The 54,371-nt window shown below is 70.9% G+C and carries 60 protein-coding genes (1 of these 60 running past the window's edge); 27 read left to right on the top strand and 33 right to left on the bottom strand.

What is annotated here, in order from left to right; genetic code table 11:
- Together KIK09_RS50495 and KIK09_RS50490 are read left to right on the top strand one after the other, a co-directional pair.
- On the top strand, positions 1-1,224 hold the 3' portion of the coding sequence (locus tag KIK09_RS50495; RefSeq protein WP_214326752.1) for a hydantoinase/oxoprolinase family protein. It extends 798 nt beyond the left edge of the window; the window shows 1,224 of its 2,022 coding nt (coding positions 799-2,022); the start codon falls outside the window, past its left edge; it ends in the stop codon at positions 1,222-1,224.
- Entirely contained in the window at positions 1,221-2,864 is a 1,644-nt protein-coding gene (locus KIK09_RS50490; protein WP_214326751.1) for a hydantoinase B/oxoprolinase family protein, read from the top strand. Before KIK09_RS50495 ends, KIK09_RS50490 begins: the two co-directional genes overlap by 4 nt.
- Here KIK09_RS50490 and KIK09_RS50485 read toward each other — a convergent pair.
- From KIK09_RS50485 to KIK09_RS50445, 9 genes are all read right to left on the bottom strand, one after another.
- Complete coding sequence (locus tag KIK09_RS50485; protein ID WP_214326750.1) at positions 2,861-3,493, bottom strand: adenosylcobinamide amidohydrolase; 633 nt, start codon at positions 3,491-3,493, stop codon at positions 2,861-2,863. The two genes, KIK09_RS50490 and KIK09_RS50485, sit on opposite strands and share 4 nt — an antisense overlap.
- A complete protein-coding gene (locus KIK09_RS50480; protein ID WP_214326749.1) occupies positions 3,490-4,263 on the bottom strand; it encodes an ABC transporter ATP-binding protein in 774 nt (257 codons plus the stop codon). Before KIK09_RS50480 ends, KIK09_RS50485 begins: the two co-directional genes overlap by 4 nt.
- Positions 4,260-5,285 carry a FecCD family ABC transporter permease gene (locus tag KIK09_RS50475; protein ID WP_308164788.1) on the bottom strand — a complete coding sequence of 342 codons (1,026 nt, stop codon included), beginning with the start codon at positions 5,283-5,285 and terminating at the stop codon, positions 4,260-4,262. Before KIK09_RS50475 ends, KIK09_RS50480 begins: the two co-directional genes overlap by 4 nt.
- Positions 5,285-6,223, bottom strand: coding sequence for an ABC transporter substrate-binding protein (locus KIK09_RS50470; RefSeq protein WP_214326748.1), 939 nt, complete (start codon positions 6,221-6,223; stop codon positions 5,285-5,287). The genes KIK09_RS50475 and KIK09_RS50470 overlap by 1 nt, the downstream gene beginning before the upstream one ends.
- Positions 6,224-6,422: 199 nt before the next feature.
- Positions 6,423-7,283: a Gfo/Idh/MocA family protein gene (locus tag KIK09_RS50465; protein ID WP_214326747.1), complete on the bottom strand. Its 861-nt coding sequence runs from the start codon at positions 7,281-7,283 to the stop codon at positions 6,423-6,425.
- A gap of 10 nt (positions 7,284-7,293) precedes the next feature.
- Positions 7,294-8,079: an SDR family NAD(P)-dependent oxidoreductase gene (locus KIK09_RS50460; RefSeq protein WP_214326746.1), complete on the bottom strand. Its 786-nt coding sequence runs from the start codon at positions 8,077-8,079 to the stop codon at positions 7,294-7,296.
- Positions 8,079-9,260, bottom strand: a complete 1,182-nt coding sequence (locus KIK09_RS50455; protein ID WP_214326745.1) for a cytochrome P450 — start codon at positions 9,258-9,260, stop codon at positions 8,079-8,081. The genes KIK09_RS50460 and KIK09_RS50455 overlap by 1 nt, the downstream gene beginning before the upstream one ends.
- On the bottom strand, positions 9,206-10,207 hold the full coding sequence (locus KIK09_RS50450) for a phosphotriesterase family protein (protein ID WP_214326744.1): 1,002 nt from the start codon (positions 10,205-10,207) through the stop codon (positions 9,206-9,208). Before KIK09_RS50450 ends, KIK09_RS50455 begins: the two co-directional genes overlap by 55 nt.
- A complete protein-coding gene (locus KIK09_RS50445) occupies positions 10,192-10,953 on the bottom strand; it encodes a phytanoyl-CoA dioxygenase family protein (RefSeq protein WP_214326743.1) in 762 nt (253 codons plus the stop codon). Before KIK09_RS50445 ends, KIK09_RS50450 begins: the two co-directional genes overlap by 16 nt.
- 99 nt (positions 10,954-11,052) lie before the next feature.
- Here KIK09_RS50445 and KIK09_RS50440 point away from each other — a divergent pair, with 99 nt between their 5' ends.
- Positions 11,053-11,712, top strand: a complete 660-nt coding sequence (locus tag KIK09_RS50440) for a hypothetical protein (RefSeq protein WP_214326742.1) — start codon at positions 11,053-11,055, stop codon at positions 11,710-11,712.
- Between the two features lie 256 nt (positions 11,713-11,968).
- On the top strand, positions 11,969-12,886 hold the full coding sequence (locus KIK09_RS50435) for a TIGR03621 family F420-dependent LLM class oxidoreductase (RefSeq protein ID WP_214326741.1): 918 nt from the start codon (positions 11,969-11,971) through the stop codon (positions 12,884-12,886).
- Between the two features lie 50 nt (positions 12,887-12,936).
- Here KIK09_RS50435 and KIK09_RS50430 read toward each other — a convergent pair whose 3' ends face one another.
- A complete protein-coding gene (locus tag KIK09_RS50430; RefSeq protein WP_250575123.1) occupies positions 12,937-13,377 on the bottom strand; it encodes an alcohol dehydrogenase catalytic domain-containing protein in 441 nt (146 codons plus the stop codon).
- Here KIK09_RS50430 and KIK09_RS50425 point away from each other — a divergent pair.
- Entirely contained in the window at positions 13,376-13,960 is a 585-nt protein-coding gene (locus KIK09_RS50425) for a histidine phosphatase family protein (protein ID WP_214326740.1), read from the top strand. The genes KIK09_RS50430 and KIK09_RS50425 overlap by 2 nt on opposite strands.
- On the opposite strand, the gene KIK09_RS50420 is transcribed toward KIK09_RS50425, so the two are convergent.
- From KIK09_RS50420 to KIK09_RS50395, 6 genes are all read right to left on the bottom strand, one after another.
- Positions 13,953-14,219, bottom strand: a complete 267-nt coding sequence (locus KIK09_RS50420; protein ID WP_214326739.1) for a sigma factor — start codon at positions 14,217-14,219, stop codon at positions 13,953-13,955. The genes KIK09_RS50425 and KIK09_RS50420 overlap by 8 nt on opposite strands.
- A complete protein-coding gene (locus tag KIK09_RS59750; RefSeq protein ID WP_214326738.1) occupies positions 14,219-15,472 on the bottom strand; it encodes a maleylpyruvate isomerase N-terminal domain-containing protein in 1,254 nt (417 codons plus the stop codon). Before KIK09_RS59750 ends, KIK09_RS50420 begins: the two co-directional genes overlap by 1 nt.
- Before the next feature lie 48 nt (positions 15,473-15,520).
- Positions 15,521-16,279: a hypothetical protein gene (locus KIK09_RS50410; protein ID WP_308164786.1), complete on the bottom strand. Its 759-nt coding sequence runs from the start codon at positions 16,277-16,279 to the stop codon at positions 15,521-15,523.
- A 62-nt stretch (positions 16,280-16,341) separates the two neighbouring features.
- Positions 16,342-16,581, bottom strand: coding sequence for a hypothetical protein (locus KIK09_RS50405; protein WP_214326736.1), 240 nt, complete (start codon positions 16,579-16,581; stop codon positions 16,342-16,344).
- 87 nt (positions 16,582-16,668) lie between these two features.
- A complete protein-coding gene (locus KIK09_RS50400; RefSeq protein ID WP_214326735.1) occupies positions 16,669-16,905 on the bottom strand; it encodes a DUF397 domain-containing protein in 237 nt (78 codons plus the stop codon).
- On the bottom strand, positions 16,906-17,772 hold the full coding sequence (locus KIK09_RS50395) for a Sco1979 family transcriptional regulator (protein WP_504740307.1): 867 nt from the start codon (positions 17,770-17,772) through the stop codon (positions 16,906-16,908). It lies immediately after the preceding gene.
- Positions 17,773-17,958: 186 nt separating this feature from the next.
- Here KIK09_RS50395 and KIK09_RS50390 point away from each other — a divergent pair, with 186 nt between their 5' ends.
- Both KIK09_RS50390 and KIK09_RS50385 read left to right on the top strand, forming a co-directional pair.
- Positions 17,959-18,453 (top strand): ATP-binding protein, encoded by a 495-nt coding sequence (locus KIK09_RS50390; protein WP_308164785.1) that lies wholly within the window; start codon positions 17,959-17,961, stop codon positions 18,451-18,453.
- Between the two features lie 79 nt (positions 18,454-18,532).
- Positions 18,533-20,935 (top strand): helicase-associated domain-containing protein, encoded by a 2,403-nt coding sequence (locus tag KIK09_RS50385; protein ID WP_214326733.1) that lies wholly within the window; start codon positions 18,533-18,535, stop codon positions 20,933-20,935.
- Here KIK09_RS50385 and KIK09_RS50380 read toward each other — a convergent pair.
- Positions 20,919-21,890: an ABC transporter substrate-binding protein gene (locus tag KIK09_RS50380; RefSeq protein WP_214326732.1), complete on the bottom strand. Its 972-nt coding sequence runs from the start codon at positions 21,888-21,890 to the stop codon at positions 20,919-20,921. The genes KIK09_RS50385 and KIK09_RS50380 overlap by 17 nt on opposite strands.
- Before the next feature lie 63 nt (positions 21,891-21,953).
- Here KIK09_RS50380 and KIK09_RS50375 point away from each other — a divergent pair, with 63 nt between their 5' ends.
- The 4 genes from KIK09_RS50375 to KIK09_RS50360 all read left to right on the top strand — a co-directional run bounded on the left by KIK09_RS50375 (position 21,954) and on the right by KIK09_RS50360 (position 25,510).
- A complete protein-coding gene (locus KIK09_RS50375) occupies positions 21,954-22,973 on the top strand; it encodes a FecCD family ABC transporter permease (protein ID WP_214326731.1) in 1,020 nt (339 codons plus the stop codon).
- Positions 22,970-23,977 (top strand): FecCD family ABC transporter permease, encoded by a 1,008-nt coding sequence (locus tag KIK09_RS50370; RefSeq protein ID WP_214326730.1) that lies wholly within the window; start codon positions 22,970-22,972, stop codon positions 23,975-23,977. Before KIK09_RS50375 ends, KIK09_RS50370 begins: the two co-directional genes overlap by 4 nt.
- Positions 23,977-24,771 (top strand): ABC transporter ATP-binding protein, encoded by a 795-nt coding sequence (locus KIK09_RS50365; protein WP_214326729.1) that lies wholly within the window; start codon positions 23,977-23,979, stop codon positions 24,769-24,771. Before KIK09_RS50370 ends, KIK09_RS50365 begins: the two co-directional genes overlap by 1 nt.
- Before the next feature lie 124 nt (positions 24,772-24,895).
- A complete protein-coding gene (locus KIK09_RS50360; RefSeq protein WP_214326728.1) occupies positions 24,896-25,510 on the top strand; it encodes a pyridoxamine 5'-phosphate oxidase family protein in 615 nt (204 codons plus the stop codon).
- On the opposite strand, the gene KIK09_RS50355 is transcribed toward KIK09_RS50360, so the two are convergent.
- On the bottom strand, positions 25,473-26,099 hold the full coding sequence (locus KIK09_RS50355) for a TetR/AcrR family transcriptional regulator (protein WP_308164784.1): 627 nt from the start codon (positions 26,097-26,099) through the stop codon (positions 25,473-25,475). The two genes, KIK09_RS50360 and KIK09_RS50355, sit on opposite strands and share 38 nt — an antisense overlap.
- 36 nt (positions 26,100-26,135) lie before the next feature.
- Here KIK09_RS50355 and KIK09_RS50350 point away from each other — a divergent pair, with 36 nt between their 5' ends.
- The 4 genes from KIK09_RS50350 (at position 26,136) to KIK09_RS50335 (ending at position 29,511) form a co-directional block, all read left to right on the top strand.
- On the top strand, positions 26,136-26,465 hold the full coding sequence (locus tag KIK09_RS50350) for a rhodanese-like domain-containing protein (protein WP_214326727.1): 330 nt from the start codon (positions 26,136-26,138) through the stop codon (positions 26,463-26,465).
- 60 nt (positions 26,466-26,525) lie between these two features.
- Positions 26,526-26,942 (top strand): DUF4267 domain-containing protein, encoded by a 417-nt coding sequence (locus tag KIK09_RS50345; RefSeq protein ID WP_214326726.1) that lies wholly within the window; start codon positions 26,526-26,528, stop codon positions 26,940-26,942.
- A 47-nt stretch (positions 26,943-26,989) separates the two neighbouring features.
- Positions 26,990-28,285: an FAD-dependent oxidoreductase gene (locus KIK09_RS50340; protein WP_214326725.1), complete on the top strand. Its 1,296-nt coding sequence runs from the start codon at positions 26,990-26,992 to the stop codon at positions 28,283-28,285.
- A gap of 308 nt (positions 28,286-28,593) precedes the next feature.
- Positions 28,594-29,511 carry an endonuclease/exonuclease/phosphatase family protein gene (locus KIK09_RS50335; protein WP_214326724.1) on the top strand — a complete coding sequence of 306 codons (918 nt, stop codon included), beginning with the start codon at positions 28,594-28,596 and terminating at the stop codon, positions 29,509-29,511.
- Between the two features lie 68 nt (positions 29,512-29,579).
- Here KIK09_RS50335 and KIK09_RS50330 read toward each other — a convergent pair whose 3' ends face one another.
- From KIK09_RS50330 to KIK09_RS50320, 3 genes are read right to left on the bottom strand one after another with little or no spacing between them, the layout of a single operon-like run.
- A complete protein-coding gene (locus tag KIK09_RS50330) occupies positions 29,580-30,143 on the bottom strand; it encodes a DUF1349 domain-containing protein (protein WP_214326723.1) in 564 nt (187 codons plus the stop codon).
- 4 nt (positions 30,144-30,147) lie between these two features.
- Positions 30,148-30,837, bottom strand: coding sequence for a spherulation-specific family 4 protein (locus KIK09_RS50325; protein WP_214326722.1), 690 nt, complete (start codon positions 30,835-30,837; stop codon positions 30,148-30,150).
- Complete coding sequence (locus KIK09_RS50320) at positions 30,834-32,579, bottom strand: NAD-dependent epimerase/dehydratase family protein (RefSeq protein ID WP_214326721.1); 1,746 nt, start codon at positions 32,577-32,579, stop codon at positions 30,834-30,836. Before KIK09_RS50320 ends, KIK09_RS50325 begins: the two co-directional genes overlap by 4 nt.
- A 657-nt stretch (positions 32,580-33,236) precedes the next feature.
- Here KIK09_RS50320 and KIK09_RS50315 point away from each other — a divergent pair.
- A complete protein-coding gene (locus KIK09_RS50315) occupies positions 33,237-33,530 on the top strand; it encodes a GroES family chaperonin (protein WP_214326865.1) in 294 nt (97 codons plus the stop codon).
- A gap of 44 nt (positions 33,531-33,574) precedes the next feature.
- On the opposite strand, the gene KIK09_RS50310 is transcribed toward KIK09_RS50315, so the two are convergent.
- Positions 33,575-34,513, bottom strand: a complete 939-nt coding sequence (locus KIK09_RS50310; protein WP_214326720.1) for an eIF2A family protein — start codon at positions 34,511-34,513, stop codon at positions 33,575-33,577.
- A 61-nt stretch (positions 34,514-34,574) separates the two neighbouring features.
- Positions 34,575-34,976 (bottom strand): TIGR02611 family protein, encoded by a 402-nt coding sequence (locus KIK09_RS50305; protein ID WP_308164782.1) that lies wholly within the window; start codon positions 34,974-34,976, stop codon positions 34,575-34,577.
- 237 nt (positions 34,977-35,213) lie between these two features.
- On the opposite strand from KIK09_RS50305, the gene KIK09_RS50300 reads away from it, so the two are divergent.
- From KIK09_RS50300 to KIK09_RS50285, 4 genes are read left to right on the top strand one after another with little or no spacing between them, the layout of a single operon-like run.
- Complete coding sequence (locus KIK09_RS50300) at positions 35,214-36,101, top strand: phosphotriesterase family protein (protein ID WP_250575121.1); 888 nt, start codon at positions 35,214-35,216, stop codon at positions 36,099-36,101.
- 33 nt (positions 36,102-36,134) lie between these two features.
- A complete protein-coding gene (locus tag KIK09_RS50295) occupies positions 36,135-36,524 on the top strand; it encodes a PPOX class F420-dependent oxidoreductase (protein WP_214326717.1) in 390 nt (129 codons plus the stop codon).
- A gap of 23 nt (positions 36,525-36,547) precedes the next feature.
- Positions 36,548-37,393 (top strand): sensor histidine kinase, encoded by an 846-nt coding sequence (locus KIK09_RS50290; RefSeq protein WP_214326716.1) that lies wholly within the window; start codon positions 36,548-36,550, stop codon positions 37,391-37,393.
- Complete coding sequence (locus KIK09_RS50285) at positions 37,390-38,043, top strand: response regulator (protein ID WP_214326715.1); 654 nt, start codon at positions 37,390-37,392, stop codon at positions 38,041-38,043. Before KIK09_RS50290 ends, KIK09_RS50285 begins: the two co-directional genes overlap by 4 nt.
- An 11-nt stretch (positions 38,044-38,054) precedes the next feature.
- Here KIK09_RS50285 and secY read toward each other — a convergent pair whose 3' ends face one another.
- Positions 38,055-39,347: a preprotein translocase subunit SecY gene (gene secY, locus KIK09_RS50280; protein WP_214326714.1), complete on the bottom strand. Its 1,293-nt coding sequence runs from the start codon at positions 39,345-39,347 to the stop codon at positions 38,055-38,057.
- 88 nt (positions 39,348-39,435) lie between these two features.
- Here secY and KIK09_RS50275 point away from each other — a divergent pair, with 88 nt between their 5' ends.
- On the top strand, positions 39,436-40,032 hold the full coding sequence (locus KIK09_RS50275; protein ID WP_214326713.1) for a P-loop nucleotide/nucleoside kinase family protein: 597 nt from the start codon (positions 39,436-39,438) through the stop codon (positions 40,030-40,032).
- Here KIK09_RS50275 and KIK09_RS50270 read toward each other — a convergent pair.
- The gene (locus KIK09_RS50270; protein ID WP_214326712.1) at positions 39,974-40,582 is read right to left on the bottom strand and encodes a TetR/AcrR family transcriptional regulator; all 609 of its coding nucleotides are present in this window, start codon (positions 40,580-40,582) and stop codon (positions 39,974-39,976) included. The two genes, KIK09_RS50275 and KIK09_RS50270, sit on opposite strands and share 59 nt — an antisense overlap.
- Before the next feature lie 52 nt (positions 40,583-40,634).
- Between KIK09_RS50270 and KIK09_RS50265 the strand changes: the two genes are divergently transcribed.
- Positions 40,635-42,842, top strand: a complete 2,208-nt coding sequence (locus tag KIK09_RS50265) for an excinuclease ABC subunit UvrA (RefSeq protein WP_214326711.1) — start codon at positions 40,635-40,637, stop codon at positions 42,840-42,842.
- Here the strand turns inward: KIK09_RS50265 and KIK09_RS50260 are convergent.
- From KIK09_RS50260 to KIK09_RS50235, 6 genes are all read right to left on the bottom strand, one after another.
- Positions 42,824-43,282 carry a hypothetical protein gene (locus KIK09_RS50260; protein ID WP_214326710.1) on the bottom strand — a complete coding sequence of 153 codons (459 nt, stop codon included), beginning with the start codon at positions 43,280-43,282 and terminating at the stop codon, positions 42,824-42,826. The genes KIK09_RS50265 and KIK09_RS50260 overlap by 19 nt on opposite strands.
- A gap of 7 nt (positions 43,283-43,289) precedes the next feature.
- Positions 43,290-43,703, bottom strand: a complete 414-nt coding sequence (locus KIK09_RS50255) for a hypothetical protein (protein WP_214326709.1) — start codon at positions 43,701-43,703, stop codon at positions 43,290-43,292.
- Positions 43,704-43,854: 151 nt separating this feature from the next.
- Positions 43,855-44,637 (bottom strand): putative hydro-lyase, encoded by a 783-nt coding sequence (locus KIK09_RS50250; protein ID WP_308164781.1) that lies wholly within the window; start codon positions 44,635-44,637, stop codon positions 43,855-43,857.
- Positions 44,638-44,832: 195 nt separating this feature from the next.
- Positions 44,833-46,077 (bottom strand): sugar ABC transporter permease, encoded by a 1,245-nt coding sequence (locus KIK09_RS50245; RefSeq protein WP_214326707.1) that lies wholly within the window; start codon positions 46,075-46,077, stop codon positions 44,833-44,835.
- Positions 46,074-46,856 carry an ATP-binding cassette domain-containing protein gene (locus tag KIK09_RS50240; protein WP_214326706.1) on the bottom strand — a complete coding sequence of 261 codons (783 nt, stop codon included), beginning with the start codon at positions 46,854-46,856 and terminating at the stop codon, positions 46,074-46,076. Before KIK09_RS50240 ends, KIK09_RS50245 begins: the two co-directional genes overlap by 4 nt.
- Before the next feature lies 1 nt (position 46,857).
- Positions 46,858-47,967: a sugar ABC transporter substrate-binding protein gene (locus KIK09_RS50235; protein WP_308164780.1), complete on the bottom strand. Its 1,110-nt coding sequence runs from the start codon at positions 47,965-47,967 to the stop codon at positions 46,858-46,860.
- Between the two features lie 237 nt (positions 47,968-48,204).
- Here KIK09_RS50235 and KIK09_RS50230 point away from each other — a divergent pair, with 237 nt between their 5' ends.
- The gene (locus KIK09_RS50230; RefSeq protein ID WP_214326704.1) at positions 48,205-49,344 is read left to right on the top strand and encodes an ABC transporter permease family protein; all 1,140 of its coding nucleotides are present in this window, start codon (positions 48,205-48,207) and stop codon (positions 49,342-49,344) included.
- On the opposite strand, the gene KIK09_RS50225 is transcribed toward KIK09_RS50230, so the two are convergent.
- On the bottom strand, positions 49,341-49,577 hold the full coding sequence (locus KIK09_RS50225; RefSeq protein WP_214326703.1) for a helix-turn-helix domain-containing protein: 237 nt from the start codon (positions 49,575-49,577) through the stop codon (positions 49,341-49,343). The genes KIK09_RS50230 and KIK09_RS50225 overlap by 4 nt on opposite strands.
- A complete protein-coding gene (locus KIK09_RS50220; RefSeq protein WP_214326702.1) occupies positions 49,577-49,801 on the bottom strand; it encodes a DUF6158 family protein in 225 nt (74 codons plus the stop codon). The genes KIK09_RS50225 and KIK09_RS50220 overlap by 1 nt, the downstream gene beginning before the upstream one ends.
- Before the next feature lie 95 nt (positions 49,802-49,896).
- On the opposite strand from KIK09_RS50220, the gene KIK09_RS50215 reads away from it, so the two are divergent.
- The 4 genes from KIK09_RS50215 (at position 49,897) to KIK09_RS50200 (ending at position 54,001) form a co-directional block, all read left to right on the top strand.
- Positions 49,897-50,829 carry a LysR family transcriptional regulator gene (locus KIK09_RS50215; protein ID WP_214326701.1) on the top strand — a complete coding sequence of 311 codons (933 nt, stop codon included), beginning with the start codon at positions 49,897-49,899 and terminating at the stop codon, positions 50,827-50,829.
- Positions 50,830-50,912: 83 nt separating this feature from the next.
- Entirely contained in the window at positions 50,913-52,349 is a 1,437-nt protein-coding gene (locus KIK09_RS50210) for a S1 family peptidase (protein WP_214326700.1), read from the top strand.
- 115 nt (positions 52,350-52,464) lie between these two features.
- Positions 52,465-53,538: a serine hydrolase domain-containing protein gene (locus KIK09_RS50205; RefSeq protein WP_214326699.1), complete on the top strand. Its 1,074-nt coding sequence runs from the start codon at positions 52,465-52,467 to the stop codon at positions 53,536-53,538.
- A 79-nt stretch (positions 53,539-53,617) separates the two neighbouring features.
- Positions 53,618-54,001, top strand: coding sequence for a hypothetical protein (locus KIK09_RS50200; protein WP_214326698.1), 384 nt, complete (start codon positions 53,618-53,620; stop codon positions 53,999-54,001).
- The last annotated feature ends 370 nt before the right edge of the window (positions 54,002-54,371 follow it).

Below are 54,371 nucleotides of genomic sequence, written 5' to 3'. Positions count from 1 at the left end.
GCGGCCGCGGCCACCGGGCATCCGGACGTGATCTCCTTCGACATGGGCGGCACGACCGCCAAGGCCTGCGTGGTGCGCGGCGGCAGCCCCGAGATCACGCACGAGTTCCACGTGGGCGGCAAGGGCAGCTTCGGCGGGCGCAGGGCGGGCACCGGGGTGCCGATCAAGACGCCCGCGATCGACCTGGCCGAGGTGGGCGCGGGCGGCGGCAGCATCGCCTGGCTCGACGGCGCGGGCGCGCTGCGGGTCGGGCCGCACTCGGCGGGCTCCTCCCCCGGTCCCGCCTGCTACGGGCTCGGCGGCTCCGAGCCCACGGTGACGGACGCGAACCTGGTGCTCGGCTACCTGTCGTCCGCCTCGATCCCGCTGACGGCGGCGCTCGCGGACAAGGCGCTCGACCGGCTGGCCGGGCCGCTGGGCGTGACTCGGGCGGAGGCGGCGCACGCCGTCCACGAGATCGTCAGCGCCTCGATGGCCTCGGCGGTGCACGTGGTGACGGTGCAGCGGGGCATCGATCCGCGCGGCTTCGTGCTGGTCGCCTTCGGCGGCGCCGGCCCGATGCACGCGGCCGGGGTCGCCGGGCGTTTCGGCATCTCGCGCGTGATCGTCCCCCCGCACTGCGGCGTTGCGTCGGCCGCGGGGCTCCTCACCGGCAACCTGTCCACCGAACGCGTCCTGTCCCGGCTCGGCGTCCCGGATCCCGCGGAGATCTTCGACGCGCTCGCCGCGGAGGCGGCCGCCGACCTCGGCGTCCCGGGCGGCGAGGTCAGCCGCTCGGTTGACATGCGTTTCAAGGGCCAGTCCCACGACCTCACCGTGCCCTGGAGCGAGTCACACGACGAGCTCGCATCCCGCTTCTTCGCGAAATATCGCCAGGTGTACGGCATAGCCCAGCAGGGCGAGATCGAGATCGTCAGCTACCGGGTCCGCCTCACCTTGCCGCCCGCCAACCCCATCGCCGCACCCGCCGACGGACCCGCCCCAGGCGCCGGTGCGGCGAGAACGGGTACGGCGGAGCCCGGCGCAAGGCGGACGGCGGCCGGCAGACCCGCCTACTTCCCGGAGACCGGCGGCTACACCGACGTCCCCGTCCTCACCCGAGAGGGCTTGAACAGCCTGGACGGCCCGGCGATCATCGAGGACCCGGAGGCCACGATCGTCGTCCCGCCCGGCTGGAGCGCCGCGGTGGACGGGACGCTCGCCGTACGCCTGGAGAGACGATGACGGACCTGACCGCGGAAGTGCTGCGCAACGCGCTGGTGGTCGCCGCCGAGGAGGCGAGCATCGTGGTCGTCAGGTCGGCGTACTCGACGTTCATCGTGGAGGGCTCCGACGCCTCGGCCGCGATCCTGGACGCCGGCGGGCGCCTGATCGCGCACTCCATGGCCACGACGCTGATGAACAGCATGGCCCTGCGGGTGGCGCTCCCGTCCCTGGTCGAGGACGTGCCGCCGGAGTCGATGCGCCCCGGCGACGTCTACGTGCTCAACGACGCCTACCGCGGCGGCGTCCACACCAACGACCTGCTGGTCTTCCGCCCGGTGCACTGGGCGGGGCGGGTGGCGTACTTCACCGCCACCATGATCCACGTCTCGGACCTGGGCGGGCTGTCGGCGGGCGGCATGGCGCCGCTGGCCACCGACATCTTCCTGGAGGGCCTCCAACTGCCCCCGGTACGGCTGGCCACGGCGGAGGGGGTCGAGCCGGCCGTCGAGGCGATCCTGCGCGCCAACAGCCGCACCCCCGACAAGGTCATGGGCGACGTCCGGGCCCTGGTGGCCGGCACGGCGGTCGCGGCCGCCCGCGTCGAGTCGCTGCTCGAGGAGTACGGCGAGGCGGGCCTGGCGGCCGGCGTCGAGGAGTACCTGGACTACACCGAGGCGCGCACCCGGGCCGCGCTCGCCGACCTCCCGCCGGGCGCCTACGGGGCCTCCTACCCCATCGACGACGACGGCCTCGACCTGGACACCTCCCACCACGTCCAGGTCACGATCACCGTCGAGGGCCCGCCGAGCACCGTGGTCGTGGACTTCGCGGGCACGGGGCCGCAGGTGCCCGCAGCCATCAACGCCTCGGCCTCGCAGTCGCTGGCGGCGGCCGTGTTCGCGGTGCGGTGCTTCCTGGACGCCACGATCCCGATGAACGAGGGGTGCCTGCGGGCGATCGACGTCCGGCTGCCCGAGGGGTCGCTGCTCAACGCCCGGCGGCCCTACCCGTGCGGGGGCCGCTATGTGCCGATCTACGCCGCCATGGAGGCCGTCTTCCAGGCGCTGTCGGACGCGATGCCCGAGCGGGCGATCGCGGCCAGCGGGATCCTGCAGCCGTTCTCCATCGCGGCGGTGGGCGCGCCGTACTGGATCCATCTGGCCTACGACTTCGGCGGCGTCGGCGCCCGGCAGGGGCTCGACGGGCCTGACGCGACCGGGGTGCACTTCGGGATCGGCCGCAACTCCGTCCCCCAGGTCGAGCCGGTCGAGAGCCGCTGCCCGCTGATCGTCGAGTCGATCGAGACGATCGCCGACTCGGGCGGCCCGGGCCGGCACCGCGGCGGGCTCGGCTCGCGGACGGTCTACCGGTTCCTGGCCGACTGCCACGTCACCACGCGCGGCGACCGGCTGCGCCTGGCCCCGCCCGGCCGCGACGGCGGGCGGCCGGGCAGGCTGGGCGGCTTCTTCAAGCGCCACCTGGACGGCACGGTCGAGCGGCTCGCGTCCAAGGTGAACAACGTCCGCTTCGCGGCGGGTGAGGCCTTCATCGTCGAGACCACGGGCGGCGCCGGTCTCGGGCCGCCCGCGGAACGGGACCGCTCCGCCGTGGCGGAGGACCTGCGCGCGGGGCGCGTCACACGGGAGAGCGACTACTAGCGGCTGCGCCAGGCGCGGGCACCCTGGCGGACCGCGGCGTGGACGGCGCGGGCGATGCGGGCGCCCCAGTCGGAGCGCGGCCCGCCGAAGATCTCCGGCGTCCCGTGGTCGGGCACCGCGACGCAGACCGCGTCAGAGGCGGTGCCGGTGGCGGCGAAGCCCGCCTCGACCAGCGCCTGCGTCTTGGCCTCCGTCACGGTCATGACGGCGTTGACCAGCGCGGCGTCGGTCATGGCAACGGGCACGACGACCAGGATGTTGATCGTCCCCACCCGGATCGGCGCCAGCTCGGGATCGACCGTGCCCGCGGGCGCGGCCGCCCAGGTCGGGACGCGTAATCCGACCGTGGCGGTGGCCTCGACGCCCTCGTCCTGCGCGGTGACGTGCCGCTCGACGGAGGCGGCGGTCATCATGCCCACGCCGCCGTCGCCGCCGGGTCCCAGCTCGATCAGGTGCTCGACCGGGTCCATGCGCGAGTACCCGGCCGCGACCTGGGCGTTCAGCACCCAGGTGCGCGGGCCGATGCCGCCGCCGAGCATCGCCGAGGAGATCATGCGCCATCCGGGCCCGAACTCCCACAGCAGCGACCCGAGCCGCTCGCCGTCCTCGTCGCGGTAGCCGAGCCTCATGCGGCGCCTCTCACCAGGTGGACGACGGGCCGCCCGCCGGGGCCAGGCTCGATCTTGACCTGCGCGTCGAAGTGCTTGCCGACCAGCGCCTCGGTGAGCACCTCCGCGGGCCTGCCGGTGGCCGCCGCGAGCCCGCCGGCCAGCAGGAGCAGCGTGTCGGCGTACTGGCCGGCCACGGTCAGGTCGTGCAGCGTGCTCACCACGGTCAGCCCGTCGGCCAGGCGCAGCCGGTCCACCAGCTCCAGCACCTGCTGCTGGTGGCCGAGGTCGAGCGCGGTGGTGGGCTCGTCGAGCAGCAGCACCGGCGCCTGCTGGGTCAGCGCCCTGGCCAGGACCACGCGCTGCCGCTCGCCGCCGGACAGCTCGCCCAGCCGCCGCCCGGCGAAGGCGTCCAGGTCCAGCCGCTCCAGCACGCCCGCGGTCACCTCGCGGTCCCCCCTGCTCTCCCGCCCGAAATAGGAGATGTACGGCGTGCGCCCGAGCAGGGCGTAGTCGAACACGCTCATGTCAGGCGGCAGCGCGGGCGACTGCGGCGCGTAGGCCACCAGGCGGGCGCGTTCCTTGGGCCGCAGGGCGCGGCCGGGCCTGCCGTCCAGCGTGATCTCGCCGTGCTGGGCGACCAGGCCCATCACGGCCTTGAGCAGCGTGGACTTGCCGGCTCCGTTGGGGCCGATGACGGCCAGCCACTGCCCTCTGGGCACCTGCAGATCCACGCCGCGCAGCACCTGCCTGGCGCCCAGCGTGACGGTGAGCCCGCTGATGGAGATCACGTCTCGGTCCGCCGGGTCATCCGCAGCACGCCGACGAAGAACGGCGCGCCCACGAACATCGTCACGACGCCGATCGGCAGCTCGGCAGGGGCGATCACGGTGCGGGCCAGCAGGTCGGCCAGCACGAGGAACGCGGCGCCGCCGATCAGCGACATCGGCAGCACGATCCGGTAGGAGCCGCCGGCCAGCCGCCTGACCACGTGCGGGATGACGATCCCGACGAAGCCGATCAGCCCGCTGACGGCCACGGCCGCCGCGGTGGCCAGGGAGGCGGCCAGCAGGACGACCAGCCGTACGCGGGATGCGCGCAGACCCAGGCCGGTGGCCTCCTCGTCGCCGACCGACAGCACGTCGAGCACGCGGCCGTGCAGGAGCAGCAGGACGGCGGAGATCGCGGCGTAGGGCAGCACGAGCCGGAACTGGTCCCAGCCGCCGGCGACGTCGCCGAGGATCCAGGAGTAGATGCGCTGCAGTTCCTCGACCTTGAGCTGCTGCACGAACGTCTGGATCGCGGTGAGGAACGAGGTGACCGCCACCCCGGCCAGCACGAGCGTGGCGGTGCCGCCGGAGCGTCCCGACGCGTTGCCCAGCACGTAGGCCAGGAACACGCCGCCCACCGCTCCGGCGAAGGCGGCCACCGGGATGCTCACGGCCGAGTTCGGCACCAGCGCGATGACGAGCGTGGCCGCCAGGCCCGCGCCCGCGGCGGACCCGAGCAGGTAGGGGTCGGCCAGCGGGTTGCGGAACACGCCCTGGTACCCGGCCCCGGCGATGGCGAGCAGCCCGCCGACGACGGCGGCGACCAGCACCCTGGGCAGCCTGATCTCCCACAGCAGCCCCTGCTCGACGGGCGCCAGCCCCGAGTCGACGTGCACGAACGGCAGCCAGTCGACCGCCTGGAGCACCACCTGCCACGGGGAGATGCCGGCGGCGCCGCCGAGCAGCCCGGCGACCATGGACGCGACCAGCACGAGCAGCGCCGCCGCGAGCCACAGCGGCCGTGCTCTCGACGGCCTGACCACTAGCTCGCGGACGCCTTGGCGACGGCGTCGCCCACGACCTTGGCGAAGTCGACGATGCGCGGGCCCCAGCGGGAGGCGATGTCGTCGTCGAGCTGGATCACGTGGTCGTTCTTGATCGCCGAGAGGCTCTTCCAGCCGGGCCGCTTGGCCAGGGTGTCCTTGCTCTGCTGGCAGCACTTGACGTCGCCCAGGAAGATCAGGTCGGGGTCGGCCTGCGCGATGAACTCGGCCGACAGCTTGGGATAGCCGCCCGCCGCGTCCGGCGCCTTGTCGGCGACGTTGGTCAGGCCGAACATCGAGTAGATCTGCCCGATGAACGTGCTGGACGTGACGCCGAACGGCGTCTGGTCGAGCTCGTGGTAGAAGGTGAGCTTCTTCTGCGGGGCGCCGGCGGCGAGCTTGCCCATCTCGCTCTTCATGCCGGCGACGACCTCGTCGGCCTTGGCCTTGTTGCCGGTGGCGGCGCCGATCTCGGCGATCTCCTGGTAGGCGTCGTCCAGCTTGGTCGCGGCCGGCTCGAGCAGCACGGGCACGTTGAGCTTGCCCAGCTCGGCGACGACCTTGTTGATGTCGTCGGAGACGATCACCAGGTCGGGCTTCTTGGCGACGATGGCCTCGACGTTCGGCTTGTAGCCGGACAGGTCGGTCTTGGGGGCCTCGGCCGGGTAGTTCGACAAGGCGTCGACGGCCACGACCTGGGGGCCCGCGCCGACCGCGAAGAGCGTCTCGGTGTGGGTGGGCGACAGCGACACGATCCGCTGCGGCTTCTTGGCGATCGTGACCTTGCCGTTGCCCGCCTCGACGGTGACGGGGAAGGCGGCGTCCGCCGATGCTTCCTGCTTCTGGGGGGCGGCGGTGGGGGTGGTGCTCTGGCCACATCCGGCCAGAGCAAGCGTTCCCAGCAGCGCGCCCGCGAAGGCCATGCGTACGGGCCTCACGAGGAGTCCTTTCACACTGTCGGAACCGAGAGACCCGCGTTGATGGACGGATCACCCTTTTCCACGAGGGTTGATGACGTCAGCGCAGAGGCAGGCGACCTGGCTATGACAGTTGCGGGACAGCGCCGGACTCGCACCGGACTTCGCTGCAACACTGCGCGTCGGACAAACGCTATCAATTCTCCAGATGGACCCGAAGTCAAGGGCCCGCCAGCTGCTCCTCCGCCGAGGCGACGATCTCCTGCAGCCGCAGCCCGTGCGCGGCGTCGAGCGGGTGGCCGCCGCCCTGCCGTACCGTCTGGGCGAACTCCGCCGCGACGGTCTCCAGCGGGTCGTCGTCGAAGGCCTCGAGTACGGCGCTGCCGGCGCGGCCGTAGACCGCGAAGAACGACGGCGGCGTGTCACCGGGCGCGGCCATGCACAGGGACGCCTCGCTGACAGCGCCGCCCTCGTGGTCGAGCAGCAGCCCGGTCCACTGCCGCGGGTCGCCGTGCGCGCGCACGCCCGTCACCTTGCCGAGCGCGGCGTCCAGCAGGTCGATCACGTGCGGGCCGACGTCGAGCAGCGCGCCGCGCTCCTTGCGCCACGGCGTGCCGAACGGGTGGTCACCCACCAGGACGCTGGAGATGTTGGCAGCATGCCCACCGAACGGCTCAATTTCCCGGCATTTCGCGATAAAGGCCTTCGTCTGGGCGGCGTAGCGCATGGTCAGGATCATCTGCGAGGCCACGCCATGGGTCTGCACGGCCTCGGCCAGTTTGCGCGCGCCCTCGATCGAGTCGGCCAGGGGCTTCTCCAGCAGCAGCGCCTTGCCGGCCGCCGCCGCCTTGACCGCCAGCTCCGCCTGTACGGCCGGCGGCACGCAGAACGCGACCGCCTCGCAGTTGTCGAAGAGCTCCTCGATCCGCTCGTAGACCGGGGCGCCCAGCCGGGCGGCCGCCTCGGGCCGCCGCGCCCACACGCCCGCCAGCCGCGTGTGCGGCCCCTTGGCCAGCATCGGCGCGTGCGCCATCTCCGCCCACGGCCCCGCCCCTACCAAACCCACCGAAACCGGATCCATGGGATCAACCTTATGGGGCCTGCCTGATCGCGTGCTCGGGGCGGTGCGCCAGGGTCCCCGAGTCGATCACCACGGTCTGGCCGGTGATGCAGCGGGCCTCGTCGGAGGCCAGGAAGCAGACCAGGTTGGCCACGTCGGCCACCTCGCACGGCCAGGGCAGCAGGCGTTCCGCCCGCTTCTCCGCCAGCCGCGCGGGTCCCAGTGCCCGCCTGGCCTCCTCGGTCATGACCAGGGCGGGAGCCACGGCGTTGCAGCGGATGCCGCGATTGCCGTACATCGTGGCGACGTAGCGGACGAAGCCGCCGATGGCGGCCTTGGAGGTGCCGTAGGCGGCGTGGTCGGTGTCGCCGGTCAGGCCGGAGACCGACGAGGTGATGACGATCGCCCCGCCGTCGGGCATCGCGGGCACCGTGTGCTTGACCATGAGCATCGCGCCGCGCAGGTTGACGGCCATGGTCCTGTCCCACACGGCGGCGTCCAGCGCGTCGTCGTCGCGGCCGTAGACGTCGCGCCCGAGCGCGGCGGCGTTGGAGTGCAGCACGTCCAGCCGCCCGAAGGAGGCCACCAGCTCGGCCACCGCGTTCTCGACCTGCTTCTCGTCCGAGACGTCGCAGGTCAGCGCCACGGCCGTGCCGCCGTGGCCGCGGATGGCCGACGCCGAGGCCTTGGCCGCCGCCGCGCGCACGTCCAGCACGCCCACGCAGGCGCCCTCGGCCGCCAGGCGGGCCGCGCAGGCCGCGCCGATGCCCGACCCCGCGCCCGTGACCAGCGCCACCTGGCCGTCGAAGCGCCGCATCACCAGGCCACCCGCAGCGCCTGCAGTCCCCGTCCGACGATCGACTTCCGGTAGGCGATCGGCTCTCCGTCGACGAGCCTGAGGTACGGCAGGCGCCGCCCGAGCACCTCGAGCGCGGTCCGCAACTGGAGGCGGGCGAGCGCGGCGCCCACGCAGAAGTGGATGCCGTAGCCGAACACCAGGTGCGCGTCGGCGTTGGGGCGGTCGATCACGAAGCGCTCGGGGTCGGTGAAGACGGTCTCGTCATGGGCGGCCGAGTCGGTGGACAGCAGCACCAGCGCTCCCGCCGGAATCGTCACCCCATGAAGCGAAATATCGGTCGTGGCGTACCGGAAGGAACCCAGGGAGGCGCCGTCGATGCGCATGCACTCCTCGACGCAGTTCTGCCTCTTCTCGGCGGGCACGGGCCACGCGCCCTCGCGCAGCAGCCGCAGCACGGTGTTGCCGAGCTGGTTGGGCACGGTGTCGTTGCCGCCGAGCAGGATCGTGGAGATCAGCTCGACCACCTCGCGGTGCGACAGGCCCTCGGCGCCGGCCATGAGCGAGGTGAAGTCGTCCCTGGGCTCCTTGCGGCGGTCGGCGACCAGCCGGTCGACGTAGTCCAGGTACTCCAGGAAGCTGTCGGCCAGCTCCAGTTGCCGCGCCGCGGGCTGCGGCGACAGGAACAACTGGAACCAGTCCTTCACGTGCGTCTGCACGAACGTCTCGTCCGCCTCGGGCACGCCGATGAAGCGGGCGGTCAGCTTGATCGACGGCTCGTGACCGATCTGGGCGACGAAGTCCGCTTGTCTTTGCCCGGCGACGCGATCCACGGCTTCCTCGTTGAGCTCGCGGAACAGCCGCTCCATCGCGGCGACCGCGCGCGGCGTGAACGCCTTCGACACCGACCTGCGCAGCCTGGTGTGGTCGGGCGGGTCCACGTTGGCCACGAAGCTCGACAGGAACGAGCCGTGCTCGCCCAGCCTGGCCCTCGTCTCCTCCGTCAGGCTGCGCGAGATCGTCAGCGAGCCCGCCGAGGAGAAGCGGCGCGGGTCGCCGTAGGCGGCGCGCACGTCGGCGTAGCGGGTCAGCACGTAGGCGCCCAGGTGCTCGCTGTGGAAGACGGGCCGCTCGTGGCGGAGCCTCCTCAGGAAGTCGTACGGCGAGGCGACGTGCCAGTCGGCGGTGACGTCGAAGTCCATCCGAAGATCCTCCGCGGGTTGTCGACGAGCATCTGGTGGATCTGCTCCTCGGTGACGCCGCGCTTGCGCAGCTCGGGCAGGACGTCCCGGGGGATGTGGAGCAGGTGGTAGTTCGGGTGCCGCCGCCGTACCACCTCGGCGTCGAAGCGGTCGTTGAAGCAGTAGGAGTCGTGCGACAGGACCATGCTGCCCGCGTGGCCGCGCTCGCAGAGCTCGGCCACCACGCGGACCCTGTCCTCGAAGGGGCTGATCGAGTCGATGCCGAAGCGGTCCATGCCCAGGTAGGAGCCCGCGGCGATGAGCTCCTCGAGGTAGTCCAGGTCGGTGGAGTCGCCCGCGTGGCCGATCACGACCCTGCTCAGGTCGACGTCGAGGGACTCGAGCAGGCGTTGCTGTTCGAGGCCTCCCGGCTGGGAGCTGTGAGTGGTGATCGGCGTCCCTGTCGCCCGGTGGGCTTCGGCGACGGCGCGGAAGACGCGCTCGCAGCCCTTGGTCATGCCCAGGTGGTCGCTGGCGCACTTGAGCATGGCCGCCTTGACGCCTGTCCTGCCGATGCCCTCGACGATGTCCCTGACGAAGAACTCGGCCAGGCGGTCGGGGCCGCCGAAGAGGGTTCCCGGGCCCTTGTTGGCGAAGTACGGCGGCAGGGCATCGTAGGTGTACAGGCCGGTGGCGGCCACGATGTTGACCGTGGTCAGTTCGGCCACCGCTTGGACGGCGGGGATGTAGCGGCCCAGGCCGACCACGGTCAGGTCGACGACGGAGTCGATGCCTTCCGCTTTCAGCGCGTCGAGCTTCCCCGCGGCTTCCGCCGCCCGCTCCGACAGGTCCCACTTTTCTGGGATATCGGGCCAGTTCCAGAGGATTTCGGGACTTAGGCCGAAAATGTGCTCGTGCATGAGCGTCGCGCCCAGGTCGTCGACGTGCCCTCTCACGGTCTCAGGCATGGGAACCTCGCGTGGTCGAAGGGCTTGTTCGCCTCGAGCCCCAGCCCGTCCGTCTGCTGGTACGGCATGCCGGTGTAGAGGGCGTCGGCGTCGAAGTACGTCACCGTGAACGACAGCCTCGGGGTGTCCCGCTGGTTGGCGGGGGCGCCGTGCACGGTCAGCGCGTGGTGGACCGTGGCGTCGCCCGCCTTCAGGTCAAGTGGCGGCGACAGCTCCAGCTCCTTCAGCCACGGATGCTGGGTCAGCTGGTCGTCCCCGGCGCGGGTGAAGCTCCGGCCCAGCAGGCCGTACCGGTGGGAGCCGTTGTAGAAGCGCAGCGAGCCCATGTCGGCGGGGACGTCCACCAGCGCCAGCCAGACCGTCAGCATCGCCGAGCGGTCCATCGGCATCCACGGGAAGTCCTGGTGGAACTCCGTGGCCCGGTGCTCGCCCGGCTCCTTGACCAGCAGGTTCGTCACCTGGATGCGGACCGCCTCGACGCCGCGGAGCAACCGTACGGCGTTGCCGCCCATCGCGCGGGCGGCCGCGTTGAACAGGTCGTCGGTCTGCGCGATGTCACGGGACTGGCCGAAGGCCTGGTCGACCAGGGTGCGGTGCTCGCGCCCGCGGGCCTCCAGGTAGGTCGTGGCCCGCTCGCGCAGCGCCGCCACCGTGCCCGGGTCCACCAGCCCCGCCAGGCGTACCCAGCCGTGACTGTCGAAGAAGGCGACCTCGTCGTCGGTCGCGTGCCGCACCGGGATCTCCATGTCCCCGAGTCTCGCATCTAAAGCAAGCGCTTGGTAAGGGCTCGTTTTTGAGTAGGGACTACTCATGCAGTCCGGGAGGCGTCGAGCGACCCTCAGATCATGACGACTCTCGACACGGCCCCCAGCACGGGAGCCGACACCTTCGCGCGCTTCGCGATGATCACCTGCGCGGTGGTCTCCCCGCTCGTGGTCGCCCTCACGCTGGTGATCGACCCGATCAAGGCCACCGCCGAGGGCGAGCCGCTGGTCAAGGACTTCGCCGCCCACCTGGACAGCTTCTCCACGAGCAGTTACCTGAGCCTGCTGAGCGCGGTCACGCTCATCCCCGCCATCTTCGCCATCAGCAAGGTCGGCAGGGCGGGCAAGCCCGTACTCGGGCTGGTCGGGATGATCCTGGCGTTCATCCTGGTCATCCCGTTCACGCCTGACTCCAGCAGCACGATCTACGCCGCGCTCAAGAGCGGCCTGGACACCCAGGCGACCGCCAAGCTGCTGGACACGATGGAGAACGGCCTGCCCACCTCGGTCTTCGGGTTCACCTTCTTCCCCGGGCTCCTCGGAATCGTCCTGCTCGGGGTGGCCGCCCTGCTGGGCAAGTCGGCTCCCGCCTGGTCGGCGATCCTCCTCCTCGTCGCGCCGTTCCTGATCCCGGTGGCCTGGCTGGCGGGCCTGTCCAACCTCGTCGCGGCCGTCGCCTGGCTGGTCATGACCGCCGCCATGGGCTCGGTCGCCCTCGCCCTCCCCAAACCCACTTCGTGACCCCACCCTCCCCGCATCCTCCACGCGCCGGCTGCCCCTCGACCTCCCTCCTCACCCGCACTGCCTCTCCCATCCCGCCAGCGCATCAACTCCCCCGCCCTGCCCGCCTCCCCCATCTGCGCCACAACCCGCCTCACGTTCTAGCGCTCTCGCACCCGCCCGAGCCTGGCCTTCCAGATGGCCGGGGGCATGACATGGGTGGGTGGCGGGGCATAGGTTTGCGAGACTAGCGCTTGGTTGGTAGGGAGGGTGGGGCATGGCGGGGAGGCGGTTCCGGTTCGGGGCGGTGGTGCGGGGGGCTGAGTCCGCGAGGGAGTGGGCCGAGAAGGCGCGACGGCTCGAGGACTCCGGGTTCGACGTCCTGCTGGTTCCCGATCATCTGGTCGGGCCGCGTCTCGCGCCGGTGGCAGCGCTGATGGCCGCCGCGTGCGCGACCACCAGGCTGCGGGTGGGAACGCTGGTGTTCGCCAACGACTTCCGGCACCCGGCCGTGCTGGCCAAGGAGACCGCCACGCTCGACCTGCTGTCCGACGGCCGCCTCGAGGTGGGCCTGGGAACGGGCTGGATGGCCGCCGACTACGCCGGTGCAGGCTTGGCGTTCGAGCCACCCGGCACCCGGGTCGACCGGCTCGCCGAGGCGATAGCCGTACTGAAGGGCCTGTGGGGCGACGAGCCCTTCACCCACGAGGGCGCCCACTACCGGATCACCGCGCTCGACCAGCACCCCAAGCCGCTTCAACGCCCGCACCCGAAGCTGCTGCTCGGCGGCGGTGGCCGTCGCATGCTCCGCCTGGCCGCCCGCGAGGCGGACGTGGTCAACCTCGGCATGCGCGTACGCCCGGACGGCACAGGCCCCGACGGCACGGACGGCGGCCTCAAGGCCTTCCTCGCCAAGCTCGAAACAGTCCGCGAAGCAGCCGGCCCCCGCTACAACGACATCGAACTAGGCACCAGCATCATGCAGCTGGGCATCCGCAAACCCAACGAATCCTGGAGCGCCGCCCACACCACGACCCAGGACGAAACCCCCCAGGTCCTCCTCGGCACCCACCACGACATCACCGACAAACTCCGCTATTGGCGAGACGAGCACGACATCTCCTACTACGTCCTCCACCACGAACGCGACCTCCCCACCTTCACTCCCATCGCCGAATCCCTCGCCTCAACCTGACCCACCCCTCCCGTCCGCCCAGCTCTCGCGCGCACCCAGCGACAGAGCCCTCAAGCACCCACCCTCGCCCACACCAAGTCACCACCCCTCACCCACACGCAGCTCTCCCGCCCGCCTTGCCCCAAGCCCTCAGACGCGACGGCGAGCGAGGCGTATCCTCCCGTGCTCGCCACCACCCGCCTGCCGAGCCACGTCGCATCCACCCCCGGGCCCAGCATGTCGACCACACCGGCCACCTCACCTCCCAGTACGGCGGGCAGAGGCGGCGCCGGGTGCGGCCCGACCCGCTGTCCTCGGCGCAGCGCGGTCTCCATGAAGTGCACGCCCGCGGCGTGTACGGCGAGCCGTACCTCCCCGGGCCTGGGAACGGGATCGGGGTACTCGTCCAGATGCAGGTTCTCAGGCGGGCCGTAGGAATGAAGAGTGATCGCACGCATGTTGTCGACCCTGCTAGACGAAGTGCGGTTGAGGTCAAGGAAGATGGACGTCATGGACGAGATGTTGCTGCTCAGGCATGGTGAGACCGAGTGGAGCCGGGACGGCAGGCACACGGGACTCACCGACCTGCCGCTGACGGAGCGTGGTGAGGAGCAGGCGCGGGCGCTGGCGCCCCTGGTCAAGGAGCGCGCGTTCGACCTCGTCCTGGTGAGCCCCGCCCAGCGGGCACGCCGTACGGCCGAGCTCGCGGGCCTGACGGACTACAAGGTGGACCCGGACCTGTGGGAGTGGGATTACGGCGGCTACGAGGGGATCACCACGCCCGAGATCAGGAAGACGCACCCCGGCTGGTATCTCTGGCGCGACGGCGTGATCCCCGGCGACGCCGCCCACCCCGGGGAGACGGCCGAGCAGGTGGCGGCCAGGGCCGACCGCGTCATCGCCCGCGCCAAGGCCACCCCGGGCACAGTCGCCCTCGTGGCGCACGGCCACTTCCTCCGCGTCCTGGCGTCCCGCTGGCTCGAACTCCCACCCCAGGACGGCCGCCTCTTCAAGCTCGACACGGGAACGTACTCCCGCCTCGGCTTCGAACACGCCGAACCCGTGATCACCACATGGAACGCCCCTGTCAGCTGACTCGGGTGTGGAGGGCCGAGGAGTGGAGGGCTCGGCTGACGAGCCAGCCGCGTAAGGAGCCGAAGGCGGGCTCGAACGAGAGGGGTTCCTCCCAGAGGGCCAGGAAGACCGCCTGGGTGATCTCCTCGGCCGCGGAGCCGGTGCCGGTGACCTTGAGGGCCACGCCGTACACGTAGGGGGCGTGTTGGTCGTAGGCGAGCATGAGCGCGTCGAGGTCACCGGCGGCGAGCCTGCTCCTGAGGTCGGCGTCCGCGGACATCAGTCGCACCCCAGCGTGGCGGCGGCGCGGACGAGGTCGTGGGCCAGGTGCGTGTCGCCTTCGGCGGCGTAGGGGAAGGTTTCCGGCTGCAATCGATTGGCCAGCAGGCGGCAGAACGTGACCGCGTCGGCGGAGATCACCACGCTCACCCTGTCGGGCGTGGGCGAGAGCGGGATCGTCCATGTGCCCCCGCCTGGGCCGGTCAGCATGATCGTGGCCGATACGTCCCGCCTGGGGCCCTTGAGGGCTCGGGGCAGGAGGGCGAGGCCGAGTTCGGCGATCATCCGGACGTGATCGGCCGGAGGGGCGGCGAGGTCGCGGCCCGTGGCGGCGCGGATGTCGTCCGCGTGGGTCCAGGTCTCGAAGGTTCGCTGGACGAGCGCGTGACGCAGGGGGCCGCGCGTCGGGCGGGTGCCTGCCAGCTCCAGCTCCACGTCGAGGAGCACGTCGGCGCATCCGGAGACGCGCTCGAGCATCAGGCCCGCCTGTTCGCGCCATCGCCGGTGCAGGGGAACGCCTCCCGCGCGGCCGCCGACGACCGCCTGCTGCGGGTGGGCCGCCCCTGGAGCGGACGTCGGTTCGGCAGTAGAGGTCGGTCCGGTATCAGAGGTCGGTACAGCATCGGAGCTGGGCCTGGGGTCGGAGGTCGGCGCAGCATCGGAGGTCGGCCCCAAGGTGATGGGCGGTCGAGGTGCGGAGGTCGCCCCAGGGGCGCGAGACAGGTCGGCGGGGCTCGGGCCGGGCGCAGTGGAGCCCGGTGGTGGGGCGACGTCGGTGGGACTGAGGATAGGGGTGGTGGATTCCACAGGTGGGGCGAGGGCGGTGGGGGTGGATTCCGGAGGTGGGGCCAAGGCGGTGGGGGCGGTGGATTCCGGGGGTGGGGCGAGGTGTGGAGGGGTGGGGGTTAGGCCCATGAGGCGGGCTACCGGGGTGTCGTTGGCAGTTAAGTGGGTGACCAGGTCGCGGATGGTGCCGTGTTTGGGGACGGGGGCGTTCCACTGCTCGCCGTTCAGGTCGGCCAAGAGCTCGTCCATGAGGGCGACCTGGGTCGCGTACGGCACGGCCAGCGTGGCCACCTGGGGCACCGCGGGAGTGCGTCTGCGGCGGGCTCCCGAGAGAACCGCCTCGCGCAGCTGGGGCGGTGGGGTGGCGGCTTGGTCCGCCTCGACGAGGGCGATCGCCGCGCCGCAGTCGGGGCAGGCGGCTACGTGGTCGTCGGGGCTCTGCCCGTTGTAGAGGTACGGGTCGGTCATGGCTACCTCCGCAGCCTGACGCTAACCCGAGTCAGGACCGGACGCCAGTCAGCCAATCGCCAGGCGGGACCCGGGGAACGGGGACAGGAGGGTCTCGCGCCAGGGACCGGAGAGGTAGTCGCGGGCCCGCTTGCTCCAGGCGAGCAGCCGCGGATCCCCCGGCACCTCGTCGTCCAGCCCGAGCGCCGCGTCCCTGGCGCGCTGCATCGCCAGGTGGGAGTCCAGCGACATGCCCCACAACGTCACGACCTCGGTGTCGCAGAACAGCACCTCGTACAGGCCGACCAGGCGGTGCCCGTAGGAGGCGAGCAGCGGCTCCCGCTCGGCACGGACCGTCTCCAGGTACTCCAGGGCGGCGCCGGGCCGTACGGTGGCGCTCTCGAAGAGGTAGAGCTCGGCCGCGTACCCCTCCTCGCACAGGGCGGAGAGCGCGGGCGAGCCGTGGACGGCGCCCAGCGGCCGGGAGAAGGCCGAGAAGCGCAGGTCGTCGATGTCGGACAGGAAGAGCTTGCCGTCGACGCCGGTGTAGATCTCCATCATCTGCCGCCACCCGCCGTCCCACCCGCCGTGGCAGTCCCACAGCGTGACGGCCTTGAACTGCGGGTGGCCGGTGATGCCGACGGCGTAGAAGGCGCCGACGAGGTCGATCTCGCGGGACCTGATCGACATGCCCGAGGTGAGCTCTGGGGCGGACCGGAGGCGGTCCTCCTCCTTGTAGCGGGTCAGCCAGGTCAGGTACTCCAGTGGCCGCTTCGAGTTCATCGGCCGGAAGTCGACCTCTTCGAGCAGGTAGATACCTCGCCGCACCACGGCCTCCGAGCAAACCAAGCGTTTGCTTCGAGAGCATAGCACGCCGTACCGGATGAAGATCAGTGAGGCTGGGGCCCGCGCCCGGTGAGCCACTCCAGGACCCGCCGATGGCCGGAGGCGGCGTCCTCGTAGTGGCCCCATCGCCAGTAGCGGGGCTGGTCACGCAGTCCGGTGACCCAGGTGCGGAAGGAGACCACGCCGTCTCCCGGCGAGACACCGTAGGTGCGGATCACGACCTTGCCGCCGGGTGCGAGCAGCACGTCGTCGGCGATCGGATAGAGGGTCAGCTGATCGAGCATGGCCCGATCCTCGCCCGGCAAGGAGGCCCGGCGGTTACGCCTCCGGCGCACCTCCGTTAAGCAGGCGCGCCGGAGGTAAACGGCTTGTTAAACCAGCAATCCGTCGAACTCTCCGTCCTTCACTCCGAGTACGAGGGCCCGGATCTCGTCGCGGGTGTAGATCAGGGCGGGACCGTCGGGGAAGCGCGAGTTACGCACCGCGACGCCGCCGTCGGGGAGCTCCGCGAGCTCCACGCAGTTGCCCTGCGAGTTGCTGTAGCGGCTCTTGCGCCAGGCGACCTGCTTGAGGTCGGCCGCGGGCATGCCGTTATAGGTCTGCTTCATCTACATCTTTCTGAGAAGACCGCCGATGAGCTCGACGGTGCCCCCTGGCGTGGTGCTCTCCACGCACAACTGCTCCATCGCAGTGAGGTACGGGTCGATGTCTTCACGCTTGTCCAGGTACAGGGCACCCCAGAGCTGCTCGACGTAGACGACGTCCGACAGGTCGGACTCGGGAAACCGCAAGATGCTGAACGCGCCCCCCTCGGCGGCGTGCATGCCGTACCTGAAGGGCATCACCTGAATGGTGATATTGGGAAGGGCAGCTACTTCCAGCAGATGCTGCAGCTGCTCACGCATGACCTCCCGCCCGCCGATGATCCGCTTGAGGGTCGCTTCGTCGATGACCGCCCACAGACGCGGGCCGTCCTTCTGCGAGAAACGCTCTTGCCGTTGCATGCGCAGATGCACGCGGCGTTCTATCTCCTCCGGAGTTGCATCGGGGTTGCCCAGCTGGAACACGGCCCGCGCATAGTTGGCCGTCTGCAACAGGCCGGGCACGAACTGCACCTCATAGGTGCGGATCACGCTGGCGGCCTCCTCGAGTCCCACGTACGTGGTGAACCAGGAGGGCAGGACGGCGGAGTACTTGTGCCACCACCCGGGGGTGTTGGCCTCGCGGACCATCTCGAGCAGGGCCCGGCGCTCGGCGTCGTCGACGACACCGTACAGGGTCAGCAGGTCCTCTACATCACGTGTCTTGAACCCGACGCGGCCGAGCTCCATCCGGCTGATCTTCGACTCCGAAGCCCGGATGTGGAAACCCGCCTCTCCGCGCTCCAGGCCACTGGCCTCGCGCAGGCGCCTCAGACTCGCGCCGAGCATGATGCGCCGAACGGTCGAACCAGAGCCAGGCGGATCGATGGACACGTGCTGCTCCTTGGTCGTTTCCTTGCCACACAGTCTGTCACTTCACGGCCGAAAGATCATGGGCCGCAGACAAGATCCCCTTTCCCACTGATTGACCTTTTGACGACTAACGGTAGCGCCTGCAAACCCCCTATGCACGTGCATTCGCTCTTGCACCTGCACGAGAGATTGCTTCAGAATGATCACGTGCAACCCACCACTGCGCCCCGCCTGTGGACCACGTTCGACTGGTGGCCTCCGGTCGGCTGGTGGCCGGAAGCGGCGCGCGACCTGCTCGGCCCCGGTCCGTGCGCGAGCGCGACGTTCGTACTCCCCCCGACGCCCTCCTCGGTGCACTCCGCGCGCAGCTTCACCACGGGCTCGCTGACCGGCTGGGGGCTTGGCGAGCTGGTCGAGAACATGGAGCTGGTCGTCTCCGAGCTGGCCACCAACGCGCTGCGTCACGGCCTTCGCCTGACGGAGCCGCGCTGCCAGCGCCCCGTGCACATGTCGCTGGTACGGCGCGGCCCCCTGGTCACCTGCGCGTTCACCGACCCGGGATCGTCGGTGCCAGTGCTGCGCTACCCGGGCCCGCTGGACGCCGGCGGATTAGGCCTGCACATCGTGGAATCGCTCAGCCATCGCTGGGGATGGTCGGCGCTCGCGCCGTACGGGAAGATCGTCTGGGCAGTCCTATCCTGACGGGCAGTGATCTGCATTACCGTGGATGGTCATGGCTCACGGTGAGTCCCGCGCGAGACCCCATGAGAGTTGCTGACCGATGGATGATCACCTGCTCGGCTGGCTGCGGACACTTGACGAAGATCGACTGGGCCGCATTCTCGAGAACAGGCCTGACGCGATAGCCGCCCCATGGCCGCGGCGGCTCGACACGCTCGCGCAGCGGCTCGGCAACGGCTTCGCCGTGATGGAGGCGCTGCGCGGCCTGCCGCTGCCGTGCCTGGAGCTTGCCCAGACGTGCCTGGTGGTGCGGGAGGCGACGCCGGAGCGGCTCGCGGACTTCCTCGGCGTCCCCCTCGAGGAGCTCACCCCGTGGCTGGACCGGCTCTACGACCACGCGCTCGCCTGGCCCGACAACGCGGGCGCGATCCATCTGGCCGAGGCGGTCTCCCGCTGGTGGGCGGCTCCCCTGGGGCTGGGCGAGCCGCTGGAGCACTATCTGAACTCCTGGACGATCAGCAACGACGCGCTGCGGGCCCTGGCGCGCAACCTCGGCCTGCCGCCGCACGGCAACAAGCGCCGCACGATCGTGCGGGTGAGCGAGGTCCTGGCCGAGCGTGAACGGCTGGCCGCGCTGCTGACCCACGCCCCCGACGGCACCAGGGAACTGCTGGAGGGCTTCGCCTGGGACGGGCCGGTGCGCGACGTCGACGGCGGCCGCTTCGTGCTCCCCGGCACGCCGGAGAAGTGGGCGGCCGACCACGGCCTGCTGTATCGGCCCAGCTGGCACGTGGCCGAGTTGCCGCGCGAGGTGGCGATCGGGCTGCGCGGGCCCGAATACCACCCGCCGTTCACGCCCGAGGCTCCCGAGGTCGCCACGCTGCCGGTCGACCCCGAGGAGGTCGACCACCTGATGACGCTGGCCGCGCCGCACGTGGTCGAGCGGTGCGCGGCCCTGCTCGACAACACCGCCAAGACCCCGCTGCCGCTGCTGAAGACCGGCGGGGTGGGCGTGCGCGAGGTGCGCAGGGTGGCCAAGGAGACCGGCTGCGACGAGGACGAGACGCGGCTGCTGCTGGAGATCTGCGCCGTGGCCAGGCTCCTGGCCTGGGACGAGAAGTCGGGCGGCATGGTGCCCACCGACCGTTTCGACCGCTGGCGGATCGACGAGGGCGCGGCCCGGCTGCGCCTGCTGCTCGCGGCCTGGTGGCGGATGGAGCGCTCGTCGCTGCGCAAGGTCGAGGGCAGGTACGGCACCGTGCTGGGCGACGACCAGACGGGCGCCGCGGTCGCCCGGGTACGGCGGGCCGTGCTGGCCGTGCTGGCCCACCTGCCCGCGGGCACCGCCTACGCCGACCGGGCGAGCCTGGTGCGGAACGTGCATTGGCACGCGCCGCTGCTCGACCAGGCGCTGCTGGCCGAGTGTGCCTCGGCCGTGCTCGACGAGGCGCGGCTGCTCGGCCTGCTGGCCAACGACGCGCTGACCGATCTGGGCCGGGCGCTGGCCGGCCTGACCGCGCACCCGGGTGACGAGAACGACGACACCGTGCCGCTCGTCGAGCACGACCCCGGCCTGGTCGAGGCGTCGACCAGGGCGCTGGCCAGCGTGCGGCGCAGCGCGCTGTTCGGTCCTGACCTGACCGCGGTGGTGACGGGCCCACCGGCCGCGGAGCTGGCCGCGCTGCTCGACCGGGTGGCCGAGCGGGAGTCGCGCGGCGCCGCGTCGGTGTGGCGCTTCACCACCGAGAGCGTGCGCGGCGCGCTCGACGTCGGCTACGACGCCGACGAGCTGCTCGAGGAGCTGTCCGGGGTGGGCACGGTGCCGCAGCCGCTGGAGTACCTGGTGCGCGACGTGGCGCGCAGGCACGGCGAGGTCACGGTGACCACGGTGGGCTGCATCGTGCAGGCCTCCGATCCTGCGCTGCTCGCCGAGATCGCCGGGCACAGACGCCTGTCCAGGCTGGGGCTGCGGCTGCTGGCCCCGACGGTGCTGGTCAGCTCGGCCCCGGCCGACAGGACGCTGGCGGGGCTGCGCGAGCACGGCTACTCCCCCGTCCCCGTGGCCGACACCGGCGAGATCTCGATCAAGCGGACCAGGATCGAGGAGCCGCAGAACGGCAAGCTCATCCTGCTGCCCGGCGGCCAGGTCGCCGAGCTGGGCGACTTCGAGGCGCCGGCGCACGTGATCGCCGAACCGGCGCCCGATCCGCACGAGCACGCGCGCCGGTTGATCGCGACCACCCGTGCCGCCACCGAGCAGAGCGGGCGGACCTGGGCGATCATCGGGCGGATGGCCACCCGGCTGCCGACTGCCCAGCAGTCGCTGCTCGGTTTCGTGGTCGATCGGGGGGTGCGGGCGGGGATCACGCTGACCGACGGGCTGACGGCCACGATCAGCCATGGCGAGCTGCGCTCGGGGGCGCTGGACGCCTGGTGCGAGGAGGCCGGCGACTACCTGGAGTTCCCGCTGGCGGAGATCGTCGAGGTCAGGGGAGCTTACTAGCCTTCTTCAGGTTGGCCACGAGTTCCTCCAGCATGCTCGCGTACCCCTGGTAGCTGAACGGGGCCTCGGCCCGCCAGGGGTAGAGCTGTCCGGCCTTGACCGCGGGGAGCTTGGCGAAGGTGGGTTTCTTGAGCATCTCCTGCGGCGTCAGTGACTGCGTCCGGGTGTCGTAGAGGATCACGTCGGCGTCGTAGGTGTCGGCGTTCTCCCAGCTGAGCGTCTGGAAGAAGCCGCCCTTGTCGACGGCGGTGGGCTTGACGACGTCGAGCCCGGCGGCCATGAAGGTGACGATGTCGGGGTAGTCCGCCGGGTTGACGACCCACATGTTGTCGGCGCCGCCGGACATCATGAGGATCTTCAGGTTCCTGAACCGCTGCAGCTCCTTGAGCGCGGCCTGGAAGCGGGTCTTGGCCTCGGCGACGCCGGCCGGGTCGGCGCCGAGCGACCTGGCGAGCTCCTCGTACTTGCCGATGACCTGCTCGGCGCTCTTGCCGGGCAGCATGATGCCCGCGGTGGGCGCGACCTGCTCGATCGTGGCCCTGGACTTCTCGGGCACGTACCAGAGCTGCCCCTGCACCCACATGTTGCTGACCAGCAGGTCGGGGCGCAGCGCGATGTACTTCTCGACGTTGAACTCGTCGTAGACATTGCCCAGGCCCTCGACCTTGGTGATGTCGACGTTGCCGACCTGGGGGTCGCGGCCGCCGTCCTTGAGCTTGTGCGGGCCGAAGACCGCCACGGGCCGCACGCCGAAGTCCCACAGCGCCGCCGCCGACCCGACCTGCGCGACGATCCTGCCGGGCCGCTTGGGCAGCTCCAGCTTCTTGCCGCGGTCGTCGGTGAAGGACCACGCAGTGCCGGTCGCGGCGGTCTTCTCGAGTGCGGGCTGGGTCCCGCACGCAGCCAGCGTGAGGACGGCGGTGGCCACCAGGAACCCCCTGCGCGTCAGCGACATCTCATCTCCTAAGGTTAGGCTTGCCTTCGTTCCGGTTTATTAGATTAGCCTTACCTAAGTTTGATGTTGAGGGAAGGGGGGCAGGTGCGGCCTGCCGTACTGGCTGGAGGGTTGCTCGCGGCGCTGGGCCTGCTCGTCCTGGTCGCGGCGGCGAGCGTGGCGCTGGGCGCCCGGTCGATCCCGCTGCAAACCGTGCTGGACGCCCTCGCCGCGCCGGGCGCCTCCAGCGACCACACCGTCGTGCGCGAGGTGCGCATCCCGCGCACGCTGCTCGGCATCGGCGTCGGCGCGGCGCTCGGCCTGGCGGGGGCGCTCATGCAGAGCCTGACCCGCAACCCGCTGGCCGACCCCGGACTGCTGGGCGTCAACGAGGGCGCCGCGCTCGGCGTCACCGTCGCGATGGGGCTGCTCGGGCTGTCCGACCCGGCCGTCTACGTGTGGTTCGCCTTCGCCGGGGCGGCGCTGGCCTCCGTCGCGGTCTACGCGCTGGGCTCCGCGGGCCGCTCGGGCGCGGGCCCGGTACGGCTGGCGCTGGCGGGCGTGGCGCTGGGCATGGTGTGCACGGCCGCCGCCTCGGCGATCCTGCGGATCGACCCGGAGACCTTCGACCGGATGCGCTTCTGGCTGACCGGCTCGCTGGCCGGCCAGACCCCCGACGTGCTGGTACGGCTGGCGCCGTTCCTGGTGGCGGGGCTGGTGCTCGGCCTGCTGCTGGCCCGCCCGCTGAACATGCTGTCGCTGGGCGACGACGCGGGCAAGGCGCTCGGCGTGGCCGTCACCAGGACTCGGATGCTGACCGCGGTGGCCGTCACGCTGCTGTGCGGCTCGGCCACGGCCGCGGCGGGACCGCTGTGGTTTGTCGGGCTGGCCGTCCCGCATGCCGTGCGCGCGGTCGTCGGGCACGACCAGCGGTGGGTCCTGCCGTACTCGGCGCTGGTCGCGCCGGTGCTGCTGCTGGCCGCCGACGTCGTGGGCCGTCTGGTGGCGGCGCCGGGCGAGGTGCAGGTCGGCATCATGAGCGCGGTGATCGGCGCCCCGCTCTTCATCCTGATGGCCCGGCGCAGGAGGCTGGCGGCGCTATGACGATCCGGTTCGGGTCCTGGTCGGTGCGGGTGGCGCCGCGGGCCCTGGTCGTGGGGGCCGTGCTGGTGGCCGTCGCGTTCGCGGTGGCCGTGGTGGCGATCTCGACGGGCGAGTACACCGTGGCCGTGCCCGACGTGCTGAAGGCCCTGTTCGGCCGGGGCACGCCGGTGGCCGAGCTGATCGTGGGCAGGCTGCGCGCCCCGCGGGTGGTGACCGGGCTGCTCGTGGGCGCCGCGTTCGGCGTCAGCGGGGCGATCTTCCAGAGCCTGACCCGCAACCCGCTCGGCAGCCCCGACTTCATCGGCTTCACCGCCGGCGCCTCGACCGGCGGCATCCTGGCCGTGGTGGCGGGCTGCTCGGCCATGGTGATCGCGGGCGGGGCGCTGGCGGGCTGCCTGGTGACCGCGGTACTGGTGTACGCGCTGGCCTTCCGCCGCGGGGTGCAGGGCTACCGGCTGGTCCTGATCGGGATCGGGGCCAACGCGCTGCTCGTGGCCGTCAACTCCTACCTGCTGACCAGGGCCAACATCAACGACGCCGCAACCGCGGGGGCCTGGCTGACCGGGAGCCTGGGCGGGCGCGGGTGGGACCACGCGATCCCGGTGGGGGTGGCGCTGGCCGTACTGCTGCCGCTGGTGGCGTGGATCTCGCGGCCGATGCGGATGATCGAGATGGGCGACGACGCGGCACGTTCCATGGGGATCAGGGTGGAGGCCGTGCGGGCGGGCGCGGTGGTGGCCGGGGTCCTGCTGTGCGGGGTGGCCACCGCGGCGGCCGGACCGGTGATCTTCGTGGCGCTGGCGGCGCCGCAGATCGCGCGCCGGCTGGCGCGCTCGCCCGGCGTCACCATGATCTCCTCGGCGCTGACGGGAGCGGTGCTGCTGACGGCGGCCGACCTGGTGGCGCAGCGCGTGATCGCACCCTCCCAGCTTCCCGTCGGCGTCGTCACCGCCGCGATCGGCGGCACGTATCTCGCCCTGCTCCTGCGAAAGGATCGCCACTGATGGACCGGTTGACGGGCACCGGGCTGACCCTCGCCTACGACCAGCGGATTGTCGCGAGCGAACTGGACGTGACGATCCCCGACCGGTCGTTCACAGTGATCATCGGACCGAACGCGTGCGGCAAGTCCACGCTGCTGCGCGCGCTGGCGCGGATGCTCAAGCCCCGCCACGGCGCGGTCCACCTGGACGGCAGCGTGATCACGTCGCTGCCGTCGAAGGAGGTGGCGCGGCGGCTCGGGCTGCTGCCGCAGAGTTCGATCGTGCCCGACGGGATCACGGTCGCCGACCTGGTGGCGCGCGGCCGGTACCCGCACCAGCGGTTGATGCGGCAGTGGTCGCCGGCCGACGAGCAGGCGGTCTCCCACGCGATGGCCGCCACGGACGTGGCGGGGCTGGCCGACAGGATCGTGGCCGAGCTGTCGGGCGGGCAGCGGCAGCGGGTGTGGCTGGCCATGGCGCTGGCGCAGGAGACACCGATCCTGCTGCTGGACGAGCCCACCACGTATCTGGACATCTCCCACCAGATCGAGGTGCTCGACCTGTGCGCCGACCTGCACGAGGCGGGCCGGACCATGGTGGCGGTGCTGCACGACCTCAACCAGGCCTGCCGTTACGCCACCCACCTGATCGTCATGCGGGACGGCGCGATCGTGGCCGAGGGTGATCCCGCCTCCGTCGTCACGCCGTCACTGGTGCGGGAGGTGTTCGACCTGCGCTGCGAGATCATCCCCGATCCGCAGACGGGAACGCCGCTGATCGTCCCCGAGGCCCGCAGGGTCCGCGAGAAGGCATGAAATCGGCGGCCGGACAACGTCACGCCGGGCGATCGTCGTGTGATTTCCGGTGACACCATGCTGGCCTAGGCGCGCGCGAGCTTCCATGACAGATTGCAGTTTTCCGGACACGGAAGGACATGCCATGGACCCGCAAGGCAGTCCGGGGGAACGGCACTTACAGCAGCAGTGCGGCACGCAGGCGCGTGCCGCCCGCTTCTACGCCGACCAGATGCTCGACCATCTGAACCCGCGGATGCGCGAGTTCATCGCCCGCCAGGAGATGGTGTTCGTCTCCACCAGCGACGGGCACGGCGAGTGCGACGCGAGCTTCAGGGCGGGCCCGCCCGGGTTCGTGACGGTGCTCGATGACCGGACGCTCACCTTCCCCGACTACCGGGGCAACGGGGTGATGGCCAGCCTCGGCAACATCGTCGAGAACCCGCACATCGGGCTGCTGTTCGTCGACTTCTTCCGTGACCTCATCGGCCTGCACGTCAACGGCCGCGCCGCGGTGGTCGCCGACGCGATCATGCGTGCCGCGCATCCGGCGCTGCCCGTACCCGACATCCCCGGGCGGCGGACCGAGCGCTGGGTGGTGGCCTCGGTCATGGAGGCCTACATCCACTGCTCCAAGCACATCCCCCGGCTGGCCAGGCTCCCCCGTCAGCGGCACTGGGGCACCGACGATTTCAAGCGCAAGGGCGGCGACTACTTCGGCGTCAAGGCTTTCGCACCAGGCTCTCCGCCAGCGCGGTGATGCCCCGTCTGGCCCTGTCCTGGCCGTACCGCTCGGTCAGGACGGCGGCCAGCTCACCGCTCAGCGCGGCGAGCAGCCCGTGGGCCAGCACGTCGGCGTCCTGGGACGGGCACGCCTCCCCCAGCAGGATGGCCAGGTGGCGATGCCAGAAGCGGTAGGCGCCGATGCGGTAGCGCGCGCCGGGGCTGGCCGTCTCCGACATGCGGGTCAGGTCGAGGTGGCCGAACAGGTAGTCCAGGTAGGCCTCGACGAAGGCGAGCAGCCGCGCCGCGGCGTCCGCTCCCGGGCCGAGCGGCGGCGGGCCGGACAGGATGCGTTCCTGCAGGTCACGCTCGCGCGCGTCGAGCAGCGCCACGGCGAGCCCGGACTTGTCGCCGAAGCGGCGGAACAGCGTGCCCTTGCCGACCCCGGCCTCGGCGGCGATGGCGTCCATCGAGACCGCCTCGACCCCCTTCTCCGCGAAGAGCCGGGCGGCGGCCGCGAGGACCTTCTCCCGGTTCCTCGCCGCGTCGGCGCGCTCCCTGACCGGTTCCGGGCGCAGAAGCTCCAGTCTTGACGAAGCGGACTGCGGTCCGTTAACTTCTCCCACGAAACGGACTGTAGTCCAAATTTATGGGAGCTCACAATGACCACCATCACCCGCGAGGAACTGCGCGCGTCGCTGAACGACGTCATCGTGCTCGACACGCTCGGCGGCCAGTACTACGAGGCCCAGCACCTGCCCGGCGCCGTCGCCCTGACCGAGGGCGAGATCGCCGAGCGCGCCGCCGCGCTGCTGCCGGACAAGGACGCCGCGATCGTCACCTACTGCTCGAACCCGGCCTGCAACAACAGCAAGGCCGTCGCCGGCCGCCTGACCGCGCTCGGCTACACCAACGTCCGCCGCTACGTGGAGGGCATCGAAGACTGGACCGAGGCGGGCCTTCCCGTCGAATCTAGCGCCGCTAGCCAATAGAGCAATAGCAGTGCTAGGGTTGCTCTCATAGCTAGCAGCGCTAGAAATGAGAGGTCCCCCATGTCACTCCGCCGTGTCAACACCGTCCTGGCCGCTTTCGCGGCTCTGATCGTCATCTTCTTCGGGCTGAACTTCCTGCTGAACGGCCAGGGCGCGGCCGCCGGGTTCGGCATCGCCCACTGGCCGCAGGGTGACGCGGCCGGCTACTACGTGGTCAAGGGCGTGCGGGACCTGGCGACCGGGTCCATCGGACTGCTGCTGCTCGGGCTGAAGCAGCGGCGGTTGCTGGGCTGGGTGATGCTGATCAACGCGTTCATCCCGATCGGCGACGGGATCGCGGTCGCCACGCACGGCGGCACGATCGCCACGGCCGCCATGATCCACTGGTCGGCTGCCACGCTCGTGCTGATCACGTCCGGTCTCCTGTTCTGGGAGCAGCGGACCGCGAAAGCGTCAAAGGACGTGGAAGCCCGCTAGCCCAGCCCGCACCCTCTGGCGAAACACGTATTCGCAGGGGGGAACCCATGGATCATGCCATCGTCATCGGGGCGAGCATGGCGGGCCTGCTGTCCGCGGCGGCACTGCAGCGCTCGTTCCACCACGTCACCGTCGTCGACCGCGACACATTGCCCGCGGCCGACGCGCACAGGAAGGGTGTCGGCCAGAGCCGGCACGCGCACGGGCTGCTCGCCCGTGGCCGCGAGGTCATGGACGAGCTGCTGCCCGGCCTCAGCGCCGAGCTGGTCGCCCAGGGCGCACTCAAGGGCGACCTGCAGGGGCTGGGCCGCTGGATCCACGCGGGCAGGCAGCTGGCCCGCGGCACGAGCGGCCTGGAGGGCCTCATGGTCAGCCGCCCGCTGCTGGAGGGCCAGGTCCGCCGCCGCGTGACCGGCCTGTCCGGGGTGCGGCTGCTGGCCAGCCGCGCGGTGGCGGGCCTGCTCGCCGACCACGGCCGCGTCACCGGCGTACGGCTGGCCGACGGGACCCGCCTGCCGGCGGACCTGGTCGTGGACGCCTCGGGCCGCGGCTCGCGGACGCCCACCTGGCTGACCGAGCTGGGCTACGACCGCCCGGTCGAGGAGCAGGTCAGGATCGAGCTGTGCTACGGCACCCGCGAGTTCCGCCGCCGCCCTGGCGACCTGGACGGCGACCTGCTGGCCATCGTGGCCCCGACTCCCGACTCGCCGCGCGGCGGCGCGGCGCTGGCGATGGAGAACGACCGGTGGATCGTCACCATCGGTGGCTACGGCGGCGAGCAGCCACCGCTGGACCTGGAGTCGTTCATCGCCTTCGCCCGCACGCTGCCCGCCCCCGACCTGCACGACCTGATGAAGGGGCTCGAGCCGATCGGTGAGCCGCGCGCCTACCGCACCCCGGCCAGCATCCGCCGCCGCTACGAGCGCCTGACCCGCTTCCCCGACGGCCTGCTGGTCGTCGGCGACGCCGTCTGCGCCTTCAACCCCCTCTACGGCCAGGGCATGACCGTGGCCGCACTGGAGGCCAGGGCCCTGCTCGACCTGGAGCTACGGCCGCTGCCGTTCTTCAGGAGGATCACCCGGCTGCTCGACGCGCCCTGGGACATCGTGGTCGGCGGCGACCTCAAGCTGCCCGGCGTCCAGGGCAGGATCACCGCGAAGATCAGGATGGTGAACGCCTACCTGGAGCGCTTCCACGCCGCCGCCGCGAACGACGCCGAGCTGGCCAGGCGCTTCCACCGGGTGGCCAACCTGATCGACCCGCCGCCGTCGCTGATGAGCCCCGGCGCGCTGGTCAGAGTGTTCCGCACCGCCGAACGGCAAGCAGTGCCGGCGCTCGTGTGACGCTACGCAGCTCGACCTGTTCCCTGGGGGCGTGCGCGAACCGCACGTCCCCCGGCCCGTAGTGCGGCGTCGGGATCCCTGCCGCCGCGTACGACCTCAGGTCGCTCCCGCACGGCGCGGCCGCCTCCTCCGGCGCCCGACCCGTGACGTCGGCGACCGCCCCCGCGAGCAGCGGATGCCCGGCGGGCCGGGTCGTCGATCTCGCTCAGCACCTGGTGGAGCACCTGCCGCGCGGCCGCTGGATTCGACGTCGCGCATGACGCCCACGATCTTATGAACCCTTTGCGGCCTTCGTGGCGATACAGGGCATGCGCGCTGTCGTGTGGGTCTTCGTTGTGCCTTTCGCCGTCTGGGCCGCTCTGCGGGTGTCCGGGGTGGCGCCGGTGTTCCGGTGGGTGCAGGTGGTGGCTTTCACCCCGTACGCCGCTCTCGCGGCGGTGATTCCGCTCGTGCTGGCGGGGGCGTTGCGGCGGTGGGTGGCGGCCGGGGTCGCGCTGGTCAGCGCGGTGGCGCTGGGGGTGGCCGTGCTGCCCAGGTTCTTCGGCGACGGGAACCCGGAGGCCGGCGGGATGGCGCTGCGGGTGCTGTCGGCCAACCTGGAGGTCGGGTCGGCGGACGTGGCGGAGCTGGAGGCGATGGTGCGGCGGCTGCGGCCCGACGTGCTGACGCTGCAGGAGCTCACGCCCGAGGCCGTGGCCCGGCTGGCGGGGGTGCGGCGCCTGCTGCCTTATGTGGTCGACAGGTCCACCCCGGGCGCTTCTGGGTCGGGGATCTTCTCGCGGTTCCCGCTGTCGGAGGGGCCGATGATCGAGGTGGGGTTCCGGCAGGCGCGGGCCGTGCTGCGGCCGCCCGGCGGGTCCGCGGTGGAGGTCATGTCAGTGCATCCCTGCGCGCCGCACTTCTCCTTCGGGGCCGCGTGCTGGGCGCAGGGGCTGCGGGCGCTGCCGCGGGCGGGCGGGATGCCGCGGGTGCTGGCCGGCGACTTCAACGCCACGCTCGACCACGCGCCGCTGCGCGAGCTGCTTGCCGGCGGCTACCGGGACGCCGCGGACGTCACGGGGCAGGGGCTCACGGCCACCTGGCCGACGCACGGATGGGGGGCGCTGCCGGGCGTCACGATCGACCACGTGCTCGCCGACTCGCGCATCGCGATCCGCTCGTACGGCGTGCAGACCCTCACCGGGACTGACCACCGGCCGGTGTTCGCGGAGCTCAGGCTGCCGTGACCTGGATGCCGGAGGCGCGGACCGCGCTCAGGCCGCCGTGATGCGGATGTCGGAGCCGCGGACCGGACTCAGGCTGCCGTGATGCGGATGTCGGTGACGCGGACGGCGAAGCCCTTGCCCACCGGGGCCGCGGCCATCGCGCCCGCCAGGGCGGGCTCGGCGGGCGGGAAGTAGGCCAGGCGCACCTGGTGCTCGGGCGGCTCGCCGTCGAGTCCGTAGCGGACGGTCACCGCGTCGCCCCGCCGTACCAGCTCGAAGGTCACCTTCTCCACCGGACGCGGCAGCGGCAGGACGGACCAGTCGGACACCTCGCGGGTGACGACCGTGCTCAGGTGGAAGCCGCCGTCCACGTACTCGATGCCGGCCTTGATCCAGTTGTTCTCGTCGATGCGGAGCACGGCACCGGCCTGGTCGTACTGCTCGGCGTACTCGCCGGAAAAGGTCACGGCCAGGCGCAGGTCACCGGGGAGCACCCGGCCGAACAGGTGGGCGTTGTCGAAGGTGTAGCCGTAGTGGGTGCGCCGCCACAGGTCGGTGCCCTCGTCGCAGATCAGGCTCAGGCCGTCGTCGGCGGTCCACTGGCGGGGCGGGTTCATCCACTGCCAGCCGGACGCGCCGAAAGCCATGATCATGCCGTTATCCTGCCACGATCGGCGTGTCGTAGTAAGCGGGCAAATCACTCCATGGTGCGGATCCTGCTCGGTCGGTGACCGCCACCGTGCCCGCCAGCCTCGCCGCACCGCGCAGAGTGGCCGCCCTCGCGTACTCCGGGACGTCCTGGATCACCTGGCAGAACCGGCCCCTGGGCTGGTCACGTGCCCAGGCGGGCTCGCGTGTGGCCCCGTACGCCGACAGCGGGCCGTCGAAGGTCACCACCATGTCGGCCAGCTGCGCGTAGCCCGGGTCGGGGTAGGCGGCCGGGTTGAGGGCGATCATGCCGCGGACGCCGTCGACGATCTCGCGGTAGTGGTCCAGGAGGTCTTCTCCTGCCGCCGCCCGGTCCAGGTAGACGCCCCGCAGGCCGTACCAGGAACGGTAGGCGCGCAGGTCGGCCCGGACGTCCTCGAGCGGGCGCTTGCCGAAGCCGGTGTCGACCCTGCCCAGGACCACGGCGTCCGTCGCGAGGAGCGCGCTGACCAGCGGGGCCAGCGCCGGGTCGCGTTCCTCGCCCGGCCCCTCCTCGACGTCGACGACCACGACGTCGGGCGGGGCCTTGAGCAGCCTCCGCCAGGCGTACGAATTCTCGGCGCGGAAGTACGCCAGCACCAGTGTCGCCGGTGCTCGTTCCTGGTCCGGCTCGACGCCCGACGCGGTCGGTGTCGTCATGTCGTCCCGCCTCCCGTACCCGTCGGCCGCCATTCCCCCGGCCACGTCACCCCGCTCGCGTCCGGCGCGTCGGGGGTCGTGGTGCCTCGCATGTGCCACGGCGCGGTCGGCGCGTTGGCCGCCTCGACCTCCGACGCCCCGTGCACCTGCCCGGATCCGACGTACCAGGCCAGAGACCGCCGCCCTTCCCCTTGCCCGCGCCCGGCTTCGACGGCGCCCGCCTGCCCGGGTTCGACCGTGACCTCCTGCCGCCACGCCCCCTCCCCAGGCTCCGCCTGCGCCCGCCCACCGGAAGCATCGCCAGCCGCCAGACTCAACGGCCACCCCTGCATCGCCACCGCCTCACCACGCTGGGGCATCCCGCCCTGCGCTTCTCCGACCGCCCCCGGCACCCACGCCGACCCATCCGCCACCTCATGCATTACCCAGCCACGCACGTCCCGACCATGCTCAGGCGCTCCACCCTGCGCCCCACTCGGCATCCATGCCGACCCCGTGCCTCCATCCACCGCCTCCGGCCCTGCCCCACCGCGCGCCTCATGGCCGCGTTCAGACACCGCGCCGCGCGTGTCATGGCCGCGTTCAGACACCGCGCCGCGCGTCTCTCCTGCGGTCCCGTACGCCGCACTCGGCGTCCATGCCGACCCCGAAGCCGTATCCGCGACATCTGCTGCTGCCCCGTCACGGGCGGGCTCGGGCATCACGCCCTGCGTTTCTGCCGTTGGCGCGTGCGCTGCGGTGCCGGGCATCGGCCCCTGCGTTTCTGCCGTTGGCGCGTGCGCTGCGGTGCCGGGCATCGGCCCCTGCGTTTCTGCCGTTGGCGCGTGCGTGGTGGTGCCGGGCATCGGTCCCTGTGTGGCTTCCCTGGTCGCGGGTGATGTGCCGGTAGGTGGGGTCTGCTCTTGGGTGGTGGTCCAGAGGGTTTCCAGGGTGGCGCGGAGGGGGATCTCGGGGCGCCAGGCCAGGGACTCTTCGGCGCGGGTGATGTCGGCGGCCTGCCAGGGGATCGTGGGGGTGCGGATCGCGCCGGGGACGACGCGCGTGCCCGGGCGGGCGATCTCGACGAGCGTCGTGATGAGGTCACGTACGGCTGTCGCCCGGCCGCTGCCCACGTTCACCACCGGCGGCAGCGCCCCGGAAGCCTGTACGGCCAGCGCCACGGCGCGAGCCACGTCCCGGACGTCCACGAAGTCCCGGTAGACCTCCAGCCCGCCCACCACGAGGTCACCGTCCTCGCGCAGCCTGCGTGCCAGGCGCATGGGCAGCGACTTGGGCGGCGCGCCCGCGCCGATCACGCTGAACACGCGCAGCACCACGGCGTCGAGCCCGTCGGCCGCGGCGGCCCTGACCAGCTCGGTGGCGGCCAGCTTCGTCACGCCGTAGTCACCGGCCGGGCGGCACTCCGTCTCCTCCCCGATAGGCGACCCCATCGGCGTGCCGCCGTACTCGGCCGCGCAGCCCACGTGCACGAACCTCGCCTTCGGCGAGGCGGTCGTGACCGCGCACAGCAGGCGGGCCACGCCTGCGACGTTCGTCCTGGTCAGGGTGTGCGCGTCGCCCGTCGTGGCGCCCGCGCAGTTGACGATCGCCTCGGGGGCCACCTCGTAGAGCAGGCCGGTGAGGTCGTCGTGGGAGGCCGTGGTCAGGTCGATCCGCTCGCGCGACGCCTCGACGACGTCACCGCCGAGCCCCTCCCGTACATGCCTCCCGATGAACCCCCCGGATCCGAACAGCAGAATCACGCCACGCCTTTTCTTCTCGCCCGTTTACGTAAGTCACTCGAATTTCCGACATTTCCCAATTCAGTCCCCCAGGAAAATGCGGCTCAAGCAGAGGACTTTATAGCGGACTCCCTCCCCGCCCGCCCCGCAATCCCCCGGATACACACCCCCCAATCCCGGGCCCCCAACCCACACCCGCAGCCCCGGCACCCACCTCGCGCCCCACCCCACACCCGGCGCCCGCGCTCGTGTTCCCTGCTCACCCGCCCTTCCCCGCCCCCCACCCCACGCGTTCCAAGGAACGCCACGGCGGCACCCCCTGGCGCCGGGTCGGCGAGACGGTGGTCGGCGAAGGGCGGCGGCCTGTACGGCGGGAGCACGGGGCGGTGGGGTAAGCGGGACCGCGGGCCAGGGGGACGAAGTGTCGTTACGGCGCCGGGCCGCGTCACTGGAGTGGCGTCTCCCTGGACAGGGCCCGGCCACGTGCGGCGGGAGGCGGTTGCGGCGGCTCGCCGTACCTCAGGAACATCAGCGCGGCCGTGCGGCGGGAGGCGGTTGCGGTGGCTCGCCGTACCTCAGGAACATCAGCACGACCGTGCGGCGGGAGGAGCGGCGCGGTAACGGTCGCTCTGGGGGACATCTAGAGTTTGGTGTGTGGAACCGAAGTTCGAGATCCAGATGCTGCACGACCGGGTGATGATCCGGCTGGAGCCGGCGGCCGAGGAGCGCCGTAGCGGGTCAGGCATCGTCATTCCGGCGACCGTGAAGATGGCCAACCGGCTGGCCTGGGGCGAGGTCTGCGGCGTCGGGACGTACGTGCGTGCGGTGAAGGTGGGCGACAAGGTCCTGCTCAGCCCGGAAGACCAGCTCGAGGTCGAGGTGCAGGGGCAGACGTACCTGGTCGTGCGCGAGCGCGACCTGCACGCCGTGGCCACCCAGGAGACCGATCACGGCACAGGGCTGTACCTCTGACCTCTCCCGGGTGGCGAGGACTTCACTTCGGCGTGTAGAGGGCCTCAGTTCGGCGTGTAGACGAGGTAGGGGTGGCGCTTCTTCCACGAGGCGGCGGTGATGTCGGCGAGCACCTGCGTCACCTGCCCCTGCAGGTCGAGCGCGACGACCTGGTAGGCGCCGCTCTCCTTGACGACCGCGAGCAGGTGGCTGTCGTCCCACCATCCCCATGCCTGGCTGACCTTGACGTCGATCCGCTTGCGGAGCTTGCCGCTCGAGGCGTCCCACACGCAGAGGTCCTCGTCGTAGCGGGCCGGGCAGTACGTGACCAGCTGCTTGCCTGAGGGCGAGAACGCGTCCTCGCCGCTCGCCAGCCACCCGATGCCCTTGAAGGTCCGCTCGACCTGGCCGTTCGGCCGGTAGAAGCGGACGCCGTCCTTGTAGGAGGACACCAGGCCGCGCCCGTCGGGGCTCCACTGGAAGTACGCGTCCTTGTCGGCCCCGGGCACCATGACCGGGCTGGCCTTCTTGGCCGCGACGTCGACGGTGACGAAGCCCTGCGAGAGCCACTTCTTGCCGCTCTTGCGCTGGATCGTCACGACGATCTTCCTGCCGTCCCTGGTCCAGAACGGCCCGCCGGTGACCAGCGGCTCCTTGACCGTCTTGATGCGGACGGACTGCCGCTCGGCGGGACCGATGACGATGACCGAGTCGCGGTTGCCGGAATAGGTGTTGGGCAGACCCGCCGACCGGCCGCCCTTGGGCGCCGGGATGAGCTCGAAGAAGCCCTTCTTGGCGGTGAAGGTGTCGGCGCCCTTGTCACGCAGGTACGGCTTGTCGGTGTCGAAGGCCGTGACCCGCTTCGGGTCGCCCGGCTGCTCGTGCAGCGTGATGCCGACGCCGGGGATCTCGATGTCCACCGGGTCGTCGAGACGGGTGGCGGAGGCGGGCGCCGCTGCGATTCCCACCAGCGCCAGGCCCACGAGTAAGGGGAGCGTTTTCACGGCGGCAGCCTAGTGGATCATCACCGCGAAATGCGCTCCATTATTGTCTCGATATTTTCGCCTATTGGACGAACTGTTGGGCAAGGACGATCAGGTCGATGCCGACGGTCTTCATCCCGAGATAAACGATGGCGGCCGCGGCCGCCACGGTCACCAGCAGCACGATGATCCGGACGGTCCAGCCCTGGCGCTTGTACCACTCCGTCCACGCGCGCAGGGTCCGCTTGCCGAACTCCAGCACGCGGTGCGCCCAGTGGAACTCGGTCGCAAGTACAGCCAGCCCCGCGAACACCACCAGCCAGCCCGGGCCTGGGAACGGCACCATGATCAGCCCGCCGACCACCATGACGGCGCCGATCACACCGATCACGATCTTCAGCGTCAGAGCCCCGGTCCGCGTCGACCGGACCCCGTCCAGCCAACCGCCGATCCCGCTACGCCGCTCCTGTACCTCGTCAGACACGCTTCCCCCGCCATAGTTCACACACTTTGTCCCCCATCATCCAACGCGCCCACCCTGCCAAGGGTTCCCCCTCCCCCGTACGGCGGGCCATACGCTTGACCAGGGGTTTTTACCCAGGATGATGAGCGCAAGGGTTGACCAGAAGCGGGTTGATGGAATCGGGAAATTAGGTAAATTTTCTAGCCCGAACAGGCGGGTTGCGGCAAACATCGGTTAATGTCGGGCATGCCCGAGGTCATGCTTCGCACCGTAACCGGCCCCATTCGCGCGGCCGCGATCACCGGTGCCGTACTCCCGCACGAGCACCTGCGCACCGACATGCGCTGGGCGGTCGGCATCGATTCCGACCCGCACCGCTGGCTGGACGAGGAGCACACCGTCACCGCCGAGCTCCGCGAGCTGCGCCAGTCGGACCAGCTCGGCCTCGTCGTGGACCTGACCTGCCTGGGTATGGGACGCGACGCCGCCGCCCTGGCCCGCATGTCCGCCGGAACCCGCATCCCGGTGATCGCCGCCACCGGCCTGTTCACCGAGCCGTTCGCGCACGTCGGCGACGAGAGCGTGGACTCGCTCACCCGCCGCCTGATGGGCGAGATCACCTCCGGCCTCGACGGCACCGGCGTCTTCCCCGGCGTGATCGGCGAGGTCGGCTGCTGGGGCCCCGAGCCCACGCCCGCCGAGGAGCGCGCGCTCATCGCCGCCGCCCGCGCCTCGCTGTCCTCCCGCCTGCCGGTCGCCACCTACGGCCAGGACAGCCTGGGCATGCTGGAGATCCTCCTCGGCCAGGGCCTGCAGGGCTCGAGCGTCAGCGTCGGCTACACCGGCGCCGACGTGGCCGCCGCCCGCAAGATCGCCGAGGCCGGCGCGTACGTCAGCCTCTCCTCCCTCGACCTCGACCAGACGGCCCGCCTCGCGCTCGCCCTCATCGAGGACGGCCACGCCGACCGCCTGCTGCTCAGCACCGGCATGAGCCGCGTCGCCCAGCTCCAGCGGTACGGCGGGCCCGGCTACGCCCACCTGTTCCACCTGCTCCTGCCGCGCCTGCGCGAGCAGGGTGTCGCCGAGGACACCATCCACACCATCACCCACACCAACCCCGTCCGCTGGCTCACCACCATGGGTTGACCTCGAGTTTGGTTGAGGTTGCAGGGTGGACGTATGACGTTTACTCCGGCAGAACTCGACTTTCTCGGCACGCAGTTCCTGGGGCGCCTGGCCACGGTGTCGCCCCAGGGGCAGGTGCAGAACAGCCCGGTGGGGTTCTTCGTGGACGCCGAATCCGGCACGATCGCCGTCGGCGGCCACAACCTGGGCAAGTCCAAGAAGTTCAGAAACATCCAGGCAGGCAGCACGGTCGCGATCGTGGTCGACGACCTCGCCTCGACGAACCCGTGGACCCCCCGAGGCATCGAGGTCCGCGGCACCGCGGAGGCGTTGACCGGCCAGGAGCCCCCCATGCAGGGCTTCAGCGGCGAGCTCATCCGGATCACGCCCAACAAGATCATCTCCTGGGGCCTGGACGGTCCGCCGTCGAACCGGAACGTGTGAAAACTGGCTAGGATCCGGGGGTGGTGAGCGAGCACGAAGGCCGACTGCGCCGGTCGCTGTCCCGCCTGAACAGGCTGGGGGACGTCCCTGTCGTGGTCATGCTCGCGTGGGCGGGCTGGCTGGCCGTACCGTGGTCGTTCGGCGGTCTGGCCCAGGCCCGCGCCGCGGCGGCGGCCGCCGCGGACCAGGCGGAGCCTCCGACGCTCCTGTCGGTACGGCAGGCCCCCGCCACACCGTGGGGCATCGCCCCCCAACCCGCCAAACCCGTCGCGGTCCGCTCGCGGACCGACGAGGACGCTGTCGCGATGGAACGGGCCCGGATCGCCGGGGAGGTGCATGACGCCGCCGGGCACGGGCTGGCGGCCATCGCGATGCAGGCCGGGCTGGCCCTGGTGGCGCTCGACGACGATCCGGAGCAGGTGCGCGTCTCCCTGCAGGCGATCAGGGAGACGAGCACCCGGGCGCTGGGCGAGCTCAGGGCCGCCCTCGACGAGCTCGACCCGCAGCCCGACCTGATGGGGCTGATCCAGGGCGTGCGGGCCGCGGGTCTTCCCGTCGACCTGGAGCCCGAGCAGCCGACCACGCCCGCGCACCTGACCGGCACGGTCTACCGCGTCGTGCGGGAGTCACTGACGAACGTGCTCCGGCATGCCGGGCCGACCCGGGCGCTGGTGCGGGTGACCAACGATCCGTGCGAGTTCGTCCTGGAGGTCGCCGACAGGGGCCGCGGCTGGACCGGGGCCGCCGAGGGGCGCGGGCTCGCCGGCATGCGGGCTCACGTCACCGACCAGGGCGGTCAGCTGTGGGCCGGGCCGAGGGAAGGCGGCGGCTTCCGGGTCGTGGCCCGCTTCCCCGCCACCCGGGCATGACCATCAGGGTCGCGGTCGCCGACGACGAGGCGGTCGTGCGGATGGGGCTGCGGGCGCTGATCGAGCGGGAGGCCGACCTGGAGTTCGCCGGGGAGGCCGGTGACGGCGCCGGGGCTCTGGACCTGCTGCGCCGTACCCGCCCTGATGTGCTCCTGCTGGACATCCGGATGCCGGGCATGGACGGCGTCGACACGCTGCGCGCCATCGCCGCCGATCCGGGGCTGGCGGGGGCGAAGGTCGTGGTGGTGACGACGTTCGCGGTGAACGAGTACGTGTTCGCCGCGCTGCAGGCCGGGGCGAGCGGGTTCCTGCTGAAGGACAGCGCGCCCGACGAGCTGGTCAACGCCGTGCGGGTGGTGGCCAGGGGCGAGGCACTGCTGTCCCCGGCCGTGACCAGGACGGTGATCGGCCGGTTCGCCGGGCACGGCGCGGAGCCCGTCGAAGGGCTCGAGCATCTGACGCCCCGGGAGCGCGAGATGGTGGCCTGGGTGGCGACCGGCCGGTCGAACGAGGAGATCGCCAGGGAGCTGGTCATCAGCCCCGACACGGTCCGCACCCACGTCAGCCGCGCCATGGTCAAGCTGCGCGCCCGCGACCGCGCTCAGCTCGTCGTCTTCGCCATGCGGGCAGGCCTCACCCCGCCCGCATAGCCCGTTTCCTTTCACTTCCTGAGGAAGCCCTCGTAGTTGCGCTGCTGCAGCTGGGCCTCGATCTGCTTGACGGTCTCGAGGCCCACCCCGACCATGATCATCACGCTGGTGCCGCCGAAGGGGAAGTTCTGCGCGGAGTTGGGGTCGCGCAGCAGGGCGAAGGCCACCAGCGGCAGCAGGGCCAGGACCCCCAGGTAGGCGGCGCCGGGCGCGGTCAGCCGGGAAAGCACGTACGCCAGGTAGCCGGCCGTCGGCTTGCCAGGTCGCAACCCCGGTACGAAGCCGTTGTAGCGCTTGATGTTGTCCGCGATCTCGGCGGGGTTGAAGGTGATCGACACGTAGAAGTACGCGAAACCCACGATGAGCAGGAAGTACGCGGACATGTAGAGCGGGTGGGCCCCGGTCGTCAGGTTCCGTGTGATCCAGCCGCCGACCGGCTCCCCCAGGAACGGAGCCACCAGCGTCGGCAGGTAGAGAATCGACGAGGTGAAGATGACGGGCACGATGCCGGCCTGGTTGACCTTGAGCGGGATGTAGGTGGCCGTCCCGCCGTACATACGCCGCCCCACCATCCGCTTGGCGTACTGCACAGGGATGCGGCGCTGCGCCTGCTCCATGAAGACCACGGCCGCCACCATCGGCACGGCCGCGGCCACGATCAGCGCGAACCCGAACGGGCTCATCTGGAACACGGTCGTCATGTACGACGGGAACACCGCCACGACCTGGGTGAACATCAGGATCGACATCCCGTTGCCGATCCCCCGCTCGGTGATCAGCTCACCCAGCCACATCACGGCCGAGGTGCCCGCGACCATCGTCACCACGATGACGACCACGGGGAACAGCCCGTCGTCGAGCAGCAGCGGCCGCCTGCACGACGACATCAGCTGCCCGCTCCTGGCCAGCGCGACGTCCGTGGTCGCGTACAGCACGGCCAGTCCTACGGTCAGGTAGCGGGTGTACTGGGTGATCTTCGCCTGCCCCGACGAGCCCTCCTTCCTGAGCGCCTCCAGGCGCGGGACGACCACGGCGAGCAGCTGCATGATGATGCCGGCGGTGATGTAGGGCATGATGCCGAGCGCGAACACCGACAGCTTCAGCATCGCGCCCCCGCTGAACAGCTGCACCATGTCGGCCAGCCCGCCCCGCACGGTCCCCACGCACTCCTGCACCGCCACGACGTCCACGCCCGGCGTGGGCAGGATCTGCCCCAGCCGGAACAACACGATCACCCCAAGGGTGAACAACAGCTTCTTCCGCAGTTCGGGCACACGGAAAGACCTGGTCAGCACGCTCAGCATGCCCCGAGTCTGTCGGCGGAGGCCGGCGAGATCGTCACCGCGGAAGCGGCATCGGCCTACGCAAATCCGCGTAGGGCACACTGGGCGGATGGTTCCACTCTGGGTGATCAGCGGGCCGCCGGGCGCGGGCAAGTCCACGGTCGCCGCCGCCCTGCTCGCCTGCCTCACCCCGGTTCCCGCCCTGCTCGACAAGGACGCGGTCTACGGCGACTTCGTCGCGCAGATCCTGCGGGCGTACGGCAGGCCGCCCGGCGAGCGCGAGGGCCCCTGGTACGACGAGCACGTCAAGCGGTTCGAGTACGCGGGCCTGACCCGGCTGGCCAGGCAGATCAGGTCCCGTGGCTGCCCGGTGATGCTGGACGGGCCGTTCACCACCCAGGTGCACTCCGCCTCGGCGTGGGCGTCGTGGGCCGCCGAGCTGGGTGGTGACCCGATCCACCTGGTGTGGGTCCGTTCCGACGGGGCCACGCTGCGGGAGCGGCTGACGGAACGCGGGCTCGGCCGCGACGCGGGGAAGCTGGCCGCCTTCGAGGAGTACCTGCGCGCCATCCGCGTGGACGAGCCGCCGGCCGTACCGCATCTGGAGATCGACAACCGCGGCGGCGCTCCGGGGCTGGACGAGCAGCTCAGCGCGGCGGGTATGCCGCCGCGAGCAGGCCGGGCAGGCGCGGTACCAGGCGCGTGAACAGCCCTTCCTCGTAGGAGACGGCGGGCTGGTTGGCCAGCTGCTGCGACACCGGCCCCGCGATCAGGCTGGCGGCCAGCGCCAGGCCCTCCTCGCTCGCGGCGTCCGGGTGGAGCTCGCCGAGCCGGACCGCGCCGCGGATGACGGTGGCGAAATGCTCGTGGATGGCCAGCGCGGGGGCGTAGGCCTCCGGCGACGGCTGGAACCCTGGCACCGGGCGCCAGAACAGCAGCTGGGCGAGCACCTGGTTGGCCATGATCCAGCGCGCCCCCGCCTCCATGGAAGCGCCGAGCGCGCGCAGGCCCGCCAGGCCCGTCGCGGCCTGCCGTACGGCCTGCAGGTACTGCTCCTGGCCGCGCTCGAACAGCGCGTCGTAGACGGCGTGGCGCGACGGGAAGTACTTGTACAGCGACGGCGGCTGGATGCCGAGCCGCCTGGCCACGGTCGACAGGCTCAGGCCCGCGACGCCGTCCTCGGCCATCACCTCGAGCGCCAGGTCCAGGATCTCGGCCTGCGTCTCCGCCCTGCGTCTCGCCCGCCTGTCGGTCACGACATGTAGCTTAAGCTATAGGTAGTAGCCAAAGCTATGAGGGGGAGCTTCCGTGTCTCGCGACATCGTGCTGACCGGCCTGCGACAGCACAACCTCAAGGACGTCTCGCTGAGCCTGCCCAAGGAGAGGCTGACGGTCTTCACCGGCGTGTCCGGCTCGGGCAAGTCGTCGATCGTGTTCGGCACGATCGCGGTGGAATCGCAGCGGCAGCTCAACGAGACGTTCAGCGCGTTCCTGCGCAACCGGCTGCCCAAGCACGAGCGCCCGCGCGCCGAGGCCATCGAGAACCTGACCACGGCCGTCGTCGTCGACCAGCGCCCCGTCGCGGGCAACGCCCGCTCCACGGTCGGCACGATGACGGACATCCACGGCATCCTGCGCGTGCTCTTCTCCCGGTACGGCGAGCCGTCCGCGGGCCCGGCGACCGCGTACTCCTTCAACGACCCGCAGGGCATGTGCCCGGAGTGCGACGGGCTCGGCCGGACGATCCAGCTCGACCTGGACAAGGCGATCGACCAGGACCTCTCGCTGAACGAGGGGGCGATCCGGCTGCTGGCGGTGGGCAGCTGGGCCTGGGGGCTGTACGCGAGGTCGGGGCTGTTCGACCCCGACAAGAAGGTCCGCGACTTCACCACCGAGGAGCGCGAGCTGCTGCTGTACGGCGAAGGCTTCAAGGTCGGGCGGGGCAACACCTACGGCGGCGTGGTCACCCGCTTCAACCGGCTCCACCTCAAGCGCGAGGCCGACGCGCTGGAGGAGTCGGTCAGGCCGCTGGTCAGGGAGGCCAGGTGCCCCTCGTGCGGTGGAGCGCGGCTGAACGGGGCGGCGCTCGCCTCCAGGATCGGCGGGCTCAACCTCGCCGACCACTGCGCGATGGAGGTCTCGGACCTGATCGAGGTGCTCGACGGGCTGGGCAACCCGGTCGCCCGCGCCGCGGCCACGGGCCTGCGCCGGATCGAGGCGATCGGGCTGGGATACCTGAACCTGGATCGGGAGACGCCGACGCTTTCGGGCGGGGAGGCGCAGCGGCTGAAGACCGTGCGGCACCTCGGCTCATCGCTGACCGGGATGACCTACATCTTCGACGAGCCCAGCGTGGGACTGCATCCTCGGGACGTGCACCGGCTCGGCGAGCTCCTGCTCGAGCTACGCGACAAGGGCAACACGGTGCTGGTGGTCGAGCACTCCCCCGACGTGATCGCGCTGGCCGATCACGTGGTGGACCTGGGGCCCGGAGCCGGGATCGACGGAGGCCGGGTGGTCTACCAGGGGAGCCTCGACGGGCTCCTGGCCGGTGACACGCTCACCGGGCGGCTGCTGCGGCGGTCGCGGGGCCTCAAGCCGTCGGTGCGGACCGGTGCCGGATATTTCACCATCTCGGGGGCTTCGCTGCACAACCTGCGGGACGTCACCGTCCGGGTGCCCCGCGGCGTGCTCACGGCGGTCACGGGCGTGGCCGGGTCGGGCAAGAGCACGCTGATGACCCAGGTGCTCCTCGAGCAGCATCCCTCGGCGATCCTCGTCGACCAGTCGGCGATCGGCGCCTCCTCCCGGGCCACCCCCGCGACCTACCTGAACGCCATGGACCCGCTGCGCAGGCTCTTCGCCCGCGCGCACGGCGTGCGGGTGGCGCTGTTCAGCTTCAACTCGCTCGGCGCCTGCCCCGCCTGCCAGGGGCGCGGGGTCATCAGGACGGACCTGGCGTTCATGGACCCGGTGACGCGCACCTGCGACGTGTGCGACGGCAGCCGCTACAGCGCCGAGGCCCTGTCGTACACGGTCGAGGGCCGCACGATCGCCGACGTGCTCGCCCTGACCGCCCGCGAGGCGGCCGCCGCCTTCGACCTGCCGGGTTTCGCCACCCTGGACGAGCTCGGGCTCGGCTACCTCATGCTGGGGCAGCCGCTCAACACGCTGTCGGGCGGCGAGAGGCAGCGGCTCAAGCTGGCGCACCGGCTGCACGAGAGCGGCAACCTGTACGTCTTCGACGAGCCCACCACCGGGCTGCACCTCGCCGACGTCGACCGGCTCCTCGCCCTGCTCGACCGGCTCGTGGACGGCGGCAACACCGTCGTGGCCGTGGAGCACGACCTGGAGGTGGTCAAGCACGCCGACTGGGTCATCGACCTCGGCCCCGAGGCCGGGCAGCAGGGCGGCCGGGTGGTCTTCGAGGGCACCCCCGCCGACCTGGCCGGCGCCTCGACCTGGACGGCCGAGTACCTGGCCAGGAGCCTGCCCGGCTACCAGGCCAGCGTGTAGGTGTCCCGGTCGTTCTCGGGGATGAGGCCCGGCAGCTCCATCACGTACATGTCGGGGACGCGCCCGATCGCGGCGGCGAGCTCGCGGTTGACGTCGGACATGAAGCGGCGGGCGTCGTCGTCATCGCCGCCCCACAGGTCGGAGAACTCCCACCCGCCCTTGTTGACCACGGCGTCGAAGCGGTGCTGCGCCGTGCTCACCACCAGGGCGATCTCGTAGACGGTCTGCGCGATCCTGCCGTGGACGGCCGCGAGTCCGCGCACGTTCTCGTAGATGGTGTGCATCGCCGACTGGGCCTTGTCCGCCGCCGGGCCGTGCCACGGCGCGTCGCGCACGTCCTGGGCGGAGGAGACGAGCGCGTGCGCCACCTCCACCAGCCCGTTGGCGATCCGGATGGTGGCGCCCGCGTAGTCGTTCAGCGACTCCACCTTCCAGGACATCAGCATCTTAGCTGGGGAGCTCGTTCCACAGCGGCGGCCTGGCCCGCCACGGATACTGGTCGGCGAAGCGGTACGTCTGACCGCTGCTGCTGACCAGCGCGGCGGCGGCCGACGACTCCATCATCACGTCGCCGGTGAAGCAGCAGAGCACCTCCTCGTAGTTCCTGACCAGGAAGGAGGTGTGGATCGCCGCCTCCCATCCGACGATCTCCGGGCCCTTCTCGAAGGGCGGGTGCAGGCGGCGGTAGACCTCGTCGAAGGCGCCCATGAGCCGCCCGCCGATCTCCCGCAGCCTGCCGTGGTCGACCGCGAATCCGTCGCGGTGCTCGGCACCGAGGCCCGGCCAGTAGCCCTGCGCCCTGACGGCGGGATCCCAGCTCTGCCATTCGTCCTCAAGCGTCGGCCGCGGTTCTCGGGACACGGATGCTCCTCAGTCGCGATCAAGGGATCGCCACGCTAGGCGTCCGCCCCGAAGCCTCGGTGAACAACACCTGTCCTGACAGTTAGCTGATCGCCACCGCAGGATAACCCGGCAGCCCCGCCGCTACGAGGTCGGCATGGCGGCGGCAGCCCTATGAGGGGACGTAATAATCGGAGTCGCGCGCGTCGAGGACGGCCATGTGGCCGGGGAGGTGGCCGATCGCGAAGGGGACGCCGCTGGCCATGATGGCGGCCTGGGGTGTGACGCCGCAGGCCCAGAACAGGGGCACCTCCCCCTCCCGCATCTCGACAGGGTCGCCGAAGTCCGGCCGCCCCAGGTCGGCGATCCCGATCGCCGCCGGATCGCCCACGTGCACGGGCGCGCCGTGGACCTGCGGGTAGTGCCCGGTGACCTCGATCGCCGTGTCGACCAGCGCGGCGGGCACCGGCCGCATCGACACCACCAGCGGGCCCGACAGGGAACCCGCCGGCTCGCACGGCACGCTCGTGCGGTACATCGGCACGTTGGTCCCCGCCTCCAGGTGCCGGATCGGGACACCGGCCCGCAGCAGCGCCTCCTCGAAGGTGAAGCTGCACCCGATCAGGAAGGGCACCAGGTCGTCGCGCCACTCCTCCACCACCTGGTCCCGGTCCGCGACCGGCTCGCCGTCGCGGTAGATCCGGTATCCCGGCAGGTCGGTGCGCAGGTCACCGGAGAAGAGCGGCGTGCTCGTGGCGCCCGCCTCCCCCACGTCGAGCACCGGGCACGCCTGCGCGTTGCGGTGCGCGAACAGCAGCAACTCGTATCCCAGCTCGCGCGGCACGGCGATCAGGTTCGCCTGTGTCCATCCGCGGCACCATCCGGCGGTCGGCACCCGCTCCCCCGCCCGGAACCGCTCCCGCGCCTCCACCGGTGTCAGATCAGCGACATCCACGCACCGACAGTACGACGCGCCACCGACAACCCCATGGCTTGCGGGCATGGGTTCGCTTGGCGACATCAGGCGGTCCAGGGCGGAGTCGTGGCGGCGGGCGACCGTCACCGACTCGCCAGAAGCGCCGCCCGCGGGCCCTGTGCCGGAGTGCGGCGGGCGGCGGTGGTCGCGGCCCGCCGTAACAAATGATCACAGTTATGCGCGCCCGGAGGCTTTCTGGCTGCGGCGGGAGACGGAGTCGATGACGACCGCAGCCAGGAGGACGGCGCCTGTGACGATGAACTGGACGGCGTTGCTGACGCCCTGCAGGGCCATGCCGGAGGCGATGGACTGGATGACGAGCATGCCGAGCAGCGCCGAGTAGGTGCTGCCGCGCCCGCCGAACAGGGACGTGCCGCCGATGACCGCCGCCGCGATGGCCATCAGCAGGACGTTGCTCTGCCCGGTCGCCTGGCTGGCGCTGGAGATGCGGGACGCCTCGAAGATGCCGCCGACCGCCGCGAAGGCGCCCGAGATGACGAACACCGTCATCCGGATGAAGGCCACGTTGATGCCCGCCCGCCTGGCCGCCTCGATGTTGCCGCCGACCGCGAAGATGCTGCGGCCGTACTTGGTGCGCCGCTGCACGAAGTCCGTGACGACGACCACGACGAGGAAGATCAGCAGCGCCAGCGGCAAGCCCTTGTACAGGTTGAGGATGTAAGCCGCGCCGAAGGCCACGACCGCCAGGATCACCGTGCGGAAGACGATGTCGCCGAGCGTGCGCGAGGGCACCCCGGCCGCCCTGCGCCGGTTGTTGCCCACCAGCGACACCACGAGGAACCCGGCGGTCGCCACCGCGGCCAGGCCGTAGGCGGCGATGACGTAGATGAAGTAGGTGCTGGTCAGCCGCGACACCAGCCCGTCGTTGTCGAGGTTGATGGTGCCGTTGGGTCCGAGCACGTACAGCTGGAAACCGGTCCAGGCGAGCAGACCGGCCAGCGTCACGACGAACGACGGCACGCCGATCTTGGCGAAGAAGAAGCCCTGGATCAGCCCCATGGTGGCGCCGACCGCAACGGCCGCGACCATGGCGGCCACCGGGTTCCAGCCGTTGTTGACGTTCAGCACGGCCAGCACCGCCGCGCACGCCCCGCTCACCGCCCCGGCGGACAGGTCGATCTCGCCCAGGAGCAGGACGAAGACGATGCCGACGGAGATGAGTCCGGTGGGCACGATGTCGACGCTGAGGTTCGACAGGTTCTGCGCGGACAGGAACTGCGAGTTGAGGGTCTGGAAGATGATCCAGATGACGATCAGCCCGACGACGACGGGCAGCGAGCCGAGCTCACCGCCTCTGACCCGGCGCTTGAACTCCTGCAGGTAGCCGGCGAAGCCTTCCTCCCGCACCAGCAGCCGCGGGTCGAGCTGCGCCTCAGGGAGGGGGTTCTGGTTGCTCATGAGCCCTCCTCGTCCTGCTCCCTGCGGCGGGCCTGGCGCCGGGTGGCCGCGCTGTCCGTGGCCCCCGTGATGGCCGCGATGATCTCCTCCTGGCTGGTGGAGCGGGCGTCGAAGAGGCCGTTGTTGCGCCCGAGCCGCAGCACCGCGATGCGGTTGGCGACGGCCATGACGTCGACCATGTTGTGGCTGATGAGGATCACCGCGTGCCCCTGGTCGCGCAGCCGTTCGACCAGGTCGAGGACCTGTGCGGTCTGCTCGACGCCGAGCGCGGCGGTGGGCTCGTCCAGCATCACGACCTTGGGCTCGCCCAGCAGCGATCGCGAGATCGCCACGGTCTGCCGCTGGCCGCCGGACAACGAGGCGACGGGGATGCGCACGCTGGGGATCTTGATGGAGAGCGTGTGGAGCAGGCTGCGTGAGCGCTTCTCCATGGCGACCTCGTCGAGCACTCCGGCCTTGCGCATCTCGTTGCCGAGGAACAGGTTGCCGACCACGTCGAGGTTGTCGCAGAGCGCCAGGTCCTGGTAGACGGTCGCGATGCCGAGCGCCTGGGCGGCGTGCGGGCTGTTGATCGTGACCGGCTTGCCCATGAAGTGGATCTCGCCGTCGTCGGGTGGCCCGACGCCCGCGATGACCTTGATCATCGTGGACTTGCCCGCGCCGTTGTCCCCGACGAGCGCGAGCACCTCGCCCTCGTTGACCTCGAGCTCGACCTCGCTCAGCGCCTGCACGGCGCCGTAGCGCTTGGAGATGCCCCGCAGGGCGAGGACGGGGGCCACGTCAGCCCAATCCGGCCGCGGCGCAGGCGGTCTGGGCGGCGCCCGTGCAGATCTCGGCGACCTTCCAGAACCCGTCCTTGACCACGGTGTCCTTGATGTTCTGCTTGGTCACCACGATCGGCGTGATGATCTGGGCGGGGATGGCGTTGCTCGTGCCGTTGTCGACCGTGCCGGTGCTGGCGGGCTTCTTGCCGATGGCGAGGTTGACGGCCATCTGGGCCGCGTTGGACGCCTCGGGCTTGATCGGCTTGTAGATCGTCATGGTCTGGGTGCCGATGAGGATCCGCTGGATGGCGGCGAGCTCGGCGTCCTGGCCGGTCAGCGGGGTGCCGGGCTTGACGCCCGAGTTCTGCATGGCCTTGGCGATGCCGCCCGCCATGCCGTCGTTGGCGGAGTAGACGCCGACGACCTTGTCGGCGCCCAGCGCGGTGAACGCGCCGTTGGCCTCCACGTTGGCCTGGTCAGGGCTCCAGTCGGGGGTGTCGTACTCCTTGCCGATGTCGACCTGGCCGTCGAGCACCGAGTGGGCGCCCTTCTTGAAGTCGCCGGCGTTCGGGTCGGTGGGCGAGCCGTTGATCATGACGATGGGGCCGCGCTTGGGGTCGCCGCCCGCCTTGATCGCGTCGAGCAGTGCCTGGCCCTGCATCTTGCCGACCTGGATGTTGTCGAAGGAGGTGTAGGCGTCGATGGGCCCGCCTGCCAGGCGGTCGTAGGCGACGACGAGAGCGCCCTGGTCGCTGGCCTTCTTGACGGAGGCGGCGATGGCCTTGGCGTCGACGGCGTCCAGGATGAGGATCTTGACGCCGTTGGTGAGCATCGAGTCGACCTGCTCCTGTTGCAGGTTGGGGTCCTGGTTGGCGTTGTCGTAAACGACTTGGCACTTGGGGCACAGGCTCTTGATGTCCTGGGTGATGTAGGGGCGGTCGAACTTCTCGTAGCGGGCGGTCTTCGACTCGGGCAGCAGCAGGCCGACCTTGAAGCCCTGCTCCAGGGTTCCGACGGCGCTGGGGGAGGCCGTCGGGCCCGCGCCGCCGCCTCCCGACTGGCCCGCCGTACCGCAGGCCGTCAATCCGAGCACGGCGAGCAAACCGCCGATGACCTGTGCTTTCACCACGAACCCCCCGAAAAGCGTGTCAAGGCGAGCCGTACCCCGTTCATGACCTGGACGCGCTCCGGCTTGCCACACTTTTGCCAGGCAATGCCGGATATTTCGGGATGAGCCGTAACTCGTGCTGGGTATCACTACCTGAGCGTTCGCCAAGTGAGGACTTCCTCGCCTATGGCGACATTTCGCCATTATTTGACTCTTGGCGTGAGAGTCTCGGAGATTTCACGGAATGGTTAGCGTATGGGGACCAGCGGGGTTCGCGCCCATTGCTGGGCACTCGCGCTCTGCCTGCTCGGCACGCTCGCGGGGGCCTTCCTGGTAGGCGCCGCCATCCATAGCGGCGGCGCCGCGGAGGACCGTTTCCTCCAGTGCTTCGGCGCGCAGCGGATGGACCTGGCGGTGGTGCCCAACGACATGGACGCAGGAAGGCGCCCGACGCCGGCAGGATCCCCGCTCCAGCGGATCAGCTCGATCGGCGGCGTCTCCTCCGTGCGGGCGATCCTCTCCGGCCCGGTCTGGCTGCGGGCCGCGAACACCTCGGCCGCGGCGGTGCAGGCGACGCTGCTGCCCGAGGGCGGGCTGCCGCTGATCCACGTGCTCGCCGGCAACCTGCCCGAACTGCCCGACGAGGCGGTGCTCGACGAGCTGACGGCCAAGTCGCTCGGCGTCCGGATCGGCGACACGATGACGGCCGACGACAAGGCGGGCACGCCGGTCCGGCTGCGCCTGTCGGGCATCGTCGAGATCGACGTGAACCAGGACCTGGTGCGCAAGGGCTTCCTCGGCGTCGGCTCCGAGCTGGCGCACCGGCTCGTCGGGCAACTGACGGTGGGCGGCATGCAGGTGACGCTCGAGCCCGGGCAGGCGCCGGCCCCTCTCAGGCAGCACGTCGCCCGGGTGGTCGGCCCCCATTACACCGTCCTCACCCTGCAGGACCTCGCCGCGCACAGGAGCGCCGACTCACAGGTGCTGACGCTGGCGCTGGCCACGCTGGGGGTGACGTCGCTGCTCGCGTCCATGGCGATCGCCTGCACCACCTCCGGGCGCATCCAGGACACCCTCCAGCTCGACGCCTCCCACATCATCGCCAAGTACGGCGCGGCCGAGATCCGTAAGTTGATCATCTTCGACCGGGTCGTCGGCGTCGTCGCCGCGATCATCGCCGGGATAGCGCTGACGGCCGGGGTCCTGGTACTGCTGTCGATGATGGGAGCCGACCTGCCCTGCTCCAGCGTCTACTCGATCTCGGCGCTCACCACCCTGCTGCCGCTGATCGCCTTCGCCGTGGCCATCTCCACGGCGCCCGTGGTGGCGCTCATGCGCAGACGCCGGGGCCCGCCGGAGGGCTCCGACCTGCACCGGCACACGATCCGTCGCTAATAGTCGACCTCGAAGTCGTGGGGGCCGAGTGCGAAACCCTCGCCGCTGGGGACGACGTGGCCCTGCTCGATCAGGGTGGACAGGCTACGCCGTACCTGCTCCTCCGACCGGCCTGTCGCGCGGATCAGGGCGGGCACGTCCGCGGCGCCGCTCCCGACCGCGTGGGCGGCGATCGCCTCGTACACGTGGATGTCGACGTCGGACAGCTCCTGGACGTCATGGTGCTCAGTCATCAGCGCAGCCTCGCGAACTCCCTCAGCCTGCCGGGATCGACGTCGCGCACCGGATGGCGGCGCAGGTACTCGTCCTCGAGTTCGCTCATGCGTGAGGTGTGGTGCTCGAGGGCGTCGTCGGGCCCGTGCAGGAAGGTCTCGTTGCGCGTCCTGTGCAGGTGGCGCAGTTCGCGCATCAGGTCGATGTCGGACAGGCGGCTCGGATCGATTCCCATCGTCGTCATGTGGTTCATCTACCCGTCTCCGGTCCGACAATATCTGTCACTTTTCCTGACATAGGGGCATTGTCGAGTTGGAGTCACGGCCATACGTTCCCGATATGGACCTCGAGCTCAGGCACCTCAGGATCGTCCGCGCGGTCGCGGACGCGGGAAGTGTCAGCAAGGCCGCGTCCCTGCTCGGGCTGGCACAGCCGGCCCTGACCGCCCAGCTCAAGCGCATCGAGAGGGTGCTCGGCGGCACCCTGTTCGAACGCGACCGCCACGGCGCGCGGCCCACGCCGCTCGGCGAGCTGGTGCTCGCCAGGGCACGCGTGCTGCTGCCCGCCGCGCAGGAGTTACAGGAGGAGGCAGTCCGCTTCGCGCACGCCTCCGCCCCCGGTTTCCGCATCGGCGCGACCAACGGGCCGGTGCTCGGCGGCCTGGTGGACCGGCTGGCCGCCGAGCGCACGGTCAGCACCTTCACCTCGTGGTCGGCACGCGAGCTCACCACGATGGTGGAGTTCGGCCGCCTCGACTACGTGCTCACCGGCGCCTGCGGCGACATGGGCACGCCGTCCGGCACGCTCATCTGGGAGTCGATCAGCCTCGACCCGGTCTTCGTGCTGCTCGGCGCCGACCATCCGCTGGCCGGCGAGAAGGAGCTGGAGCTGGCCGACCTGGCCGCCGAGCAGTGGGCGGTGACGCCGGGCGACGGCTGCTTCGCCGACTGCTTCGCGATGGCCTGCGCCCGCGCCGGCTTCACCCCCGGCACGATCTACGAGACCGACGTGCCCACCTGCACGCACCTGGCGGGGGTGGGCAGGGCCGTGGTGTTGTGCCAGGCCACCCACCAGGCCGCGCCGGGACTGGTCATGGTGCCGCTGACGGGCGCGCCGCTGCGCTGGCGGCAGCTGCTCGGCCGGCATCCCACCGCCCCCGACGCCGCCTGGGTGGTCTCCCAGGCCAAGGACGCGCACGCGGACTCGGTACGGCGATGCCCCGTGTATCACGATTGGCTGGTACGTAATCCGGGTTTTGGCACCATTCCATAACACCGTGATAGGGGCAGATTGATAGCTCCTCGATTCCCGGAACCGCCGTACCGTGACGGCACCCCCGGCAGCGAGGAGTTAACATGCTTCGCACTCCCGCGTTGATCGCGATCGCGATCGGCGCCCTCATGCTGACGGCTACCCCGGCCGTCGCCTCGAAACCGCCCCCAGGACAGGTCGACGCCCTCGCGCGCGATCTCGGCATCACCCAGGAGCAGGCGGTCAACCGGATGGCCAGCGAGGCGCGCGGCAACCTCGTCGTGCCCTCCTTACGCAAGCGGCTCGGCGACCGCTACGCCGGCGCCTGGTACGAGGGCCCCGAGGCCGCGCTGGTCGTGGCCAGCGTGTCGGCCTCCGACAGCGCCGCCATCACAGGGTCGGGCGCGCAGGCCCGTACGGTGACGCGCTCGTTCGCACAGCTCCTGGCGGTCAAGAACGGGCTGGACCACTCCCCCGCGCCATCGTCGGTGTTCGGATGGGGGGTCACCCCGCAGGACAACGCCGTCACGGTGTCGGCGTCCGACGCCGACCAGGCGCTCGCCTGGGCCAGGTCGTCCGGCGTGGACACGGCCGCCGTCAAGGTGACCGTCGCGCAGGAGCGTCCGCGGCTGTTCTACGACATCCGCGGCGGCGACGCCTACTACATCCCCTCCAAGGGCTACCGCTGCTCGATCGGCTTCGCGGCCAGGCGCGGCACGCAGGTGGGCTACACCAGCGCCGGCCACTGCGGCAGCGTCGGCGACGCCACCAACGGCTCCAACCAGGTCGCGCAGGGCACCTTCCAGATCTCCTCCTTCCCCACCAACGACTACTCGTGGGTGGCGACCAACTCCAACTGGACCGCACCCGGCGTGGTCAACGGCTACAGCGCCGGCATCCTGCCCGTGCACGGCTCGACCGTGACCCAGCCCGGCGGCTCGATCTGCCGCTCCGGCTCCACCAGCCAGTGGCACTGCGGCACCGTCCAGGCGCTCAACCAGACCGTCAACTACGCCGAAGGCACGGTCTACGAGCTGACCAGGACCAACGTCTGCGCCGAGCCGGGCGACTCCGGCGGCGCGTTCATCTCAGGCGACCAGGCCCAGGGCATGACCTCCGGTGGGTCGGGCGACTGCACCAGCGGCGGCACCACGTACTTCCAGCCCATCAACGAGATCCTGTCCACGGGCGGGCTCACGCTGATCACCAGCGGCAGCCAGCCGCCGACCGGCTGCTCGGGCTACCGCGAGCACTACAGCGGGTCGCTGTCGTCTGGCCAGAGCGGCTACCAGCCGAACGGGTCGTACTACCAGTCGACCGTGTCCGGCACCCACGCCGCCTGCCTGAAGGGTCCCGCCGGGACCGACTTCGACCTGTACCTGCAGAAGTGGAACGGCTCCTCCTGGGCGGTCGTGGCCACCTCCAACAGCCCCAACCCTGACGAGACCATCAGCTACAGCGGTACGGCGGGCTACTACCGCTACCGGGTCCACGCCTACAGCGGATCCGGCTCCTACACGCTCGACCTGAACCGGCCGTAACCGCCCACTCAACCTGCGCCCGCCGGGCCGCCCCCCACCCGGCGGGCGCGATGAGTTTTCTGCCGCCGCCGAGTCTGTAGTAAGCAGGCTGATGGACAGCGGCGAAGGAGACGCCATGCAGGAGCAGGTGCAGCAGGCCATCGACAAGATGACCGAGTCGGGACCCGAGCGGGGCATCCAGGTGGCCGTCTACCGCGACGGGGAACTCGTGGTCGACGCGGTCTCCGGAGTGGCCGACTCGGCCACGGGCCGCCCGGTCACGCCCGAGACCGTCTTCTACACCTACTCCACCGGCAAGGCCATGACCGCCACGATCGCGCACCTGCTGGTCGAGCGCGGGCTCTTCGACTACGACACGCCGGTCGCCGAGCTGTGGCCGGAGTTCGGCGCGCACGGCAAGCAGGCCGCGACGATCAGGCACGTGCTCACCCACTCGGCGGGCGTGCCGCAGATCCCGCTGGACACCACGATCGAGGACCTGTGCGACTGGGACAAGATCTGCGCGGCGATCGCCGCGCAGGAGCCGTGGTGGGAGCCCGGCACCCAGGTGGGCTACCACGCCTACACCTTCGGCTACATCATCGGCGAGATCGTACGGCGGGCCACCGGCAAGCCGATCTCGCAGGTGCTGCTAGAGGACGTGGCCGGGCCGCTGGGATTGGCCGACGAGCTGTACTTCGGCATGCCCGTCTCCGAGCACGGGCGGCTGGCCCGTTTGGAGGAGCCGGCAGGGGCGGCCGACTGGGCCGCCTCGATGCCCACCGACCTGCCGATGTTCAAGGCGGGTCCGCTCGTCACCTGGCCGGGGGCCGACTTCGGCAACCGTACCGACGTCCTGGCGGCCGACATCCCGGCGGGCGGCAAGAACTCGGCCCGCGCGATGGCCCGCCTCTACGACTCCCTCCTGGGTCACGGCGTGCAGATCCTGCCGCCGGCCCGCGTGGCCACCGCGACGGCGCTCGCGGCCGAGGGCGTGGACCAGGTCTTCGGCAACCCGTCGCAGTGGGCGCTCGGTTGGTCGCTCGGGCTTCCCGGGGGCGAGTCGGAGACGGCGTTCAACATGGGCGGCGTCGGGGGCAGCTTCGCCTTCGCCGATGCCTCGACGGGGATCGCCTTCGCGTTCACGAAGAACTTCATCGCCCCGGACTTCGAGGCCGCGTCCGAACTCATCAGGATCGTCATGGCGTAACCTCCGCGGAACCCCCGAGGAACGGCGTGGAACGCCTCTCCGGTGTCAGGACCACCATGTCATGATCAGGAGAGGCTCCATGATCCTTCGCAGATTCGCCGTACCCGTGCTCGCCGCCGTCCTCGGCGCGGGCCTGGCCGCGAGTGCCGCGCCGCCGGCGTTCGCGGACTCGTGCACGCTGTTCATCGGGAACCAGACCCCGCAGCACTTCTATCCCGTCTCCGTCTCGTGCGGCCGCGACACCGTGCAGGGATTCTCCCTGTGGGGTCAGGATGAAGTCTTCGACGAGTTCCGCCAGGGCTTCAACGGGGTGTCGTCGGCCAGCGTCTCCCGCGACGTCCTCAACGAGGACGACTCCATCTTCAACCGCGAGGACGACATCTACGCCAAGGTCGGCGGCGTGGACGTGTTCGGCAACTCCTTCAACGACCGGATGACCAACGTCATCCACCGCAATTTCTAGCGCTCGGCAACCGTCCGCCCGGCACGACGTCGTGTCGGGTTGACGGTTTCGAGAGGCACATGCGATACTGAAACCGGGATCGAGGTTGACTAATAATGTAGTTGTTGCATTCCGTTTGCCTTTCGGGTTATGCTGCCGCTCCACGCTGCCCATCGACGTCTCGTCTTCCGGCATGCGTGCAGTCATTCCGCCGATCCCTCGGAAGGACAACTGTTGGCAGCCTCCGCTGGTCCCCGTCGTGTCTCTTTCGCGCGTATCCAGGAGCCCCTCGAAGTTCCTGACCTTCTTGCTCTGCAAACCGAGTCGTTCGACTGGTTGCTGGGCAACGAGAAGTGGAAGGCCCGGGTCGAGGCGGCTCAGCAGGCCGGGC

Origin of the sequence: Nonomuraea sediminis (genome assembly GCF_018531495.1) — a bacterium.
In the GTDB taxonomy this organism is placed as follows: Bacteria; Actinomycetota; Actinomycetes; order Streptosporangiales; family Streptosporangiaceae; genus Nonomuraea; species Nonomuraea sediminis.
Note: the sequence above shows the minus strand (reverse complement) of the source record. Positions and strands in the feature narration are given on the sequence as shown.

Excerpts from the sequence above, each read along its gene's own strand:
- secY (WP_214326714.1), bottom strand. The coding sequence starts at position 39,347 with ATGCTGAGCGTGCTGACCAGGTCTTTCCGTGTGCCCGAACTGCGGAAG.
- KIK09_RS50285 (WP_214326715.1), top strand. The coding sequence starts at position 37,390 with ATGACCATCAGGGTCGCGGTCGCCGACGACGAGGCGGTCGTGCGGATG.
- KIK09_RS50220 (WP_214326702.1), bottom strand. The coding sequence starts at position 49,801 with ATGACGACGATGGGAATCGATCCGAGCCGCCTGTCCGACATCGACCTG.
- KIK09_RS50440 (WP_214326742.1), top strand. The coding sequence starts at position 11,053 with ATGACGACTCTCGACACGGCCCCCAGCACGGGAGCCGACACCTTCGCG.
- KIK09_RS50295 (WP_214326717.1), top strand. The coding sequence starts at position 36,135 with ATGACGTTTACTCCGGCAGAACTCGACTTTCTCGGCACGCAGTTCCTG.
- KIK09_RS50245 (WP_214326707.1), bottom strand. The coding sequence starts at position 46,077 with ATGAGCAACCAGAACCCCCTCCCTGAGGCGCAGCTCGACCCGCGGCTG.
- KIK09_RS50225 (WP_214326703.1), bottom strand. The coding sequence starts at position 49,577 with ATGACTGAGCACCATGACGTCCAGGAGCTGTCCGACGTCGACATCCAC.
- KIK09_RS50405 (WP_214326736.1), bottom strand. The coding sequence starts at position 16,581 with ATGCTCGATCAGCTGACCCTCTATCCGATCGCCGACGACGTGCTGCTC.
- KIK09_RS50315 (WP_214326865.1), top strand. The coding sequence starts at position 33,237 with ATGCTGCACGACCGGGTGATGATCCGGCTGGAGCCGGCGGCCGAGGAG.
- KIK09_RS50365 (WP_214326729.1), top strand. The coding sequence starts at position 23,977 with ATGGACCGGTTGACGGGCACCGGGCTGACCCTCGCCTACGACCAGCGG.
- KIK09_RS50445 (WP_214326743.1), bottom strand. The coding sequence starts at position 10,953 with ATGGAGATCCCGGTGCGGCACGCGACCGACGACGAGGTCGCCTTCTTC.
- KIK09_RS50200 (WP_214326698.1), top strand. The coding sequence starts at position 53,618 with ATGATCCTTCGCAGATTCGCCGTACCCGTGCTCGCCGCCGTCCTCGGC.
- KIK09_RS50350 (WP_214326727.1), top strand. The coding sequence starts at position 26,136 with ATGACCACCATCACCCGCGAGGAACTGCGCGCGTCGCTGAACGACGTC.
- KIK09_RS50330 (WP_214326723.1), bottom strand. The coding sequence starts at position 30,143 with ATGATCATGGCTTTCGGCGCGTCCGGCTGGCAGTGGATGAACCCGCCC.
- KIK09_RS50435 (WP_214326741.1), top strand. The coding sequence starts at position 11,969 with ATGGCGGGGAGGCGGTTCCGGTTCGGGGCGGTGGTGCGGGGGGCTGAG.
- KIK09_RS50485 (WP_214326750.1), bottom strand. The coding sequence starts at position 3,493 with ATGAGGCTCGGCTACCGCGACGAGGACGGCGAGCGGCTCGGGTCGCTG.
- KIK09_RS50300 (WP_250575121.1), top strand. The coding sequence starts at position 35,214 with ATGCTTCGCACCGTAACCGGCCCCATTCGCGCGGCCGCGATCACCGGT.
- KIK09_RS50490 (WP_214326751.1), top strand. The coding sequence starts at position 1,221 with ATGACGGACCTGACCGCGGAAGTGCTGCGCAACGCGCTGGTGGTCGCC.
- KIK09_RS50345 (WP_214326726.1), top strand. The coding sequence starts at position 26,526 with ATGTCACTCCGCCGTGTCAACACCGTCCTGGCCGCTTTCGCGGCTCTG.
- KIK09_RS50205 (WP_214326699.1), top strand. The coding sequence starts at position 52,465 with ATGCAGGAGCAGGTGCAGCAGGCCATCGACAAGATGACCGAGTCGGGA.
- KIK09_RS50275 (WP_214326713.1), top strand. The coding sequence starts at position 39,436 with ATGGTTCCACTCTGGGTGATCAGCGGGCCGCCGGGCGCGGGCAAGTCC.
- KIK09_RS50340 (WP_214326725.1), top strand. The coding sequence starts at position 26,990 with ATGGATCATGCCATCGTCATCGGGGCGAGCATGGCGGGCCTGCTGTCC.
- KIK09_RS50425 (WP_214326740.1), top strand. The coding sequence starts at position 13,376 with ATGGACGAGATGTTGCTGCTCAGGCATGGTGAGACCGAGTGGAGCCGG.
- KIK09_RS50450 (WP_214326744.1), bottom strand. The coding sequence starts at position 10,207 with ATGCCTGAGACCGTGAGAGGGCACGTCGACGACCTGGGCGCGACGCTC.
- KIK09_RS50460 (WP_214326746.1), bottom strand. The coding sequence starts at position 8,079 with ATGCGGCGCTTCGACGGCCAGGTGGCGCTGGTCACGGGCGCGGGGTCG.
- KIK09_RS50230 (WP_214326704.1), top strand. The coding sequence starts at position 48,205 with ATGGGGACCAGCGGGGTTCGCGCCCATTGCTGGGCACTCGCGCTCTGC.
- KIK09_RS50370 (WP_214326730.1), top strand. The coding sequence starts at position 22,970 with ATGACGATCCGGTTCGGGTCCTGGTCGGTGCGGGTGGCGCCGCGGGCC.
- KIK09_RS50210 (WP_214326700.1), top strand. The coding sequence starts at position 50,913 with ATGCTTCGCACTCCCGCGTTGATCGCGATCGCGATCGGCGCCCTCATG.
- KIK09_RS50375 (WP_214326731.1), top strand. The coding sequence starts at position 21,954 with ATGTTGAGGGAAGGGGGGCAGGTGCGGCCTGCCGTACTGGCTGGAGGG.
- KIK09_RS50325 (WP_214326722.1), bottom strand. The coding sequence starts at position 30,837 with ATGACGACACCGACCGCGTCGGGCGTCGAGCCGGACCAGGAACGAGCA.
- KIK09_RS50335 (WP_214326724.1), top strand. The coding sequence starts at position 28,594 with ATGCGCGCTGTCGTGTGGGTCTTCGTTGTGCCTTTCGCCGTCTGGGCC.
- KIK09_RS50380 (WP_214326732.1), bottom strand. The coding sequence starts at position 21,890 with ATGTCGCTGACGCGCAGGGGGTTCCTGGTGGCCACCGCCGTCCTCACG.
- KIK09_RS50465 (WP_214326747.1), bottom strand. The coding sequence starts at position 7,283 with ATGGATCCGGTTTCGGTGGGTTTGGTAGGGGCGGGGCCGTGGGCGGAG.
- KIK09_RS50260 (WP_214326710.1), bottom strand. The coding sequence starts at position 43,282 with ATGTCCTGGAAGGTGGAGTCGCTGAACGACTACGCGGGCGCCACCATC.
- KIK09_RS50455 (WP_214326745.1), bottom strand. The coding sequence starts at position 9,260 with ATGGACTTCGACGTCACCGCCGACTGGCACGTCGCCTCGCCGTACGAC.
- KIK09_RS50430 (WP_250575123.1), bottom strand. The coding sequence starts at position 13,377 with ATGACGTCCATCTTCCTTGACCTCAACCGCACTTCGTCTAGCAGGGTC.
- KIK09_RS50385 (WP_214326733.1), top strand. The coding sequence starts at position 18,533 with ATGGATGATCACCTGCTCGGCTGGCTGCGGACACTTGACGAAGATCGA.
- KIK09_RS50400 (WP_214326735.1), bottom strand. The coding sequence starts at position 16,905 with ATGAAGCAGACCTATAACGGCATGCCCGCGGCCGACCTCAAGCAGGTC.
- KIK09_RS50420 (WP_214326739.1), bottom strand. The coding sequence starts at position 14,219 with ATGTCCGCGGACGCCGACCTCAGGAGCAGGCTCGCCGCCGGTGACCTC.
- KIK09_RS59750 (WP_214326738.1), bottom strand. The coding sequence starts at position 15,472 with ATGACCGACCCGTACCTCTACAACGGGCAGAGCCCCGACGACCACGTA.
- KIK09_RS50215 (WP_214326701.1), top strand. The coding sequence starts at position 49,897 with ATGGACCTCGAGCTCAGGCACCTCAGGATCGTCCGCGCGGTCGCGGAC.
- KIK09_RS50360 (WP_214326728.1), top strand. The coding sequence starts at position 24,896 with ATGGACCCGCAAGGCAGTCCGGGGGAACGGCACTTACAGCAGCAGTGC.